The 54,131-nt window shown below is 41.5% G+C and carries 45 protein-coding genes and 1 pseudogene; 19 read left to right on the forward strand and 27 right to left on the reverse strand.

Going from position 1 to position 54,131, the window contains the following annotated elements:
* Positions 1-244: 244 nt before the first annotated feature.
* On the forward strand, positions 245-751 hold the full coding sequence (locus ACUVXA_RS00005; RefSeq protein ID WP_445869171.1) for a hypothetical protein: 507 nt from the start codon (positions 245-247) through the stop codon (positions 749-751).
* A 32-nt stretch (positions 752-783) separates the two neighbouring features.
* Here ACUVXA_RS00005 and ACUVXA_RS00010 read toward each other — a convergent pair whose 3' ends face one another.
* On the reverse strand, positions 784-1,776 hold the full coding sequence (locus ACUVXA_RS00010; protein ID WP_445869172.1) for a tetratricopeptide repeat protein: 993 nt from the start codon (positions 1,774-1,776) through the stop codon (positions 784-786).
* 181 nt (positions 1,777-1,957) lie between these two features.
* On the opposite strand from ACUVXA_RS00010, the gene gcvT reads away from it, so the two are divergent.
* The gene (gene gcvT / locus ACUVXA_RS00015; RefSeq protein WP_445869173.1) at positions 1,958-3,103 is read left to right on the forward strand and encodes a glycine cleavage system aminomethyltransferase GcvT; all 1,146 of its coding nucleotides are present in this window, start codon (positions 1,958-1,960) and stop codon (positions 3,101-3,103) included.
* A gap of 6 nt (positions 3,104-3,109) precedes the next feature.
* Here the strand turns inward: gcvT and gcvPB are convergent, their stop codons facing one another.
* Both gcvPB and gcvPA read right to left on the reverse strand, forming a co-directional pair.
* Positions 3,110-4,696: an aminomethyl-transferring glycine dehydrogenase subunit GcvPB gene (gene gcvPB, locus ACUVXA_RS00020; RefSeq protein ID WP_445869174.1), complete on the reverse strand. Its 1,587-nt coding sequence runs from the start codon at positions 4,694-4,696 to the stop codon at positions 3,110-3,112.
* 39 nt (positions 4,697-4,735) lie between these two features.
* Positions 4,736-6,115 carry an aminomethyl-transferring glycine dehydrogenase subunit GcvPA gene (gcvPA, locus tag ACUVXA_RS00025; RefSeq protein ID WP_445869175.1) on the reverse strand — a complete coding sequence of 460 codons (1,380 nt, stop codon included), beginning with the start codon at positions 6,113-6,115 and terminating at the stop codon, positions 4,736-4,738.
* 242 nt (positions 6,116-6,357) lie between these two features.
* On the opposite strand from gcvPA, the gene ACUVXA_RS00030 reads away from it, so the two are divergent.
* The 10 genes from ACUVXA_RS00030 to ACUVXA_RS00075 all read left to right on the forward strand — a co-directional run bounded on the left by ACUVXA_RS00030 (position 6,358) and on the right by ACUVXA_RS00075 (position 19,601).
* Positions 6,358-6,810 (forward strand): CBS domain-containing protein, encoded by a 453-nt coding sequence (locus tag ACUVXA_RS00030; protein ID WP_445869176.1) that lies wholly within the window; start codon positions 6,358-6,360, stop codon positions 6,808-6,810.
* A gap of 117 nt (positions 6,811-6,927) precedes the next feature.
* A complete protein-coding gene (locus ACUVXA_RS00035; protein ID WP_445869177.1) occupies positions 6,928-7,977 on the forward strand; it encodes a hypothetical protein in 1,050 nt (349 codons plus the stop codon).
* A 286-nt stretch (positions 7,978-8,263) separates the two neighbouring features.
* Positions 8,264-10,279, forward strand: coding sequence for a C25 family cysteine peptidase (locus tag ACUVXA_RS00040; protein WP_445869178.1), 2,016 nt, complete (start codon positions 8,264-8,266; stop codon positions 10,277-10,279).
* Positions 10,280-10,583: 304 nt separating this feature from the next.
* On the forward strand, positions 10,584-12,086 hold the full coding sequence (locus ACUVXA_RS00045; protein ID WP_445869179.1) for a Coenzyme F420 hydrogenase/dehydrogenase, beta subunit C-terminal domain: 1,503 nt from the start codon (positions 10,584-10,586) through the stop codon (positions 12,084-12,086).
* Between the two features lie 46 nt (positions 12,087-12,132).
* Positions 12,133-13,047 (forward strand): ADP-ribosylation factor-like protein, encoded by a 915-nt coding sequence (locus tag ACUVXA_RS00050; RefSeq protein ID WP_445869180.1) that lies wholly within the window; start codon positions 12,133-12,135, stop codon positions 13,045-13,047.
* Positions 13,048-13,074: 27 nt separating this feature from the next.
* Positions 13,075-14,226: a hypothetical protein gene (locus ACUVXA_RS00055; RefSeq protein WP_445869181.1), complete on the forward strand. Its 1,152-nt coding sequence runs from the start codon at positions 13,075-13,077 to the stop codon at positions 14,224-14,226.
* A 103-nt stretch (positions 14,227-14,329) separates the two neighbouring features.
* The gene (locus tag ACUVXA_RS00060) at positions 14,330-15,580 is read left to right on the forward strand and encodes a V4R domain-containing protein (RefSeq protein WP_445869182.1); all 1,251 of its coding nucleotides are present in this window, start codon (positions 14,330-14,332) and stop codon (positions 15,578-15,580) included.
* A 60-nt stretch (positions 15,581-15,640) separates the two neighbouring features.
* The gene (locus ACUVXA_RS00065; RefSeq protein ID WP_445869183.1) at positions 15,641-16,909 is read left to right on the forward strand and encodes a V4R domain-containing protein; all 1,269 of its coding nucleotides are present in this window, start codon (positions 15,641-15,643) and stop codon (positions 16,907-16,909) included.
* 47 nt (positions 16,910-16,956) lie between these two features.
* The gene (locus ACUVXA_RS00070) at positions 16,957-18,228 is read left to right on the forward strand and encodes a V4R domain-containing protein (protein ID WP_445869184.1); all 1,272 of its coding nucleotides are present in this window, start codon (positions 16,957-16,959) and stop codon (positions 18,226-18,228) included.
* Positions 18,229-18,329: 101 nt separating this feature from the next.
* On the forward strand, positions 18,330-19,601 hold the full coding sequence (locus ACUVXA_RS00075; protein ID WP_445869185.1) for a V4R domain-containing protein: 1,272 nt from the start codon (positions 18,330-18,332) through the stop codon (positions 19,599-19,601).
* A gap of 37 nt (positions 19,602-19,638) precedes the next feature.
* Here the strand turns inward: ACUVXA_RS00075 and ACUVXA_RS00080 are convergent, their stop codons facing one another.
* From ACUVXA_RS00080 to ACUVXA_RS00190, 23 genes and pseudogenes are all read right to left on the reverse strand, one after another.
* Entirely contained in the window at positions 19,639-21,087 is a 1,449-nt protein-coding gene (locus ACUVXA_RS00080; RefSeq protein WP_445869186.1) for a Coenzyme F420 hydrogenase/dehydrogenase, beta subunit C-terminal domain, read from the reverse strand.
* Positions 21,088-21,183: 96 nt separating this feature from the next.
* A pseudogene (locus ACUVXA_RS00085) lies at positions 21,184-21,558 on the reverse strand (hydrogenase iron-sulfur subunit); the annotation flags it as partial.
* 178 nt (positions 21,559-21,736) lie between these two features.
* A complete protein-coding gene (locus ACUVXA_RS00090) occupies positions 21,737-23,629 on the reverse strand; it encodes a 4Fe-4S binding protein (protein ID WP_445869214.1) in 1,893 nt (630 codons plus the stop codon).
* A 100-nt stretch (positions 23,630-23,729) separates the two neighbouring features.
* The gene (locus tag ACUVXA_RS00095) at positions 23,730-23,918 is read right to left on the reverse strand and encodes a hypothetical protein (protein WP_445869187.1); all 189 of its coding nucleotides are present in this window, start codon (positions 23,916-23,918) and stop codon (positions 23,730-23,732) included.
* Between the two features lie 158 nt (positions 23,919-24,076).
* On the reverse strand, positions 24,077-24,505 hold the full coding sequence (locus tag ACUVXA_RS00100; protein ID WP_445869188.1) for a hydrogenase iron-sulfur subunit: 429 nt from the start codon (positions 24,503-24,505) through the stop codon (positions 24,077-24,079).
* A gap of 16 nt (positions 24,506-24,521) precedes the next feature.
* Positions 24,522-27,593: an FAD-dependent oxidoreductase gene (locus tag ACUVXA_RS00105; protein ID WP_445869189.1), complete on the reverse strand. Its 3,072-nt coding sequence runs from the start codon at positions 27,591-27,593 to the stop codon at positions 24,522-24,524.
* Between the two features lie 10 nt (positions 27,594-27,603).
* On the reverse strand, positions 27,604-28,653 hold the full coding sequence (locus tag ACUVXA_RS00110; RefSeq protein ID WP_445869215.1) for a (Fe-S)-binding protein: 1,050 nt from the start codon (positions 28,651-28,653) through the stop codon (positions 27,604-27,606).
* A 20-nt stretch (positions 28,654-28,673) separates the two neighbouring features.
* Entirely contained in the window at positions 28,674-28,799 is a 126-nt protein-coding gene (locus ACUVXA_RS00115) for a hypothetical protein (protein WP_445869190.1), read from the reverse strand.
* 2 nt (positions 28,800-28,801) lie between these two features.
* Positions 28,802-29,677, reverse strand: a complete 876-nt coding sequence (locus ACUVXA_RS00120; protein ID WP_445869191.1) for a CoB--CoM heterodisulfide reductase iron-sulfur subunit B family protein — start codon at positions 29,675-29,677, stop codon at positions 28,802-28,804.
* Between the two features lie 31 nt (positions 29,678-29,708).
* Positions 29,709-30,287 (reverse strand): 4Fe-4S dicluster domain-containing protein, encoded by a 579-nt coding sequence (locus tag ACUVXA_RS00125; RefSeq protein ID WP_445869192.1) that lies wholly within the window; start codon positions 30,285-30,287, stop codon positions 29,709-29,711.
* A gap of 742 nt (positions 30,288-31,029) precedes the next feature.
* Positions 31,030-31,281 carry a hypothetical protein gene (locus ACUVXA_RS00130; protein ID WP_445869193.1) on the reverse strand — a complete coding sequence of 84 codons (252 nt, stop codon included), beginning with the start codon at positions 31,279-31,281 and terminating at the stop codon, positions 31,030-31,032.
* A 282-nt stretch (positions 31,282-31,563) separates the two neighbouring features.
* Complete coding sequence (locus ACUVXA_RS00135) at positions 31,564-33,018, reverse strand: hypothetical protein (protein ID WP_445869194.1); 1,455 nt, start codon at positions 33,016-33,018, stop codon at positions 31,564-31,566.
* Between the two features lie 143 nt (positions 33,019-33,161).
* A complete protein-coding gene (locus tag ACUVXA_RS00140) occupies positions 33,162-33,875 on the reverse strand; it encodes a hypothetical protein (RefSeq protein WP_445869195.1) in 714 nt (237 codons plus the stop codon).
* 5 nt (positions 33,876-33,880) lie between these two features.
* Positions 33,881-34,459: a GTP-binding protein gene (locus tag ACUVXA_RS00145; RefSeq protein ID WP_445869196.1), complete on the reverse strand. Its 579-nt coding sequence runs from the start codon at positions 34,457-34,459 to the stop codon at positions 33,881-33,883.
* Positions 34,460-34,474: 15 nt separating this feature from the next.
* Entirely contained in the window at positions 34,475-35,047 is a 573-nt protein-coding gene (locus ACUVXA_RS00150; protein ID WP_445869197.1) for a hypothetical protein, read from the reverse strand.
* Between the two features lie 68 nt (positions 35,048-35,115).
* Positions 35,116-36,081 (reverse strand): flap endonuclease-1, encoded by a 966-nt coding sequence (locus ACUVXA_RS00155; protein ID WP_445869198.1) that lies wholly within the window; start codon positions 36,079-36,081, stop codon positions 35,116-35,118.
* A gap of 17 nt (positions 36,082-36,098) precedes the next feature.
* On the reverse strand, positions 36,099-37,244 hold the full coding sequence (locus ACUVXA_RS00160) for a tetratricopeptide repeat protein (RefSeq protein WP_445869199.1): 1,146 nt from the start codon (positions 37,242-37,244) through the stop codon (positions 36,099-36,101).
* Between the two features lie 40 nt (positions 37,245-37,284).
* Positions 37,285-38,622, reverse strand: coding sequence for a hypothetical protein (locus ACUVXA_RS00165; protein ID WP_445869200.1), 1,338 nt, complete (start codon positions 38,620-38,622; stop codon positions 37,285-37,287).
* Positions 38,612-39,337, reverse strand: coding sequence for a nucleotide-binding protein (locus tag ACUVXA_RS00170; protein WP_445869201.1), 726 nt, complete (start codon positions 39,335-39,337; stop codon positions 38,612-38,614). Before ACUVXA_RS00170 ends, ACUVXA_RS00165 begins: the two co-directional genes overlap by 11 nt.
* A 7-nt stretch (positions 39,338-39,344) precedes the next feature.
* Complete coding sequence (locus ACUVXA_RS00175) at positions 39,345-39,749, reverse strand: hypothetical protein (protein ID WP_445869202.1); 405 nt, start codon at positions 39,747-39,749, stop codon at positions 39,345-39,347.
* A 21-nt stretch (positions 39,750-39,770) separates the two neighbouring features.
* Positions 39,771-41,969, reverse strand: a complete 2,199-nt coding sequence (locus ACUVXA_RS00180) for a DEAD/DEAH box helicase (protein ID WP_445869203.1) — start codon at positions 41,967-41,969, stop codon at positions 39,771-39,773.
* Positions 41,970-41,974: 5 nt separating this feature from the next.
* Positions 41,975-43,870, reverse strand: a complete 1,896-nt coding sequence (locus tag ACUVXA_RS00185; RefSeq protein ID WP_445869204.1) for a hypothetical protein — start codon at positions 43,868-43,870, stop codon at positions 41,975-41,977.
* A gap of 37 nt (positions 43,871-43,907) precedes the next feature.
* Entirely contained in the window at positions 43,908-44,153 is a 246-nt protein-coding gene (locus ACUVXA_RS00190; protein WP_445869205.1) for an HTH domain-containing protein, read from the reverse strand.
* A gap of 691 nt (positions 44,154-44,844) precedes the next feature.
* Here ACUVXA_RS00190 and ACUVXA_RS00195 point away from each other — a divergent pair.
* The 7 genes from ACUVXA_RS00195 (at position 44,845) to ACUVXA_RS00225 (ending at position 51,954) form a co-directional block, all read left to right on the forward strand.
* Entirely contained in the window at positions 44,845-45,120 is a 276-nt protein-coding gene (locus ACUVXA_RS00195; RefSeq protein WP_445869206.1) for a hypothetical protein, read from the forward strand.
* A complete protein-coding gene (radA, locus tag ACUVXA_RS00200; RefSeq protein WP_445869207.1) occupies positions 45,120-46,187 on the forward strand; it encodes a DNA repair and recombination protein RadA in 1,068 nt (355 codons plus the stop codon). The genes ACUVXA_RS00195 and radA overlap by 1 nt, the downstream gene beginning before the upstream one ends.
* 13 nt (positions 46,188-46,200) lie before the next feature.
* Complete coding sequence (locus ACUVXA_RS00205; protein ID WP_445869208.1) at positions 46,201-48,852, forward strand: M28 family peptidase; 2,652 nt, start codon at positions 46,201-46,203, stop codon at positions 48,850-48,852.
* Complete coding sequence (locus ACUVXA_RS00210) at positions 48,852-49,301, forward strand: hypothetical protein (protein ID WP_445869209.1); 450 nt, start codon at positions 48,852-48,854, stop codon at positions 49,299-49,301. Before ACUVXA_RS00205 ends, ACUVXA_RS00210 begins: the two co-directional genes overlap by 1 nt.
* The gene (locus ACUVXA_RS00215) at positions 49,298-49,432 is read left to right on the forward strand and encodes a hypothetical protein (protein ID WP_445869210.1); all 135 of its coding nucleotides are present in this window, start codon (positions 49,298-49,300) and stop codon (positions 49,430-49,432) included. The genes ACUVXA_RS00210 and ACUVXA_RS00215 overlap by 4 nt, the downstream gene beginning before the upstream one ends.
* A gap of 69 nt (positions 49,433-49,501) precedes the next feature.
* A complete protein-coding gene (locus ACUVXA_RS00220; RefSeq protein ID WP_445869211.1) occupies positions 49,502-50,383 on the forward strand; it encodes a hypothetical protein in 882 nt (293 codons plus the stop codon).
* A gap of 5 nt (positions 50,384-50,388) precedes the next feature.
* Positions 50,389-51,954, forward strand: a complete 1,566-nt coding sequence (locus ACUVXA_RS00225) for a hypothetical protein (protein WP_445869212.1) — start codon at positions 50,389-50,391, stop codon at positions 51,952-51,954.
* 462 nt (positions 51,955-52,416) lie between these two features.
* Here the strand turns inward: ACUVXA_RS00225 and ACUVXA_RS00230 are convergent, their stop codons facing one another.
* The gene (locus tag ACUVXA_RS00230; RefSeq protein WP_445869213.1) at positions 52,417-53,658 is read right to left on the reverse strand and encodes a hypothetical protein; all 1,242 of its coding nucleotides are present in this window, start codon (positions 53,656-53,658) and stop codon (positions 52,417-52,419) included.
* Between the last annotated feature and the right edge of the window lie 473 nt (positions 53,659-54,131).

Consider the following 54,131-nt stretch of genomic DNA (forward strand, 5'->3'; position numbering starts at 1 on the left):
ATTGTTTGGATTAAATCATTAAAACAAAGAGACTTATTACTCTTTTCAAAGCTTATCTAATCTTTAATAACTGTAATAAGGATATTTTATTGCTATTATTGCTATAAATGGAATAATTTGCTAAAAATTGAATTGCATGATTTAACATGATTAAAACTTAGTCAATATAAGTCTAAAATTGAATTATTTAATTGGATTAAAAGGCTCAATTTGTTGCAGTAATTTAATGGAGGAGTTTGGTTTTTTGTATAGACAGGAAGAATTTGTGGATAGGTTGAATACTTCTAAATCCTTCGCAGATATTTTCAGCCTAGTTGAAGATGCGGTTATGTGTAAGTATAAGGTACGTAGAGCGGTAATGTTGGGACTCACCGACCTGGGGGCTCAGGGAAACTATATGGTAGGAGCCTTCCACCCGGTGGGTTCTGAGTTAATTGTTTTAAATAAAACTCCCCTGAGAAGAATAAAGGAAGTAAAGCCCGAGTATTATAATGCGTACCTTTTCCATATTCTGCTTCATGAGTACTTACACAGTTTAGGCGTATTGGACGAAAATACGGTAGGTTATCTAACTGTTGAAATATGCAGGGAACTCCTAGGAGGGGATCACCCCGCAACTCAGATGGGGGCTAAGGGAATCAGTCACTTCTTCCCCTTCATAACTTATCCCACTCCCGAGATAGATGCTTCCGACGTGCAAATTGAAATTGTGAAAAACTTCAGACAGCAAACCACAACGTACTACTGCTAGGTACAAATTAATCTGAAAAATTTGCATAAGATTTAACGATTTTTAATTTGATTTTTCTTTATTATGCTCAAAGCGTCGAAGAGCGGTAGATCGAAGTGCCGCCAGCTTAGGCTGGCCATAATTTTTTCAGCCACTGAATATTGCCCCCTGGCTAGGTTTATTACGAGCCCTCTTATTTCCTGTATCAGCTGTCTTAAATTGTAATCTCTCAATTTAGAAGAAATTTTCACTGATAATTCTGCCAGTCCAATGGCCCCTTCAGAATTTTTTAACATCAGCTGGCAGAGCGCTTGTGTAATTAATTCTGGAGCCGATATTTTTTCGGTGTCCGGAACAATTTTTGCTGCTTGGAAGTGGTTTTCCGCATTTTTTTCGCTCCTCTTGTCAAGATAATAACATCCTAAAATTAGGTGAGTATTGGAAAAAACCAGTGGAGACAGGTGTTCCTTGGTCAACTCACCTTCCAAAATTTCAATTGCTTTATTTTGCTCCCCCATTCGGTAATAGCAGGTTGCCCGGAGTACCGGTGAAAACCCAATTACTTCATTCTTACCCTTTTTATTGTAAATATTTAACGCCTTACCATAACTCTCCCAAGCCTTTTTATTTTCTCCTAACAGTCGGTAGCAGTTAGCAGAATTATAATAGTTAATGATTGCTTGAAGAGTTGTTCTGTAATTTTTAGCCAAGTTCCTTGCATTTAGGGTAAAAACCTCAGCTGCTTTAATTAAATAGTTTTGAAATTTGTCTGGATTTCCCAAAGATTGGTAAATGTGAGAAATCCACAGATAAACTTGGCCGTTACCATCTTCCATTTGTTTTTTGCGTGATTCTTCTAAATAATTTGAGAAACATTTGAGTGCTAACTCTTTTAACTCGATAAATTTTTGTTCATCCCCGTGAATCTGATAGTAGTCAGCGGCACTACTGTACCAGTATCCCGCTTTCTTGTAATCTTTTTTCAGGGTGGATCTGCTCTTTTTTGCTAGCTTTTCGTAGAATTTGCCCATTTCGAAATAATCCACTTTAATTCCCTCATTAAAATGAAAAACATCTTTTAATAAATATTAATTAGTCTGGTTACTTGTTACTTAATTATTCGCTTTCAAATCTTAGATTAATATTAAAAATTATCGTAACTTAAATAACTCTTCCCTTAATCATTATAAATAGTAAAATACTGTCAATTTTTTGAAAGGTGTTTTCATGAGGGCAGAAGGAAGTTTAAGAAAGACGCATCTCTATGATTGTCACGTCCAATGGGCAGTTATGACCAGTTTTTCAGGCTTTGAAATGCCGGTGGAATATAAGGGCCATGGTATCCTGAAAGAGCACTTGGCGGTTAGGAATGGTGTGGGTATTTTTGATGTTAGCCACATGGGTAGATTCGAGGTGTTAGGCGATGAATCCATGGTTTTTCTGGAATACGTTACTTCAAGAAGATTGGAAAATCTGAGTGAGGGTGCTTCAAGATACGGTCTTCTCCTAAACGAAAACGGTGGAATACTCGACGATATAATAATAAACTATTTCAACCAGAAAAAAAGCCTTCTTGTGGTAAACGCTGGTAATCGGGAGAGGGATTTTAATTGGCTACTTCAAAAATCTAAAGGCTACAAAGTAAGTCTGAAAGATATTTCTGATCAAACACCAATGTTTGCTGTTCAAGGGCCTACCTCTCAAAAAACTTTGCAGAAACTGGTTCAACCAGACTTAAATAATTTGAAAAGGTTCAATTTCCTTACAACTGAGGTTTCAAATCAACCTTGTATGATTTCTAGAACTGGATACACTGGTGAGGATGGATTTGAAATCATCCAGTACGATGCCCCCCTAGACAAACCCCAAAAGGCCTTAAAACTCTGGAATATTATTTTAGAGGCTGGCAAGGAGTTTGAAATCCTGCCCTGCGGGCTAGGCGCTAGGGATACTTTGAGACTAGAGGCCGGCCTACCACTATATGGAAACGACATTGATGAGAACACTAATCCATTTGAAGCAAGGCTCGACAATTTTGTCAATCTTGAAAAGGAAAATTTTGTGGGAAAGAAAAAATTGATGGAGCTGAAAAATTTTTCCCCCTCTAAGGTTAGAGTTGGCATAGCCATGGATGAAAGAGGAGTTCCCCGGCCTCATTACAAGATTATTAAAAATGGTAAAGAAATAGGCGAGATCACAAGTGGAGGAATATCCATAACCCATGGGAAAATAGGTATTGGAATAGGCTATGTGAGTACACAATTCTCAGAACTCGGTACACCAGTGCAGATAATGATAAAAGATAAGGCTAGAAGGGCGAGAATAGTAGACCTCATGAAGCAGTTAAGAGATTTAAAGAGCAGTAACAAATAGTGGTCTCTAGCAATTATGTGTTTCCGCTGTTGAGTTTGAGGATGTTATGGCTCCTTGCTTTTTATACATTTTCCAGCTAAGAATTGGATTTCTTGCTGCCTTAACCTCATCCACTCTTCTTACCGAAGTATGGTGTGGGGCGCTATGCAGCATTTCTGGCGAATTATAGGCTTCATCAGATATTCTCTGCATTACCGATAGGAATCTATCAAGGGTTTCTTTGGTTTCGGTTTCAGTTGGTTCTATCATTAGAGCCTCTTCTACTATTTGCGGAAAATAAACAACTGGCGCATGCATTCCAAAATCCAGAATTCTCTTTGCTACATCTAGGGCAGTAACTCCCGTTTCGGCCTTAAGCTTTGAGGCGCTTATCACACACTCATGCTTACGAGGCTTATCTGAAGCATACGGAAGGCTGAAACCTTTAATCTCATTAATTTTTTTCGCCAAATAATTAGCGTTAAGAACCGCCGCCTCAGCCACCTTGTTCAACCCCTCAGCTCCAAGTAATAAAATATAGCAATAAGCCCTAATAATGACTCCGAAATTGCCATAGAATCCCTTAACCTTCCCCACCGACTTCGGCTTATTATAGTCTAGATAGTACCTACCTTTCTCTTCACTATACTCAACTGTCGGTATTGGTAAGTATGGAACTAATTCTTCCTTAACTCCAACAGGCCCCGCGCCGGGTCCTCCTCCTCCGTGGGGTGTTGAAAAAGTTTTGTGGAGGTTAAAGTGAACAACATCGAATCCCATGTCTCCTGGTCTAACCTTGTTAAGAACCCCATTTAGATTAGCCCCATCATAATACAGGAGACCGCCCTCATCATGAACTATTTCCGAAATTTCCAGTATGTCCCCTTCGAATATGCCCAAGGTGTTTGGATTGGTGAGCATTAGACCCGCTGTTTGCCTTCCAATCGCAGTCCTCAAAGCTTCCAAATCAACACAGCCGTCCTCAGAAGAGGGAATGGTAACCACACTAAACCCTGCCATATTTGCACTCGCAGGATTGGTTCCATGAGCAGAATCGGGCACAATTATCTCTCTTCTGCTCTCCAATTCTCCATTTTCTTCGTGGTATTTTCGTATGATACAAAGACCGGTAAACTCACCATGAGCCCCTGCTGAGGGCTGTAGAGTGACCCTTATCATTCCCGAAATTTCTGCAAGCATTTTTTCCAAATGGTACATGATTTCTAAAGCGCCTTGGATTGTGGAAACATCTTGGTAGGGATGGAGACGAGAAACTTTATCCATTTTGGCTATTTCCTCATTTATCTTAGGGTTATATTTCATAGTGCAGGAACCCAAGGGGTAAAAACCTAAATCAATAGCATAATTCATCTGAGCAAGATGGAGAAAGTGTCTTACTAGTTGGGGTTCAGATACTTCTGGTAGCTCAACAGGAGATTTCCTTTTAATTTTTTCAGGTATAATTTTCAAAATGTCTCCTACTTCTTTACTCACTTTCTTGCAAGGTTTTGGTAAAAGATGTCCTACTCTACCTTTAACGCCTATTTCAAAGATGAGTGGTTCCAAAATCTTCCATTTTTCTTTCCAAACAGCCTGATCAAATTCCTCAATCACTTTTGAAAACCTCCCACTTCTGGTACCAATTTTATACTCCTAGTCATGTTTGCCAGCGATTTCCCCGAGTGCTTCAACTAATTTATCCATATCTTCAATACTGTGAATCTCTGTTACACAAAATAGGCTGGTTTCCCCAAGCTCCGGAAACTCGTCTCTAATGATTTTACCTCCCTGAATTCCCCTCTCCAACAATTTCCTCTGAATATCTTCCATGGGCGTCTGGGAATTAACTGTGAATTCCTTAAAATGAGGAGACTCAAATAGGGGGGCTCTAAACCCATCAATTTCATCAATTCTCTGCATCACATATTTAGCGTTTGCCATACAGGTTTCCCCCAGCTGGACCAGCCCCTCGGGTCCAATGCAGGCAAGATAAATTGCCACCTGAACCGCGCAGAGTGCCTCATTAGAGCAAATGTTGCTAGTAGCCTTCTCTCTACGAATATGCTGCTCCCGAGTCTGCAAGGTTATGGTGTAACAACGATTACCCTCCGTATCCTCAGTCATGCCAATAAGCCTCCCAGGCATATTCCTCATCAAGTTCCTATCCTCACGGCAAGCAAACAAGCCAATTAAAGGTCCTCCAAAAGAGGGATCAATACCAAGCGGTTGCCCCTCACCTATCACAATATCCGCCCCGTACTGTCCAGGCGGCGCCAACACACCCAGAGAAGTTGGGTCAACTCCCACCACAAACAACGCGTCATTATCGTGAGCTATTCTCCCAATTTCTTCAACTTGAATTTCCATCACCCCCAAATAATTCGGGTTCTCAACATAAACCCCCGCAGTATCTTTAGAAACCAAACTCTCTAAAGCGTCAATATCAAGAATCCCAGTCTCCTTAACATAGGGAACTTCTCTAACTTTCATAATATTATGTGTAAATGTTTCAAGAGTAGACTTTCTCTCGGGGTGAATTATTTTGGGGATTAGAATTTCCCTTCTCCTCGTCACTCTTCCCGCCATCAAGGTGGCTTCACCAAGAGCAGAGGCCCAATCATACATCGAGGCGTTAGCAATATCCATTCCTGTTATCTCACATACCATGCTCTGATATTCAAAAAACGCCTGAAGAATCCCTTGAGAAATCTCTGACTGGTAAGGAGTATAAGCAGTTTGAAACTCGGGAAGAAAAGCAAGCATTCTTACAACCGCCGGAACGTAATGAAGCCACACCCCTGAACCCAAAAAAACCGGCACATCCTTATGAGTAACATTCCTATCCATTAAATTCTCAACACTCCGCCACAAATCCGCCTCAACCAGTGGTTCAGGGAGATTAAGCCACCGATTCAGCCTCACATTTCGAGGAACATCCCGGTACAACTCCTCAACACTCTTAAGTCCGAGTGCCTCTAACATTGCTTTTCTGTCTTCCTCAGTTAAAGGAATGTACTGATGCTTAAACACCATGTCTTAACCCTCTAAAATGATGTATAACATAATAAACCCAAAAGAGCAAACAGAACTTAACTCTATCTATAGCTTCATATCTAAAAGCTAGTAGCACAAACCGAAAAACACCTACTCATATTTCTCGAAATTTCCGAAACAAAGGGAAAGAGCAAATTAATTTATATTGATATTAAAAAAGTATAAAAGTATAATTCATAGCTGTATTAATAAGATTCATTCAGTACTATGGTGGTCGTAGATTGTCAGCCAACACTGAAGAAAAATTTTCAATAGTAAAAGCAGGGAGCCGCGATGTAATAACCTGTCACGTCAACGACTCTATACCCAAAGTAGCGAAAATAATGGTAGACAACTGGATAAGCTCAGTATTCGTAAAAGATGATAATAATAAAGTGGTTGGGATCATTACCGACGGTGTGATTTTCCGTCTAGTGGCTAAGGAGAAGGATCCTCGACTTTATAAGGCGGGTGATGTGATGGTTACGGATATTATTACGGTTACTGAGGATGCTTCTATTGATGAGTTGAGAAGTTTGTTTGAGAAAACTAAGGTGAAACGTGTCGGTGTTGTTGATAAGAATGGTGAGATTGTAGGCGTCATCAATAAGAAATGGGTTAACCAGTTTAAAAAGTATACAAGATACTACGATATTCAGTTGCAGCCTAAGGCTTCAGAAAAATCGGCTGAGTGAAATGATTATGTTAAAAATCTAGAACTGCCCCTCGAAAATTATGAATAAATAATGCTGTTAATTAAAAATTGAATTCAAAACTGATATTATTTAACTGTCAATCTCTGGTGCATTAGTATGTCTGATCCTTCAGATATTAATAAAAGCGATGACCTTGAATTTGAGCAGAGGAGGGCCAATTCCCATTTTGCCATGTTAGAGGGTTTGATTGGGATTTATTTGTGTTATTTTCATGAGGCTAGAGGGCATCTTGCCCTTTTTACATGCCCAGAGAGTTTGAAGGATGATGTGGAGACGCTGAGGATTATTCAAAAGCATCCTGTGTGGTGGCTGGGTGCTGAGGATTTCAAGGAAGAAGGTTTGAATCGGGTTGACTTGGAGTTTGGGGGGAAGGTTTACGCTGCTACGAAGTTTAAGGCTAGGTCGGCTAGGGCAAAGCTTAGGGCGGGGATGACTCCTGAAACAGAGGAGGTTTTTGTGCTTATAGTTAGTGTGCCTGTTGGTTTAGCTAAACCCTTGGGGGATAAGCTGCTCAGTGTTCTGTTGGAGAAAATCCGGGATAGTTTGCAGGATAAGCTCTATATTCTTATAGAGAAGGATTTAGCGTGTTGTAAACCGATAAGAACAAGAGACGATCATAAAGTTATCGAGGATGGGGAAGAGGTGGAGGAAGAACTCTTGAATATATGTGATATTTCTGTACCAGTAATATCATCTGAATTAATGAATGCTCTGCAGAGCGATGTGGAGAAGCAAAGAAATCTAGTTTACTTCCTTCTGAGCAGTATGTATGGTGTCACTGGTCCACAAACTAGGGCTGTGCCGTTATCGGGCAAGAGTGCTATTGAGACGAGGGCTATTGAACACATTCCAGAAAGTCCGGTGGAATTGGTGAGTGTGGAATTTGCTGATGATAAGAAAAAATTGAAAATTACTGTTAAAAATAATTCTGAGAAAAGTATAGAGAATATTAAAATATCCATAGCCCACATTGAAGAGTTCTTCGAAACCTACTCTTGGGACACCATAGTTGATATCTGGTTCCCCTACGAAGAGCTGGTATTTCAATACCCTAGGGTTGACAATGATGGCGAATACATTTTAAATATTGAGGATCTAACAGAAAAACTGTTGGTGAAAAAAATCTCAATAAAAGAAATTAAATAAACGCTATAAATTAATAGACCTTAGGTGTAATTATTTTTCATTCAGAAATGGTGCGAAAAAGTATAAAATCCTTCAGAAATACTACCGAAAAATGCAAAAACTGTGATAAAAGACGCTTGAAAACGGAAAAAAATCCGGAAGTATTAATTACGCCTAAGGTCTAATCAAGAGACCCAAGCACGATATCCTTTCTGGAATTCTATCTAATTTTTTATAAAATGGTCGTAACGCAAAATTAAATTGACTATGATACTATACTATTTTTAGAAAAACTAGAGTGGTTACCTTGAGGATTTCACTCGTAAAACTCGGTCTTCTAATATTTCTGCTAACAATGGCTGTCTCCTTACTACTTCTACCTACTCCTAACTCTTGGGTTCCAATGGTTATTTCCCATAATCAACAAGCAACACGAATACAAAATGTTCCAACACCAGTTATACTGACTACAAACACCACACAATATATAATAATAGCACCAGACAACTGGACCAATAACACTAATCTAATACAATTTGCGGAATGGAAAACGCAGAAAGGAATACCCACCGCCATATTCAACACAACGTATATTTACGAAAACTATCCTGGAAAAGATGAATCCGAACAAATACGTAACTTTCTAATATACGCATATAATCAGTGGAATATTAGTTGGCTTCTATTAGCCGGAGATACGAATGAAATTCCCATAAGAAACTTTTGGACTGGATTCGAGTATGTTCCCAGCGACTATTACTACGCCGCTCTGGACGGATGTTTTGACAATAATGGAAACGGGCGTTATGGAGAGTTCGGAGAAATAGATTGGATTCCAGAACTATATGTTGGGAGACTGCCTGCCTCAAATGAGACTGAACTGGAATATATGATAAACAAGACACTCACCTACGAGAGAGATATAGAAGCATGGGTAGGGGACTGGATGCGAACAGCTGTTTTTGCGGGTGGTGAAATAGATCAAGATCTTGATATTCAAGGGTGGAGAATCAAGCACTACATAGGTGAAAATGTTATCCCTCCCAAATTAAACATGAATTTTATTTATTTATTTTGGGGTTCTAATATAACTTATAATAATTTAACGCGGGGCAACTTTGTTAATGCAATAAACGAGGGGTGTGCCATAGTTAATTTTTGCTCCCATGGATCATACTCCACTGTTACAGTGTCTAAGAGCGGGGTTTCCTACTTCAGTACTTCGGATGCTTATGGTCTGTCCAATGAATATGAGTTGCCGTTAGTGTTTGCTTCGGCTTGTTCAACTCTGCGTCTGGACGATAGAGATTGTATAGGTGAAGCCATGCTAAAAAATCCAAATGGTGGAGCGATATCATACATTGGAGCGACTAGAACGAGCTTTGGTGGAGACACCATTGATGATCTGTCAGATTCTCTTTTAGACGCTTTGTTCTTCCAGATACTTCTCCATACTGATGACGGCTTGTTTTCTCAGCGTCCGGGATATGCGTTATACGAGAGTAAGCATCAGTACTTTCAGGAAGTTGGTTTACTGAGAATGGCGACGAGCTATGTATATCGACAAGAGTTTTTAGTATACATACTTCTTGGGGACCCGGAGCTTCCGATTTGGACAAATACTCCCCAAAATTTGAGTATTATTCTTCCTGAATCTACGCCGATTCCTGGGCAAATAATGCAGATCAAGGTTAAGAGCGGTGAGGGAGCTCCCGTAGGCGGAGCCTTGGTTTGCATTAATGGAACAAACTATTATCACACCTATCTCACCGAGTCCGATGGTAGCATAAGGATTCCAGCTCCACAGACCGGAAATTATAGTATTACGGTTTCAAAGCCCAACTTTCTACATAATAATACTGTTTTAGAAGTGGGGGCATCAATAGATCAACCTTCAACTTTTGTTTTAGAGGCTCCTACAAAAATTAGTCCGGGGGAGCAGTTTACAATACAGGTTTATGCTAGTGATCCTCAGGGAATAGCCTGGTTAGAAGTAGTGGTTACTGATTATCATAAAGTGATGGTTAATTCAACATTTTTCCCACCTGGGAACTTTAATGTGGTTATTAGTATGGTTATTAACTCTTCCTTTTTTAATAATCGTAGTGTGGTGTTTTATGCTAGTGCAATAGATTCGGAGGGGTATCAGACGTTTTCGGATGCTCAGAAAGTATACGTTCAAAGTCCGCTGGTAACCCCACTGGTCCTGCCGGTGATAATTAATTTTTCTGATGAATCTTTTTCAAGGATTTTATGGCTATCGTCTCCTTTCCTTATCTGTGTTATGGTGGCTGTTTTCGCTTGGCCTTCCAAGGAAGAGTAGCTGTTAACCCTTATCTAAAAAAGTAAAAAATTGTAAAATTATGGACGATTTCAGTCTTATATTAACTATTTTTTCATTTTTTTGCACAATCGAAAAGGTATTAAATGCGTAAAAAATGTGTTATATAGGGATTAAAATAATTTTACGGCGTAAGTCTGGTTCTTCTAAAAAATTTATATACTTGGCGATAGTATAATTCCAACTATAAATCTAGAAAGAAGGGAAATAATCTTAATTCAATAGATTGTTAGAAGACCAGGTTTACGTTTAAAATCACAGAAAACGAGCGAAAGGAGAGAAAGACATGTTAAACGAGGAGGAAAAACGCTACGTAAGCTACACATTCCCCGAAAGACTTCTTAAGGTAAAAAAACTGGAAAATTTTACACGCCTAAACCAAGAAGTAGTAAGAAGCGGAGTCTGTACCGCCTGCAGCACCTGCGTCTCGATTTGCCCCGAAAAAGCACTAGTTATGGAGGACGAGACACCAAAACTGGTGGGAAAATGCACGGCCTGTGGGATATGCTATCGCGCTTGCCCGCGTACAATAACTTCAATAAAATCCCTAATCGGTGACCACGTTGCAGCTTTTATCGGTAAAGCCGCTTCGGATAAGGTGAAGGGTCAGGACGGAGGAATTGTAACCGCTATATTAATGTATGCTATGGATACTGGTTTAATCGATGCAGCAATTGTGACAATGAAAAGCGAAGAGGAGCCTTGGAAGCCGGTCGCAAAAATAGTTACTAGTTCTGAGGAGCTTTTGAAATCTTCTGGTAGTGTTTACTCACATAGCAAAACTGTGGAAGCCCTGGTAGAGGCGATAGATAAGGGTTATCGTTCTATTGCTTTTGTGGGAACGCCCTGTAATATAGATGCGGTCGCTAAGATGCAGAGCCAACCCTTTGGTACACTACACTTATTTATGAAAGCAAAGATTCTAAAAGTGGGATTGTTTTGTATGGACTCTTTCTCTTACGAGGGACTTAGAGAGTTCTTTGAGCAGGAACAAGGTATATCCTTGAAATCCATTAATAAAATGGGCATCGCAGGGGGCAAATTCACCATAAATTATAACGGTGACAAGACCGGGGCTTGGCCTGTTAAAAATCTGGATAAGTATCGTTCAACAAGCTGTCACTACTGTCGGGATCTTACCTCAGAACAAGCAGACGTATCCGTTGGTAGCGTGGGATCCGCTGAAGGATACTCGACAATACTGGTTCGCACAGGTGAAGCGTTTGAACTTCTTGAAGACGCCATGGAAAACGGTTATGTAGTTTTGGAGCCTTTAGACCGGGAAGGTCTCCAAAAAGTCTTGAATCTTGCAAGGCTGAAGAAGGTACAAATGTATACTGAAAGAAGGCGCCATACCTATGTTTTGAAATACGTCCCAACAACTGCGGGAGTTCCGGAACCTGTAAAAAGAGTGGGAGCGATACCTTTGGCTGAAGAAAAAACTAAAGAAAAGGAGGGTATAGCTGAAAGAGCACTTCGTAAACTGCTCAAGGTGTCAGAGGCTCGCTTCGTCGATGGCAATACCATGCTTCAGTTAACTTTAGCCAATAATTCAGGAAAAACCATAAACAATATGAAAATAAGAATTGCCCACTTGGAGGATCTATTTGAGACTAATGCTTGGGAGACGGACATTGAAAGATGGTATCCCTTTGAGGAACTTGAATTTGCCTATCCGCGAACCAAAGACGATAAAGAATACCTGTTAACCATTTCCGACAGGCAGGGGACAATTTTATCTCAAAAGTTTAGTGTTAAAGAAATTGAAGGTAAAAAAACGGAGGAATAAATGTTAAATATTAATATGATTTAATTGTGGTGCGGAGGAAAAAACTATGAAAATCTCGCTAGTAGGGTTGTCAGGATGTGGCAAGACCTCGATATATATGACTACGTTTGCTGGTAAAAGGCCGGAACAAACTAAGGGAGCCGCTCCAACTATCATGTATGAGATAAGAAGGCACCCTTTCCTAGGCTTGGAAGTTTCAATATTTGATTTCGGAGGTCAGGAACAATACAGAGAATCCTACATGAGTGACCCTAAGGTGTTTTCAGGAACCGATGTGCTGATTCCGGTTGTGGATCTTCACGAGCCTGATAGTTTTGATGAGGCAAAGAAGTACTTTACCGGAATAATTGACCTTTTTAAGAAGAATAAAATTAAACCTGCGGTGCACATTTTCTTCCACAAGTACGACTTACAAGACTATATGAAGGAGCTTCTTGACACGAATCTTGAAAAGGCTAAGGGTATATTCATGGATCTGTTCTCTGAATGGAATCCTGTATTCCATGTTACCTCGATTTATGAGCAGGAGAGGCTTGCCGAAATATTTAGAGACATACTGGTTGCAAGTTATGAGTCTCTTGAAAAACATGTGGAGACTGCCCAGAAACAACTTGGTGAAATCCCGGCCAGGATCATTATCAGTGACACTGCGGGTAATGTGATTGTACATAATGTTCAAGGAGTTAGTACTGGGCTGCAGCTGAGAGGCGACCTGAGAGACTTTATAAGTGCATGCAACAATTTGAGAGAAAACTTCTTCATGTCTGATTCTGCAGAATTCAGTGGACGGGGACTGGAAGGAGACAAAGAGATCTCCTTACATGTGTTCAAATTTATATTAGCGGTTTTAATAATGAAAACCCAAGAGCTAGACAAGAGTGCGCAGGAGAAAATTGATACACTGCTGGCTGACATGTCTATGTTTGCCGACCTTGTGGTTAGAGCTCATGCCGAGACTTAATAATACACTTTTTAGGATAGATTACCAATGTCAATAGAGTTGCGTGCAAAGGATGCTGCAGCGGCTGGTTCTTCTGTAAGAACCGTGTCAAAGTTTGACTTTGCAGAGGATACCAAGGTTTGGTGGGGTGGTTTAACACTTCTCACTAACTTACCTTGCGGAAATGAACTTCCATTAGCAACAAGTGAAATATTCTGTGAGGGATTTCTGGAAAACGGTACTTACATTAGAGAACGTGAACTCCCTATAAGTAGAAGAGCTGTTCCCACTCTTATACGAAAAAACATTCACTATATTATTAAAGCAACTCTATCAGTTGGCAGACCAGATAGACACGGTGAAGAATTCAAAATTGTTGCGGAAAGACCAATAAAGATAAGATCCGAGCAAAGGTTCGAACCAAATCCTGTTTCACTCATAATTAAGGGAATGAGCTTCAGCATAGAAAAAGACTCGGTGCTACCGGGTGAGGTAATTAAACTTGATTACAAAACTGAGGGGCTGAAGCTCCTAACCGTGGATCTGGTTCACGACACGAACATCAATTGTGCCTGTCCAAAGTATGCAAAGGTATGTGTGCACATTAAAAAGAATCCTCCCGAGATTTTAACAACGGTTGAAGAAAAAAGTCCCACCCGAGGTTATCTATCTGTTAGAATACCACAGTATGCCGAACATAGTTACAACTATTTCTGGGAGCCCACCGAAAGAACCCACTGGTCCCAAACATTTGGAGCCTATTCCTACTGGTACCTAGATGTCACATGTACTAAGGTTACTGGTGAAACCATCAAATTTCAGATACCAATAAACATAATATTACCGCCGACTGGAGATGAGGGACTCTTTGAGGAATCAAAAGCCAAGGGAATAATACTAGGAAAGATTCCACCACAAGCAATAGAGGTGCTTGTGACACAAAAAGATAAAAATAAACTGAGTATGCATGTAACGAATAACACAAAGCAAGAGCTTAAAGGGGTAACCATAAAGGTTGTGGGAATAAAAGAGGAGCTATTCGAAACAGCGTCTTACATGTTAGGAATTAAAAAATTGCCAGTAGGAAAAGAAGTGGAATTAAACTATAAACCACGCGAAAAAAATGTTCAAAGCTTCCAATTATCTCTTGAAGATAACGAAGGAAATATTATAAATAAAAGGGTCAAGTTAAAAAGCTAGCAGTTTAAAAATCTAAATACCTTAAAAATATGTATGATTGTTTTCCTGCCTCATTGATATTTTATTTTAAACAATTACTTAAATATTTCAAGGGGTGAAGGATTTGGAACTAGAAACGAGGGTACCCGTTATAGATTTTTCTCTGGGTAAACTCTTGGGGGGGCAAGTACTACTTTTTACCGCCGACTCATCTACATTAAATGATGCAATGCTACTTAGTATGTTAGTTACTTTCAACCTAATAGATCAGGGCCTGTCTTGTGTAGCAATTCAAACTGACGAACCCTATTTTTTAGCTTCTAAAAAATTTAAACACTCTTTTCTGCCCGAAAAGTTTCCTCTTTTAGTAAAAGCTATGGATGAAGGTCGCTTCACTTTTTTAGATCTGGTATCGAATAAATTTAGTGAAGATATTACCGGTGTAATACTTGTTAGAAATGATGTCGAGAGAATATTGTATGAAGTCACTCAAGTAATAGATAGAATGAAGATAAACTTTCCAGATAGTAAAGTTATCGTATTGTATCATAATATTAGTTCTACCATAGTTGATTTTGATTCTAAAATTGTTTTGAATATGTTAAGAAAAATGATAGCAAAAATAAAACAAGAGGGCAATATATTCGTTGGGGTGGTGAATAGGGATATTCACGTACCGGAAATTACGAATATTTTGAAACACCTTTCAAGTTATACTATGGAGCTTGGATTAGACTCTGGCGATTCACCACACCCATATTTACAGGTTACCAAGACACCGTTAGTTGGATTCGTGAAAAGAATCTTGCACAAAAAACTTGCATATCACATTTCCGGCAATAAGTTTGAAACATTTTCGCCCATATCTTTTTATCTAGATGAATTAGAAGATGGGCAAGTTTTTTATCAGAAAGGAGAGGTTTCAATTCTAGGAATTAAACACCTTGTACTTCCTATCCTTTTTGTAATAAATATTCTTAAAGCTTTTGAAAAAAGTCTTGATTATGAGTTGTATAGAAAAATTGTTTTAGAAGTAGGTGTAGATTTTGGTGCTAGAAATGTTAAAAATGTTGAATCGGAATTCCATCTTAAGGGGGATAATCTCTTACTTTCAACCCTCAAGTATGTAGGAGCTAGAGGCTACGGTAAATTGTTAAGCACTGAAGGAAGCCTCGGGTCTGGTAGTCTTAAAATCCGGGTTCATTCTTCTTTAGCTGAAGTGTGGGGCAAATCAGATAAGCCCGTTGATGTTTTGATTGAGGGAGGTTTGCTGGGAGTTGTTCAAGAAATTACTGGGAAAGAATGGAATATTAAAGAGACTATGTGTATGGCTATGGGTGATGAGTACTGCTTGTTTGAATTAACCCAAGTATAGTTTAAATGAGAATTAACCTTATATCCATTTATTTTTATTAATTTTTAAGGGGATGTAGAAGTGAAATTTCAAGGTACAGGGGTAGAGTTTGTAGACCGTTCGTTAGGTCCTTTCTATAGAGGTCTACCCATAATGTTTTCAACGGACTCAGCCACCGCAAATGATGCTCAGAGACTTGCCAATTTTATAGCATTGAATATTTTGGAAAAGGGTGGGGGATGTGTTCTAATTAATGAAAATCTGCCTTTCTTTTTAGCAATAAATGAAACTTTATTTTTTGATTCACCAGAAAAAAGGTTTATTCTCCAAGAGGCTATAAATAAGGGTAGACTGTACTATCTGAATATTGTTTTTGAAGACACTAATATTGTAGATAGCAACCGATCAATGTTTATAAAGTCGATTGCAAATGATCTCAATATAATGACTTATGAAATTATAAATGCAAAGAATCAAATCAAAAAAAGCTGTTCAGATATTCCTGTTCTAATTTTACTTTCAGATATCAGTTCCCTAATTTTGGGTTTTAAGCTAAAAGAGGTACTAAGTATGATTAGAAAACTGATATTGAATGTTAAGCGGGAGCGGGATTTCTTTCTTGGCATCTTGAACCGGGAAATGCAAGAGCAGAATGTAACTAATTCGTTTACTCACTTCGCTGATTATGTACTTGAGTTTGGTGTGGGCATCCTTGGAGGTAAGAGGCAACCCTACGTGTCTGTAAATAGAACCCCATTTTTAAAGGATGTGGAGAAAAAACTTTGTAAAAAATTTGCTTATGAAATTTCTGAAGATAATTTTTATACGATTCCTTCTCTCCCCACTAGGTTTGAAGAGTTAAGGGAAAATATTTCTTATTTTGAGAGAGGAGAGGTCACTGTATATGGCACAAATTACATTATTTCTGAAATGCATACTTTCGTGAATCTTTTAAAAGAGATCGAAAAAAAATTTGGTAAAAGCAAATACAGTAAAATGATTGAAAGAGTAGGGAAAGCGTTAGGCTCACAAATTGCAAAAGCGTTATCCTCCCAATTTAAACTAACATCTGATGAAGTCTTTAAAGCTGTTGTAAACCACCTCTCGATTACTGGCTGGGGCAAATTTAACGTTTTAGAAGGAGATACTAAAACTAGAAGGATAAGAGTGGAAGGTTTCTCTAGATTTGCCACTAATTATGGAAAATCCGACCTTCCAGTCTGCATAATAGAAGGAAGTATTCTAAAGGGCGTATTAGAAGAACTTACCTCACTGAACTGGACTTTTAAAGAAAACGAATGCGTTTCCCGTGGGAACAGACGATGTGAATTTGAGTTAGAATCTGTGTAAGATAGGAATTTCCTTATTGTATTAAAACTTGTTAATGGCTGATAGGTTTGAAGATAAAAAAAACTTTAATAGATTTTATTGATGGCTCTCTGGGTATTCTAGATGAAGTTGCCTCCATGTTGCTTGTATGTGATTCTTTTACTCTAAATGATACGATAAGTCTCTCCGCTCTAATTAACTTGAATTTTTTTAAACAAGGTGGAGGCAGTGTTATTGTAAGCACGAGTTTACCCTCCTCTATGCTATTTGATGATATTAGGACTAGGTTTACGAATGAAGACATTCCAATAATTATGAATGGTCTAGAGGAGTATAGGGGCTACTATATTGATACGGTTGGTAAGGAAAAATTTCAACTTGGTGAAAACATTTTTAGAAGCATGATTAGTATTGATAATGACCCGAATAAAATCCTGTATGAAATTAGTTTCTTGAGAGATAAAATCAAAAAGAATTTTCCAGAAATTCCAGTTATGATTTCATACCATAACTTTAGTTCATCTATTATTGATTTTGGACCAGAAACTGTTCTGAAAATGTATAGAAAACTGACTACAAAAATGAAGCAAAAAGGAGACATTATTATCGGTCTAGTTAACCGTGACATACACGATTCACAAACAATAAGCACTCTAATACATTTGTCGGATTTTGTATTAGAACTTGCTTCCGAAGAGAGGGGAGGGGTAAAACAACCGTATATGCAGGTATTAAAATCTCCAGTTTTAGAGCCAGATATGGCAAAATTACAACAAAGATGCACTTATGTATTGTCTGGTACTAACTTCCAGAAGATTACTTCCCAAACCCTAATTTTTAACGATTTAAAGAGAAATATTACATATAGTGAAGATGGTACGGTTTCAATTAATAACGTGGAATATTTAATTACACCTCTCGAAACTTTCACATTATTATTTAAGGAACTTGAAAAAAGTTTAGCAATAGAAGAATACTGTGAATTTATGAAAAATTTCGGCAGATTGGTAGGCTTAGAGGTTACAAACCTTTTTAGATCCAAATATGGTTTGGAAGGGGATGAGTTACTAAAAAGGTCATTCAACTATCTAACAATCCGAGGGTGGGGAAAATTAATTAAAAAAGAAGGGAACCTAGAATCTGGCAAAATGAAGCTATCATTTTTCTCCACACTAGCCCACAACTACGGGGAATCCGGACACAAGGTTTGTGTGGTAGGGGAAGGGGTTTTTCCAGGTATATTAGAAGTGGTTACTGGAAGAATGTGGACTTGTGAAGAAACTAAATGTATAGCTATGGGCGACGAGCTATGTGAATTTGAAGCTATAGTTGAAAAATAGAAGTCTAAAAAATCGATGTTCTATCTTTCTTCTCTATTTAAGTGTTTAAAATAACATTTATATTTCTATATTTTATACTAACATGAGAGAAGGGATTAGTGTTGAAGATCCGTGAAGCTGGAATTGATTATATTGATAAAACCTTAGGGCGCTTGTATAACGGTTTGTCAATGTTGATGGTATCCGACTCCTTTTCAATGAATGATGCTGATAGGCTTGCAGCCTTATTTGCACTGAATTTTTTGGAAAAGGGTGGAGCGGTTATTTCTGTGCATACCAATTTGCCCTTCAACATTATTCAAAAACAGGTTGAAAAGAATTACTCTCATGGAAAAAATGAAGTTTTTCAAAAAGCTGTGACTGAGGGCAGGTTTCATTTCTTGAGTTTAGTCTCAAGCGAAAATAGAATAAACACAAGCTATAACGTTCTGAAAAGTGTTAGGGAGATTGCAAATGATCCAAATAGAATAGTATATGAAATTAATGATGTAAAAAATCGAATTAGACAAGATTTTCCAGATACCCTGATACTTGTTACCTATACGAATATTAGTTCTTCAATTATTGACTTTGATTCAAGAACAGTGTTAAAGATGATTAGAAGACTAGTCCTTGACGCTAAAAGGGAAGGCTATATTTTCTTGGGAACAGCAAATCGCGACGTCCACGAATCCACAGTAACTAATACCTTAAATCACATTGTTGACTACGCGATGAACTTTAGTCTGGAAACAATTTATGACCAAAAACATACCTACGTTTACGTTTCAAAAACTCCCCTACTGAAAGAAGCGCACAAAATTTTGAATCAAAGAGTTGCGTACCATTTTTCAAGTGATAACTTTATCACACTATTTCCCTTATACCCCTCTTTTGACGAATTAAAAGAAAGTATGTCGTTTAACGAGTGGGGGCAAATTTCAGTGCTTGGCTGGAATCACATCATCACGCCAATCCAGACTTTAACAATATTTCTTGACAGCGTAGAAAAACTTTTCGGCCACGAAAAAAATCAGGAAATACTCTTTGATTTAGGGCGGAAGGTGGGTGTAGGGGCGGCCCGTTTAGTAGAATCTGGGCTCCAGATTAGCGATGAAAAATTGTTCCTAGAAGTGTTAAAATATAATACTGCTGCGGGCTGGGGTAGACTGTTATCAACCGAAGGAAGCATTGATGGGGGAAAATTGAAAATCGCTGGTATCTCCACGGTTGCTTTATCCTATGGTCGTTCGGATCATCCGGTATGCACTTTTATTGCTGGTGGTCTGGCAGGGATTCTTAAAGTAGCTACAAAGAAGGACTGGTCTGCCAGGGAAACAAAATGTATAGCTATGGGCAATGAACTCTGCGAATTTGAACTAGAATTAAAGTAAACAATCTAAATCAACCAATCTTAGCATAAAATAGAGTTTAGAAAAAGGTCGCATATTTTCCTTCTTCTCTTTTGGAATCTAATTTTTCCAAGTTTCTTTTCCTTTTTCCTTTTGCCAGTTTTATAAGTAGTGGTAACCCTGTTTCTGCTTCATCTAGAGGTTTTGAGGTAAGGTATCCTTCCTCTTGAGCCTTTTGGAAAAGCTCCTTCCCTTTTTCTGTTCTAACAAGGACTGTTGACCAGCCGGGTCCTGATCCTATGGAGCCGACTGATATGTCTGCCAGCTCGTTTGTAAGGTCTGGACATACATGGCAAGCATCTCTGGCTAGGCTTGTTACTTCTTTAATCGGCACTGATGTACTTTCACCTGTTTTGCTGTGTACTGAGAATTGTCCCTTATTAATATCCATTTTGCGGGCGTTTTCCAAGTTCACTTTGCAGTACTCCTCAGAAATTTTCTTCATATTCTGGTAGGCAAAGTTTTCCATACAGAATATACCTATTATATAAGCAACATCCCCCATAAGTTCCTGGAAACCATCCGAAAATACTTGAGACTTTCTAACCGCTTGAATTTGGCAAGGCGTCCCAATCACAGCAATTTTTTTAAGACCCATTTTCTTGGCTTTTTCCAGTCCAACCAGTGTAGGAGTAATCACATACTTTGTACCCGCTGTCCCAAGTAACTCCTCTTTATTAGTAATAACCACTGGTTCTGTAATCCAATTTTCTCCAGTCTTTTTAACCGCCAATACCCCATCGATTAAGTTATGATCAAAAAGGTAACTTGCAAGAGAAGTAACTATACCCCCATCTTGACAAACTTTTTTAATTTCTTCTTTTTTTGTTTGAGCGGTGAACGCATTCTTATAAGCTGCTATCGGTTCTTCCCCAAGGTTAGAGGGCTCCCCTTTTACATGATCTCTTATAAGGTCTAAATAAAGGAACGTGCGGGGACAGGCTACAATGTTACATATTCCACATCCTATGCACTTGTCTTCATCAATTACGGGGGCTTCGTCTACAATCGTTATTGCGTTAGTTGGACAGTAACTCAAACAAGCGCCGCAGTCCACGCAGAGTTTTTCATCCACAATAAATTTGATTTTTTCATAGGGGGTTCTTGATAACTCCGACTTTAAAATAGGCTTATAAACCGTTTCGGCGCCATCAGTGTCCTTACCACTTCTTTCAACCAAACCTTCGTACTCTAAAAGTCGGAGATGCTTTCTAATATTAAAATTTGATATTCCCAATTCCTGTTCCAGCTGGGCTAAAGTTGCATTCTTCAATTTTTTTAAAGTTATCAGAACTTTTCTTCGTTCTGTTTCATCATCTATAAAAAAATCTAAAATTTTTTCCCATTCCTCACGTGTAAATTTTCCGCATTCAAGGATTTCTTTTTCTCCTTCGAACCAAGCGCGTACCCTGAAACTATTTACTGCTTCTAGTGTCGCATCCAGTTCTTCCTTCAAATTCTTTACCAATAGTGCGACCTCCGTTCAAACAACATTCTATCAGTTACCCAATCCTCCGCTTATGAGGATTGTCCCCCGAACCCTTCAAGATTTAATGGTTCGGGATCACTCGGGGGTAGCTGTTACCTGTTCTTCTTCGCGTATGGGATTCGGTCCAAGTTTCTCAAGTTTTCTCATCATGTCTTGCACAGATTCTTTGAATCGACCAATTTCGGCGGCTGAACAATTGTACATGTTCACTCGATCTCCACCGAGTCCCCGTCTTTCTAATATTCTTTTCACGAAGTTGACGTGTCTTTCCGCCATAATGTTTCCCGACTCAAAGTCGCATTCACCGACGTGTCATCCTACAACCATAACACCGTCCGCACCATAGCGAATAGCCTCAAGCAGTAGTGTGCTGTCTACTCGCCCGGTGCATCTCAAACGCACAATTCTAATCGCAGTGTCATACGCAATCCTAGAAACCCCTGTCAAATCTGCTACTCCGTAACCTCACTTCCAACACGCAAACATCACTATCTGAAATGTCAAATCTTTTCCTCCAACTTTCAACTCCATTTATTAAATAATTGTATCTCGTCCTTCTGGTTGCTTACCAGAGCTCTCATCCATCAGTCTAGGGCTTTTGCTGATGGAATCATAAGGCATAAGGACTCTAAGATTTTACAATCGCTGCTACCTCTTCCTTTAACTGGTCATCTCGATAATATCTGAGATCCAAGGCGTGTGCAGGACATGAAGCAACACAGATTCCACAACCCTTACAACTCGTTTCATCCACTTTTGCGATGCCGTCAATCACTCTAATGGCTCCGAAGGGACAGTTTCTTTCGCATCTCTTACAACCAACGCAGAGTTCCTCCTCAACCACCGGAGTTATCAGCTCCAGTGTTGCTTCTCCCGCCAGACACCATGCTGTAGCAGCTGATGCCGCAGCCTTAGCTGAAGAAACCGAGTAGGATATGTCCTTTGGTCCTTGTGCTATGCCACATATGTAAATTGCGCGCGTTTTTGTTTCTTGTGGACTAAGTCCGGTGTGTATTGGCTTCAGAAAGCCACTCGCTGCTTTGTCGATGCCCAGAATTGCTCCGAGCTCTGTTCCTGCTTTTGATGGTATTACTGCGGTTGAAAGAACCAATAAGTCAACTTCAACCCTTTTTATCTCGCCGGTTAGTGTGTCCTCAACTCTGAGTAATAGATTCTTAGTTTCTGGGTCTTCCCTAACTTTTGCTACATTGCCTCTTATGAAGTTCACTCCGTGCCCTCTGACTCCCGTGTAGTATTCTTCATGTCCTTCGTCCACTGCTCTCATATCCATGTAGTATATGGTTACCGCGGTATCGGGATCGTGTTGTTTTATCAGTTTGGCATTCTTCATCGCTACCATGCAGCAGACTTCGGAGCAGTAGGGGTTGGTTTTCACGTCTCTCGACCCTACACACTGAATCATTGCGATTCGCTTTGGCACCTTTCTGTCAGAAATCCGGTAAATGTGCCCAAATGTGGGTCCCGTAGGACTTAACATACGCTCCAGTTCCATTTGTGTGATAACATTTTCGTAGACTCCGTAACCATAGTCTCCCCGTTCACTCGCGTCGTACATATCTACTCCTGTTGCTACTATAATTGCACCTACCTTTACTTCAAATTCTTCCGGTTTCTGTTCGTAGTCAATAGCTCCAGCTAGACATTGTCGTTCGCAAGATTTGCACTGAGTGCAGTCCTCCATGGATATTAGAGCCAGCTTTGGCACTGCTTGGGAAAACGGTATGTATATGGCTTTTCTTGTTCCGAGTCCATTGTTAAATTCGTCGGGAACTTCTACGGGGCATTTCTCGGAGCATGCGCCACATCCCGTACACTTGCTCTCATCCACATATCTTGGTTTCTTTAGTAGAGTTACTGTGAAGTCGCCAGGGCTCCCCTTCAAATCCTTTACCTCGGTGTAGGTCAGTAGTTCAATGTTTGGGTGTTTAGCGGCTTCAACCATTTTTGGAGCCAATATTCAGATTGCACAATCGTCTGTAGCAAATGTTCTATCAAGTTGAGCCATCAATCCACCAATGGTGGGCTTTCTCTCCACAAGATAGACCTTAAGTCCATGATTGGCAACCGTGATTGCTGCGCTTATTCCCGCAATACCAGCTCCTACCACCATAACCGCGGGTTCCACTTTTACGGTTCGCTGAGGCACATCCTCCAATAGGCGTGCTCTAGCTACTCCCGCGGCTACCAAATATTTTGCCTTCTCCGTGGCTGCCTCAGGATTATTGTAATGTACCCATGAGCAATGTTCTCGGATATTCACCATTTGGAAATAGTAGGGGCTAATTCCAGCACTTTGCAAGAGTGTTCTATAGGTTGGTTCATGAGTCTTAGGGGTACATGATGCCACAACAACTCTGTTTATCCCGAGCTTTTCTATGTCTTCTTTTATTATATTCTGTCCCGGGTCTGAGCAGAAGAACGAGTAGGTTTTCGATGTTTTTACATTCGGAAGTTTACTCGCAAATTCCGCCACCGCTTCACAGTCAACGACGCCACCTATGTTAACGCCTCACTCGCAGACGTAGACACCGATAGCAGGTTCCGATGCAGTTTTCTCATTATTACTCACTGTGGTAACCACCTCCAATTATTGAATTGGGCTATTCATGCGTTTCCTTTCCAATTATGGCTCTTTTGATAGCAACCATCATCCTTTGCCTGTTGAAGTTTAATCTTTTGCCAATGGTTGATACCAGTCGCTTGTCCTTGCCGCCTTTCAAGCCCAATTCTTCCATTATTTCTTTTACGAGGCTTTGTTCTTCCTCGTTCAACTCAATCTTTTTACTCATTTTATCAGCACCATTGTGCTTTTTTCAAATTTGTAAGCGTATGCTTATTCTCGGATTAGGGGGGGCAAGCATCAAATTCTTCGTGACACCAATCAAGTTATTAGTTTAATAAACTTAGCGTCAACAGTCTTATGGTGATAGGGCAAGTCTGTTACCTCTTAGTTTTTGCGAAGAGGGCTCGGACCAAGGTCCTTAATCTGTTCTGTGAAACTTTTAATAACTTCACTAAACTTCATACCCTCCGAGGCAGAAATCCACTCTAGCCTAAGTCTATTTGAACCTAAGCCAATTAGATCCAATATTTCTGAGGTTGCTTTAACCCTCTTCTCTGCGCTCTTATTTCCATCAATGTAATGACAGTCTCCAATGTGGCAGCCTGAAACCAGTACCCCATCTGCACCCGCTTCAAACGCCTTAAGTATGAAAATAGGTTCGATTCTGCCAGAACACATAACCTTAATTATCCTTATTGTGGGAGGATACTGAAATCGGCTAACACCAGCTAAATCCGCGCCCGCATAGGAACACCAGTTACAGCAGAACGCAACTATTTTTGGCTCAAAATCTTCTTTTTCTTTTTTTGCCAAAATGGCCACCTCTTATTTATTGTATGACGCTTTCAATCATTTTGAGTATCTGTCTCCTCTCGAAGCGTTTTTGATTTATGGCGTTTGTGCCGCACTCAGATACGCAGGTCCCGCATCCCTTACACACTGCTTCTATAACTTGTGCTTTTCTGGTTTGTATTTTCATTTCTCCTAGTTGCTCTTCACAGGTTATCATCTGTATCGCATTGTAGGGACAGACAGCGGCGCAGCGGCCACAACCTATACAGAGTTCTTCATCTACTACTGAGGATATGCCTACTGTTTCGACCTCGCCCTTTGCCAGTATTGTTGATGCTCTGGATGCAGCTCCCTCTGCTTGATCGATTGCCTCTGGTATGGTGGATGGGGTGCTTGCGGCTCCGCATAGGAATATTCCGTCTGTTGCGAAGTCTAGGGGTCTAAGCTTTACATGCGCTTCTAAGAAGAAGCCGTGCTGACTTAGGGGTACCTTTAGCATTGAGGATAATTCTTCGTTGTCTTCTATGGGCACCATTGGTGTGGCTAGGACAATGTTGTCTGCGTCTATTTCCACAATTTTTTGTAAGAGAGGATCATAAACTTCAACTATTGGTTTTCCTTCTTTTGACAGTGTGACTTCTGGTTTCTGGTCTTCTAAGTAACGAATGAACAGTATGCCTTTTTCCATAGCCTTACGGTAATAGTCTTCGTATTCTTTTCCCGGTGTTACAATGTCTCTGTATAGTATGAATATGTTTCTTTCGGGGTCGTGTTCTTTGAGTTTGAGGGCTTGTTTAATTGAGGTTGAGCAGCACACTCTTGAACAGTATGTTCTTCCTTCGGGTTCCCGGGAACCAACGCACTGGACGAAGACTATGTTCTTTCCCGGGTCGAATGAACCCTTTTTCATTTTTTCTTCCAGTTCGAGAAGAGTGAGTATTCTATCGCTGTTTCCGTAGTTGTACATTCCAAAAGGTTTGAATGATTCTGCACCAACTGCTACTACTATGACCCCTACTTTGATTTCCTTCTCTCCTTCTTCATTTTCTATGGTGACTTTGAAGTTTCCGATATATCCTTCTATGCCTTTCACTTTTGCCCCCGTGTATACTGTTATATTTTCTTGTCTACTTATCTCGTCGATTTTTTCTTGGAGTAGCTCTTCAGCCTTTTTTCCTGATAAGAAAAGCGTGTCTAGGCTTCTTAGCTTGCCACCTAATTCTTTTTCTTTTTCAATAAGATTTACCTTGAATCCTTGTTTAGCGATGCTTAGAGCTGCATTTATGCCTGCGATGCCGCCACCTATAACGAGTGCTGATCTTTCAACTTCCACGGTTTCACAGTACAGTGGTTCAAGCATTCTTGCCTTCTCCACCGCCATTCTGACAAGATCCTTAGCCTTTTCGGTTGCTTTTTCGTATTCTCGCATATGAACCCAACTGCATTGGTCTCGGATATTTGCCATCTCAAATAGGAAGGGGTTTAGTCCTGCTTCTTCACAAGTCTTCATGAAGAGTGGTTCATGGGTTCTAGGGGTGCACGAGGCTACAACAAATCTGTTGAGATCATAATCCGCAATGAGTAGTTTTATTTTCTCTTGAGTATCGCTTGAGCAAGAGTACATGTTATCTTCGGCATAGACAACCCCGGGAAGGGTTTTTGCGTACTCTGCAACGCTCTCACAATCTAGGAATCCCCCTATGTTGGTTCCACAGTGGCAAATCATAACTCCGATTCTGGGTTCCTCGCTAATTTTCTTTTCAGGCACTCTCTTCTTCCCTTTGAGGAGTGTTCCCCTCGCTGGTGCGAGAAGCTCCGATGCTTTGGCTGCCGCCGCGCTAGCCTGAGCTACAGATTCTGGTATGTCTTTTGGTCCCTGAACGTATCCGCAAATATAGATGCCGGGAATGTTAGTTTCTACTGGTGAGAACTCATCTTTTTCTTTTATAAAGCAGTTTTCATCCAAGTTTAGTCCTAGTATTTCTGCCAGTTCTTTGGTTCCCTTTGATGGAACGAGGGCTGGTGATAGGACAACCAGTCCTACTTCCATCTCTCCGAATTCCATTTTCTCCATGTCTTCGAAGCGGAGCTTTAGATTCTTGGTTTTCGGATCCTCAATGATCTGGGAGACCTTCCCGCGAATGTATTTAACATGATATTCTTCCTGAGCCCGGTTTACGAAATCCTGAAAGCCCTTACCGAAGGCTCTCATATCAATGTAGAAGATGTAGCAGTCCATGTTGGGATCGTGTTCCTTGGTTATGATGGCTTCTTTTGTTGCGTACATGCAGCACACACTGCTGCAGTAGGGCTTCACCTTGGTGTCTCTGGAGCCTACGCACTGAATCCAAGCAATCTTTTCCGGTTCTTTATGATCTGAAAGTCTTACTATGTGTCCCCCTGTTGGACCGGATGCGCACATTAACCTCTCAAACTCGAGAGCTGAAATAGCGTTGGGAAACCTTCCATACCCGTACTCCTTTTTCTGGGTTAGGTCGAACTGGTCAAACCCTGTTGCGACGATAATAGCTCCTACGTTTATCTCCTCTATTCTCTCTTTCTGTTCAAAGTCTATTGCTCCCGCTGGGCAGAATTTCTCGCAGGTACGGCACTTGCCCCGCTGGAAGTAGATGCACTCATCGGGATTTATAACGTAGGTGTTTGGCACAGCCTGGGCAAAGGGCGTGTATATGGCCTTTATTTGCCCTAATCCCATGTTGTATTCGTCATCTACTTTTCTGGGGCATTTTTCACTGCAGGTTCCACATGCTTTACACTTGGTTTCGTCTACGTATCGGGGTTTGCGTAAAACCTGTACCTTGAAGTTTCCTGCTTTACCGGATACACTCTTTACTTCGGAGTATGTTAGCAGTTCAACGTTTGGGTTTCGTCCCACTTCCACCATCTTGGGAGCCAGAATACAGAGTGAACAATCATTAGTTGGGAATGTTTTATCTAATTGAGCCATTCTACCCCCAATACTGGGAGATTTTTCTACAAGGTAGACCTTATAGCCTAGATCTGTTAAATCTAGGGAGGCTTGTATTCCTGCTATTCCTCCACCGATAACCAAAACGGAACCAACAATTTCCTCATTATTTTTCTCCATATCAATACCTCTAAATCAGTTTAAGAGATTGCGCCACCAGTTTAGTCAAATCAGTAATTTCAAAGTTGTATCTTTTCGTTTTAGAATCACTGAACTGCACCTCGGTTTTTAAACAATTGAAATGTATCTGACACTTGGGGCACGTAGTAACAAGAACCTCGGCCCCCGTTCTTTCCGCTTCGTTCATCCTGTCCATTCTTATTGCCTTCGCATAATCATTACATGATAGAAAACTGCTTGTACCACAGCACAGTGAATCCTCTCTGATTCTTTCCATCTCCACAAAACTCAGTTCCGGTACACTTTTAATAACAGTTCTAGGAGCATCAAACACCTTTGTCTGCCTTCCAAGACGACATGGATCATGATAGGTAACCTTCTTCTCATCTGTTACCGGATAATCCAATTTCCCCTTACCTATTTGGTCCGCTAAAAACTCAGACATATGTACTACTTCGAAAGGCAGCTTACCAAAATACTCAGGATAGTCCAGTTTAAATGTTCTATAACACTCAGCACACGTTGTAATAAGTGTTGAGGCTTCTGTCCGATCAACAGCTTGGAGATTGTGTTCCGCCAATTTTCTAAATGTTTCAACATCTCCCGACCATAATCGGTCATGTCCACAACATTTTCCATCCCTAACCACTGCGGGAGTTATGCCTTGCTCATTGAGAATAGCTACCGCTGCCACAGCAGTGTCTGAATATTTTCCTCCTATATTCGCAAAAACACGGTCGAAAACAGGTAGACATCCCACGAAATAGGCATACTCATCCTTATCCTGTATCTTAAGTCTTGAAGGGAACCAGTCCCCAAGAATGTTGGGAGTTAACTTTGAATCAGCCATAATTTTGGTAATCGTTGAAAGAATTCCCGTATGAGCCTCCTCACCACATATTCCCCTCTTAAAGCTCTCCACCCTTGCCCCTCTAACGAACCGTGAAAACTCTATATCCATTGGGCACGCAGCCGAGCATGCGTCGCAAGTTAGACAGCTGTAGATGTCTTCGCTTCTAACCAAGCAATCGGGACCGTTTAAGAGGAGTTCATGGATCATGAGTCTGGGGTTGAAGTTTTTCAAGGCTGATACTGGGCAGACACCGACGCATTGGCCGCGTAGGGGCTTTTGGCGCCTGCGCTTTTGCCGCATTGGTAGCAGTATTTTACGATGTCTGCCATTGAAGTTTCTGAAGCTGAGACCATTTCTATACCTCCTTTAACATTTCGAGAACCATTTTTGGTTTCACTCTGTTTTCATCAATCCCAAGTTCCTCTGGTTTAAGGCCTAGAGCTAATCCAAGTAGCTGTGGATAGAGTAGAACGGGAATATCGTATTTCTCGCTGAGGAACTTTTCAATTATTGGTTGATTTCTGTCAAACATCAGGGTGCAGAAACCACAGAAGGTGATTATCGCGTCTGCATCTGAAGACTTTATTGCCCTTAGCTTATCTCCCGCTATCTTTAATGAGGCGTCTCTATCTACACCAAAGATAACAAATCCGCAACACGCCATTTCATCAGGATACTCTATTACCTCGGCGCCGGTAACCCTTACTAAATCTCTTAACACGTCCGGATCCTCAGGGTTAGCGAAATGAAGATGATCCGAGGGTCTAACCAAGTGGCATCCCGGGTGAATAGCCAGTTTTAATCCTTCAAGTGGATGTACAATGCTCTCCCTAATTTTTTCTATTCCGACATCCTCGAGTAATACTTTAGCTAAGTGTTTTACCTCCACTTTTCCCTTGTATTCTCTTCCAATACTTTTCATGAGTTTATTTACTTCGGCTCGTTTCTCTGTGTTCTCCTTAAAGATGTCATTTGTTTCTTTTAGGGTGCTAAAGCAACCAGTACATATGGTTAAAATGTCTAATCCTAAGCTTTCAGCTAAGGAAAGATTTCTTACACCCAAGGCCATAGCGGAGAGATGGTCTAAAGCCATAAGGTAGTAACCACAGCAGTTTGCTCCCTCCAAATCCACAAGCTCTATACCCAATTTTTCCGCAATCTTTCTAGTTGCAAGCTCATAACTTGGTATACGCGAAGGTGATAAACATCCAGGGAAAAACGCATACTTCACTCCTACAACCTCACCAATTTTTTATTAATTACTACTCCTCTACTTTCTCTTCGGAGGTTCCAATGACTTTTTTCGTGTTAGATAAACGTTCCTCTAACCCGGTGCTTTTCAGAAGCTTACTAACTTCGTCAATGTTTACTTCCGGGAGCTTTGGCAACCCCACTTTCTCTCTTTTCTTTTTCCTAATTTCTGGCACTTCAAACATTCTACCAGTGTTTACAATATTCTTAGCAGACTCTTTAAACGCAATATGTACTATACCCTCTTGGAAGGCAAGATTAGCGATGGATCTAATGATATCCGCTGGTCTCACCCCTTCCGGGCATCGTTCGAGGCAGGCATAGCATGTAGAACATAGCCATATGTTTCTGCTCGCGAATAATTCATCCTTTAAACCGTAAACAGCTATTCTAACAATCTGAGCCGGTTTATACTCGCTTAAAAACTGTGCCACAGGGCAACTGGAGATGCATGATCCGCACTGATAGCATAATTTTAGGGCTTCTCCGCCGGGTAATTTTTCCAATCTTTTTATGAAGGATTGATCGGTTTTGGTTAGATTAATCTTGTCGCTTCTTCTGGTTGTGGCTTCACTTTCTGGACTTGCCATAATTTTCGTTATCCTCCTTCATGGATTTGAAACCTTTCCTCAAAATCGATGTTTTCCAGTTTTACCGTGATTTTAATTATGTCTCATTAGCGGGGGCAAATGTTTTCGAATCCAGAAAATAATCAAGTCAGTACGTTAATAAAATTTACCGTAAAAATGTTCACGTATATAATAGTCGTAAGTTAAATAAACATGGATTTTTATTTGTTCTTTTCAATTTTGCTTTTCACTAATTTGTGAAAAGTGAGAAATCTTTTATACATTTATCGCTAGGGAGACTTCAAGTCCTACTAGAAACCGTAAGTGGAATTGAAAAATAGAAATTGTTAAGAAAGTAAAGTTTACCGAAGGTACGCAAGCAGGTATATGGAAATTCACTCATCCAGAGTCCAAAAAACTGTTTCAAAAAACCTAGAACAGACCCAATACTAACGGTCACACTAGAACGGCTCCTTAGAAAAGTGAACGTTTTTATGGTAATCTTATCAACAAAAAATTGTTAAAACAATGGATTCAAGATTACACGCCCCCGCCAATAGAGGCATATCAAAAAACAAAAAGTCCAAAAACCCAAATCAAAACAACCCGAAATCAAAGAAAACAGAGCAAAACCAAAAAATGTGCTCGAAATGTTAAAGGAGATATAAAAATGGTCTCAGCTTCAGAAACTTCAATGGCAGACATCGTAAAATACTGCTACCAGTGTGGAAAGTGTGTAGGGATAATAGAAAAAATAAGGAAGTTAGATTGGCGGTACTAAATTTGGTGGAGGTAAGAACCTCAATTTCTTGTTTCTGTCCCACTCCTGTAGCCATTTCTCCACCTCTCTAAGAATCCTTTTAATGTGCTTGTATTGGTTCAGCCTTTCCCTGTTCCTAATAAAGCCTTTACAAATATTCCTGTTGTTTCGCCGCCTATCATAACTCAAATCCGTAAGATTCCCCCACTCGAAGTGTACCCGAATAGCACAACATTTATTTTCAAAGGCTTTCATTAACTGACCTCCGACTTTTTGATTCTTAATATTTCGGTCTTCATTCTCCAAGTTTTGGTTTGCGGGTCGAACAGCTCCAGTAGGTTTACTTCGCTTTCTTCCCGGTTGTATACGGAAAACAGTTTATAAAACTTCCATAACTTAAGCATATCTGCTTAGACATTAATACGAATTAATTTCCTTTTTTGAATATAAAAATGCTATAGAGCATTTTTGGTGCTTGTGAAGAATTAGTGCTGTAGTTGATATTTGATCGGACTTTATTGACATATGACCTGATGTCTAATAATTAGCGTTATTTGTTCTCCTCCTATAATATGCTTTTAATATTTCGAAATCCATTTTCCAGGTTTGAGTCTGCGGGTCAAACAGTTTTAGCAGGGGGTATCCGCTTCCTTCCTGAAGGCTTCTGAAAAATAGTTTATATCTTGCTAGGGGGCGCAGTGTCCAGCGGATAACTCTCTCAAGTGGGGTGATGCTCCCCGGAGGAACCTCCAACCAGCAGGCTAGATAGCTCTCCCCCCTCAGAGACCTCATCCAGTAGATCCACGCCTTGGGTAGCCTTCTGATCGCTACAACAAACGAGTACAGGGTGTCCATGTCCGATTCGATAATTAAGAGTATGTGCTCATTGAGACCTATATGGTCAATGCTGAGATGCGGCTCAAGTATCCCCCTCTCAAGAAGCCTCGCCTTATCCTTAGCCACAGCAATATGCCCATATTTGACCTGCTCACTCAATTCTCGTATGGGGGCCTCGAAATTTTCCATCAGAGCCTCGATTAATTTCAAATCCCTCTCGGTTATAACTTCCTTTTCTGAAATCTCGGGAGAGGAGGGGGGTTTGCCCATTTTTTGGGGGATAACTTGGTCCCAGCCCTTGCTGAGCATGCTGTTGAGGGTGTGTGCCCAGTAATCCCAGTTGATGTTCCAGTCCTTTACGTCCACATCATAGAAGTCGAACGAGAGGACGCTTTCGAATGCGTGTGTCCTCCAGATCCACACGCCGGGGAATTTCTTTGCTAACTCTTCTCGAACCTGTCTGAGCGCTATGTGGGGTATAGCTATAGAGAATATGGTGAAAGGGTCTCCGCCCAAGAGCTCGTGCCGTGAGAGGAGATAGGGGCTATCAACATAAGCATGTCCCTCAACCAGAACTAGCAGATTGGAAAGCCCTATCTTCGAGTAGTTCAATCTGGCATAAACCCTTAGACGGCACCGGTCAAGTTTCTTCTTATGGCGAAAAACCGTCGTATAACCCATATTAACCGTTCTAGCTAATTGGTCTACCGCTAGAAACAGGTTATCTTTCAATACGTTCAGAATCCTCAAATCCTTTGCATCAAGCCTAACCCTATAACTGTAAACCATATTCTGCACCGTATTTATGAATTCATCTGGGGTAAGAACCTCCCCGCTAACCCTCATGTACTTGTCCAACTCCCTAAATGTGGAAATTAAGGAGGGCAGAAACTCTTCACCCATTATGTCATTAATTAGGACTAAATCCTGAAACATATTCCTCGCCTCTTCTGTTTCACCCTTATACTTTTTGGTTTCACCCTTGTACTCACGAATCAAGAATTCAAGTAGGGTTTGCTTTCCCAACTCACCCTCAGGAATACTGTCTGGCAGGAAAAGTCGAAACATCTCCTCCAACGATAAACTCTCGGGATTTTCAACAATTTTTAATGGTTCACTTCCAAGAAAATCCCTAATTTTATCAAACTCACACATAAACACACCCTCAAAGCAAAATCTAATACGATCAAATTAATATTTACAGTTTACGGTTCTAATTCGTGATTAAAATGAAAGATACCTATCTCATGTGTCCACTAAACTCCACAATAGATTCACTTGTAAAAGGCTACCAACAGCTACATGAGTTTCTTAACTGCCTCCTTGAGCTTCTCTGAATTGATGATGCTCAGGGGGTTTAAGTGGTAATCCTTCTTACACAGAGCCAGAATTATCTGGGCGTCCTCAGTTTTCCGACAATCTACAAGATCGAAAAGAGTTTCTGGATCGGTAACTCCACTATTTAAGAGTTCCCAGAAGAATTTGGCCTGCAAAGCTAAAAGCCGGAGTTTACCACTCAGAACAATTTCAAAAGATTCTGAATATTGGAAAGCCTCCGAAAGCAGGTTTTCCATCAACCAGCAACGCGTCCTCACAACATCTACATTAAGCCACTCCCGATTGTTCAAATCATAAACTACAACCCTGTGTCTGCTGAGTTCTTGTTCAAGAGGAAGAGACACACAGGAAGCCACCCACCCCAAATCAAAATTCTCCACCAGCCTCATAAGAAAATCCGATGAAACGCTTGAAGCCAAGTACAACAATCTCTCTGATCCACCGGTCTTCTCCCCCTCAAAAAGGGCTTTGAGCTCCTCTATGGCGTTCTCCGGCTCCTCTGAAACATCCAACCCGGATTCACACAACTGTCGGTGGGGAGCAAAAACGGTCACTTCTCTCAGAACTTTATGGGTTAGAAAGCCCCATAGGAGCACCGGACGCCGCAGAGTGAATACCAACTGCCCAAGTATCGCCAGATCCCTATCACTGAAATGTTTATGAAGCTCCTTCAATGAACTCACGTTGTCCTATTTTTAATAACTAATCGTATTATACCCCGAAAAACCTCGTATACACCCTCGCATCGTATCGCAGAGGCAGGATAAATCTGAACACCCTCTGGTACTCCTAATTTCTCCCCAAGTTTTTCGGCTGACATCGCATTGGGCAAGTCCTGTTTGTTCGCCTCAACTATTACTGGAATCTTGTTTTCTGTAAAAGCTATTAATTCCTCCAAGCTTCTCATATTATCGTCTAATTTCTGTTCCTGCGAGTCAGCTACAAAGAGAACACCATCAGCGTTTCTTGCAATCTGCTCCCTCGTCGCCAAGAACCTTTTCTGACCAGTGGTCGTGTGAACATGAAACACTAAACAATAAGGGGGAAACTCAAGTTGGAGCGCCAAGTAATCCTCCCAAATCGTTCGCCCCTCACTGGTTGAAACCTCATAAGGCACCCCAATCACATTATTGGGAAAAAGCTTCCCTAAAGCACGAATATTCGTTGTTTTCCCTGAAGAAGCAGGACCCCAAAAGACTATCTTTATCTGAAGCAGTCTTCCATCCAACAAGTCGGACTGAAAATTATCCGCTTCCAACTCCGTCTAACCCCCTTACTTCTCTCGTATGACGGCGGCGTCAAGTCTATGCAGAATGTCCTCAATTTGCTCCTCACCAATGTCAATGATTTTTGTTATCGACTCGCTGTTCTTAATATCGTCCTCTATCCGCTTTACGTATTGGTTCATCTTCGCCCTAATGAAGCCGATGTTTGCCCGCTCATTAGCCAAGATCAGAAGCAGCAAAGACTTACTCTCGTTAAGGTCAGCGATTTTGCAGACGTAGAACTGTTTTGAATTGTACATGATCATTGCGTTCTGGAACTCGTCAGCAGCCAGATGGTTCTCTCCTTGTTTCGCTATGCCCGCCAAAGCCGCGCCCAATGCACCCGCATTCCAAGCATTCTTCACGCGGAAAAACCTCGACTTTGCTAAAGCCTTTCCATCACTATCCACTAGCAGCAGGCCTTCTATGTCGCCTCTTCCAAGCATTCTCCTGTATGATTCCAATAGGCTGTCAAGAGTGTCTGAAACCTTGTTAATCAGATAAAAGTGTCCGTGTTGTACCTCATCATTATCATCCTGTGTTTGTAGAACTTTACCGTTTGAGGGAAATTCTGACTCCATCTTTTCATTCAACTCCTTTAAACTTCTTCTATTATTCTTAATTATCATGATTTAAACACAGCCGAAGACTAGAGAGTTGTTTGTGTCAACTGTGATTCTTTGTAAGCTTTAACCAATCTTCTTATCCCCCTATCAATCCTCTCAGGCTTCATCCTAAACTCCTCCAAAAATCTCTTAAGAGGGACAGTATTAGGAGCATTGAATATTATTTGCGGGTCTACAACATCGGGATTGAGAAAAATTCCTCGAATCTCATCAACATCAAACGGTTTCAACCCCAACTCGGGAAATACTCCTCTAATATCTCCATGCTTCTGAATCAGTTTCAAAGCCTTTTTAGCACCCACTCCCTTAACTCCAGAGTTAAAGTCAGTGCCAACCAAGATCGCTAAATCAACAAGTTGCTCGTAAGAAATATCATTCAGTTCAAGAACCTCTTCCAGAGTCGTGCATCGAACACTGTTATCGCTGAATCTCAAATCTCTCAATATAGACTTGGCTCCAAAAAGCAGAGCGTCATAATCCTGAGTGAGAACATGATCTGTTTTTTCTATCCGCGTCATGTAAGCTGCTTGTGCCTCACCCTCACCGGGAGACTTCACCCAAGGTACACCAATATATGTTAAAAGCCTCTGTGTTTCATTTATGATGGTATCGTAAAGAATTTCATGTGATAAAGATAAGGTTCTCACAACGGTGTACTCATTGCTCTCTCTAGCTTTTCTCAGATAACCGTACTCTTTAACCAGAGATTCTACCAAGTGTTCCCTCCTCCTCTTGAGCCTCGGGTGTGATCCGTCAAAAACGTATATCGGCTTTATTCCGCGCTCCAGCAAGTTAACGGTTCTGTAGAATGTGCCGTAGATGTGGGATACCACACATCCCTCTTTGTTGAGGAGAGGGAGATTCTGTCTTCTAATCTTATTTAAGAACTGAAACAGCATATTCGAAGCATCCACAGCTATACTAGCGTTCTTCAGTTCGTCTAAGGTGATGGCCCTGAACCTAATAATGGGCCCCAACTTTATCCCCATTCTATTCCACCTATTCCTTACCGCTCTTTGTTGACGTTAAGAATACTTCTCAATTCTTCAACCCTTTCATCAATCCATTTCTTCTTTTCCGAAGCCTCCTCATAAGGATCATCATATTCCCTCTCAGTATATTCAGAAATTTTTCTAGATATTTCCTCAGCTCTTTCAGTTGCACCAATAGAATGAAGGTGGTCTAGGTAGATTGTAAGTAGGATCAAGAGGTATTTGTACTCGTACCCTGCTTCAAAGAGTTGAATCGCCTTTTCAAAAGCCTCATTAGCCCTCTGATCATTTTTTAGTAGCAGGTCTGAAATTCCTATATGGAAAAGAGCGTACGCTTCTCCTAACTGCTTATTCTCTCTTCTTGAAATCAAGAGAGCTTTGTTGAGCTGTTCAAGGGCTTCCTCAGTTCTACCCAATCGGAGCAGAACTATACCCGCGGCTACGCGGACTGACAATGCATCTACTCTATCACCAATTTCTTCCTTGATTCTGACTGTTTCTAGGAATATTTCTAGAGCCTCCTCCAATCTCCCCATCCATCTAAGCGTGTTCCCAACGCAGCACAGTAAATTGCTCTTAATTTTTTTATCTCCCAACTTCTCTGAGATTCTAATCGCTTCCTGAAACTCCTTTTGAGCTTCCTCGTATCTTCTCAAATCGAACAGAATCTGACCGACCATTGCAATTTCTTCTAATCCCGCAGCGTCGTCCCAAGTCTGAAAGCTCTCATAAGCTTTTCTATAATTACTTAAAGCTCCTTCCATGTCCCCTATCAACAATAGAATTTCCCCAATGTATGAATAATCTACACCTAACCTCATTGCATCCTTTATTTCCATGCTGATCGCCGCTGCCTCCGAATAATATTTTACCGCCTCAGTCAACTGTCCCGTACTTCGCATTAAACCCCCAATTTCCCTGAGACAATCGCTCTCAGTTTCCCTATCACCGTTTTTCCTACTGTGATTCAGGAGCGTGTTTAGAATTTTTTCTTCCGAATTGTAATAACGACTTTTCCCACACTCAGAAGCAACTCTCAACATGAATTTAGATATGGACTTCCAATCCTCACCCTCTCTTTCCATATCTTCTATGATATCCTGAGGCTCTTTAATACCCCGATAAACAAGACTCGCTGTATAACTAGCACCATCTATCACAAAGAACACCTCCAAATACAGAATCTAACCATCATCGGAATCAAACCTGAACATCCTCCTCACATGACGGTTCCTGGACGCTGTTTACTAAGCGAATTGGAAGCAGTTCAGATACTTCCTCTGAATTGTACTTCTCCGAGTATTTCCTTCTTCTAATAAGATTATACACACATTCACCGCCTTTCTCGGTGTTCACTTGCCCTATTATTCTTGTAACGTCTCCCCCCTTACCAACAAGGAAAAGGGAAGCCCCCCAAAGCCCGCTGCTCTTGGCGTCTATCATCCTCTGACACTTTACTCTTGCCTCTGTTATTTCCTTCTCTAATCCCGGTTGCAGAATCAGACTCTTATCTTGGGTCAAGGACAGCATGGCTATTAGGGCTGCCGGGTCGTTTTTCTTAAATTTGTTAGATGCCAACCTCTCAATCTTATGCTTGAGTTCTTTTTCGGCTTTTCTAAATTCTTTATCAATGTTCAGAACAGGCTGCAGAAGAAGCACGTATCCCACACTCTCAACCCCCAAAACCTCGCCATCCTTAACCCTTTCCAAAATGGGCTTCGCCTCCTCGTTAAGACCCAACTCGTTGAAATTAAGGTTGTCTAAATACTCCTTATTCAATTCTCCCACAAAGTTGCCGTCTTGTGCTAGCAGTGGCGAATATAGGTAGCGCTCAATCTCCAACTCATCACTTATCAACCTCGTCTCGTATCCCTCTTTCTCCAGAATAGCTCTGAATATACTCATCTTTTCTCTCGCTCGCCCAACAGCCTCATCGAAGTCTCTAGAAGTCTCCCAAACCGAAATCAGTGTAAGAAGCTCATCACCCCGCCTATAAATTTCGAAGCTAAGATTGGTCATAGCCTTCCAGGCGGATAACAACACCGAACCAACGGTCCCACTGCCCCTGACCTCGGCAAACTGCATCACCTGAAAACCTCTCCGACCACTTTTGAAGATTACACAATCATCTAAAATAGCATCCGCTAAAACGTATCTTGGGAACTCGCCCCGAACCCAGGTCAAAGGCGTATCCCCAGAGGTTCTCCCTATCAATATAAAAATTGCCACTACCGCAGCCTCTATGGCGACGAACACCACAGGATTAATTCCATAGCTGATTCCCAGTCCAATGAAACCATAGCACATATTGCAGGTTCCCATCCCCACCACGACTAGACTCGACTTGTTGAACCGCCTATTAATAACAAATTTAGCCAATAGATAAAGCACTAAGTATACGGCCAGAATGTAGAGGAGCCCAAGGGGACTGCCGTTGAAGCAAGCATCTATACCAGTCCGTATCATTCTAATAGCGAAAGAAATCCCTAAAGCCACCACGAACAGTATAGCACCATAGTACATTAATCTAAGAAACATTTACCTCAACCTCCGACAATTTTTTCCCAGTTTCTGAATCAACAAAACCTATTCCCCCGTTTGTAATCCGGTAAAATACACTACCGTTCCGACTCTGATAATGACCAACAATTTCAGCCTTTCCCACCGACTTCACTCCAGTAGTTGAAAATCGCAGAGTCACCTGAGAAAACTTGTCCAAGTCACCGCCCATTGAGGGAACTATTTGACTTTCTTTCTCGTCGTCTATTTTTGAAGCCGCCTGATTAAGGATGAGCACTGCCAAATCTCTTCTCCGCCGGCATAATCCAAGCAATTCAGGCAACTGCTTCTCCACCACCTCCCTACGACTAGAAAAGTAAGTCTCAGGGTGGAGATTCTTCCGGTACTGGGAAGCAATCGTATCTACAACTATTAGCTTGGTTCTATTCGAAACGTAGGCCTCTAATATGCTCACGATCTCTGACTGCTCATCCAAACTCCTGGGAACAATCAGAGTTAATCTCTCAAGCGAATTCTCGTTCGGAAAAATTTGAGAAAAGCGTTTAAAAGAGAACCTATTATCACTGTCGATGTAAAGGGTCTGATAACCCTCCCGGGATAGATTTCCCGCAGCCTGCATGGCGAGTGTGGTCTTACCAGTAGCAGCCCCCCCATAGATATGGGTAATTAATCCCGTGGATATGCCCCCGCCAAGTAAATGGTCTATGGGGCTATGTGTCCTAATACAAAACACTTCACACTCACCTCTCTAAGTGTAAGCAAGTGAATATAACACCACCGTGTCTTTTAACAAGCATTCCCTCACGCTCCATGTAATCCAACCTTTTGAGCACCCAGTCTTCCTTTAATCCCAAGTTTTTCGTCCTCCTAACTATATCTTGAACCGGAACCACCCAATCTTCTCGAAAGCTTCGGATAACACTCTCGAATTTTTCTCTCTTAGTAAGCATCACCAACCCGTCGTACTTCCCTCCAGCCTTCTCAGCCTGCCTGCCCTGAACAAGCTTTGCAGCCTTCTTCCAGGAATCAACAACATCTTTCTGCAAATGTTGCAGATTTAACTTCTCCCCGCACCGGGGACAGGAAGGATTCTTGCTGAGAGTGACCGCAAAGTATTGCATGCACGACGGACACTCTGCAACCATATACTTTCTTTTTCCCATTTCTCAACCCTCGATTTCGTGGTCTTTCTCTATTCTACGATTCGTGAAGCGTTCCTCCAATCTTTTTCCAATTTTTTTAATAGTTTCCGCTCCCTCCATGTCCGCTATTTCCGCTACGCAGTGGATCATCCAGTTTAGGGTACTAGTGACCGATTCTAGGTCTCCCTGAGAAATGGAGTGCAGAGAGCTAACCTCCCTGATACTCTTACCCCGTATGTAATCCAGAACCGCCACCGACATTGCTTGCGGCTGAGGTCTACCATACTCTAATTCCACCGCACTTAACACCAATTCCATAAACCGAAACTCATCGTCTATATCACCGTGAACCATGCTTCGAATCAATATTCCAGTTGCTGGTTTGAGATAGAGCCTTGCTACCAGTTTTCCGAACCCTGTGGGTGTGAAGGTTCCCCTCGTGGTTTCAGTAACCAATCCCTCATCAATCAGTTTTTTTAGCACATTTCCCGAATTAAGACAATGCAATATTAATCCCCTGTAGACCGGATATTTCTGATCCACAATCTGAGCGAGCTTCACCAGATGTCTACACAATCCTCCCTGCACCCCGCTCTGGTATGAACAAGTACAGAGGAAGCCTCGTTCCTCATGGAAACTGCAAACATTCACAATCGGCTGTGTTACCGTAGCCTCAATCTTCTTTTGCAGCAACTGCACTCTCAAGCTCTCGTCACTGATTCTCTCAGCACCACTCAATTCACTCGTTTTAGCTAGGCTTCTTATGGCAACGGATATGTTTACGGAGCCTATCTGGACAAGTTTCTCAAGATTTGCTTGTGGATTCTTGGATTTCTCTTTCCTCCACCAAAAGGTCTTCTCAAAAAATTTTAAGATATCCTCTCTGTTCGCCTCTTTGAGTTCAAATATTTTGAGAAGGGTTTGCTCCTCGAGGTTCGGTGAAAAACCGATGGAACTCTCCACGGGATCATATCTCGGTACCAATTTACCATTCTTTACATCAAAAAACCTCTTTTGAATCATAAAGCCATCCGAATCGGAAGGGCAAAGTACCACACCATAGCCCACATCGTCAAACTCCGGTCTGCCCGCTCTACCCAATATCTGATGGAACTGATTGGCGTTCATCCCATCTATTTCAAACTCTTCGCTAGCCATCTCTATGCTATTGAACACGTTATAATCCCGTAGAATAACTAACCTAGCTGGTGCATCAATCCCCGCAGAGAGAGTAGTGGTGCAACAGACAACCTTAAGAAGACCATTGCGAAAAGCGTCCTCCACGAGTTCTCTTGAGGCGTGATTCAATCCTGCGTGGTGAAACCCCACACCCTGCCTAATCAACTCGACTAAACGCTTGGAATAGGCTCTACTCTCAACGAATCTGACCGAGAGCGTTTCCCTCTCCTCATCGCTTAGATGGGGTTCAATAGACTTAACCAGTTTACGGGCTAGACTCTCTGCATCCCTTCTATGTGAAACGAAAATAAGTGCTTGACCATTATTTTGAACCGTTGCGGAAACCAGCTTCCTTATAGCTTTTAGTTTATCGGCATCTACCAGTATGTAGTTTTTTAGCGGCACGGGTCTAGTGTCTGACTCTATTAACTTGCACTTCAACCAATCCGCAATCTCTCCGGCGTCGGCGATGGTTGCACTCAGCCCAATGAGTTGAACACTTAACCTTTCTCTTATTCTGATAAGAACACTCTCCAGCCTTCCCCCTCTCTCACGGTCGCCCATAACATGTATCTCATCTACAACAATAACCCTGATATCGTAGAGCCAGTCGGGATTCAAACGCAGAAGTGAGTCGAATCTCTCTATGGTGGTGACCAGTATGTCCGCATTCTCTAAAATATCGGGCGTGTAGTGGAAATCTCCGGTGGATATCCTGATTCTCAGATTCAGATTACGATACTTCCTCACGAGCATACCAAACTTCTCCCTGGCGAGAGCCTTTAAGGGAACCATATAAACCGCCTTCCCTCCCTCCAGAACCCACCTTAAAATAGCAAGCTCCCCCACCAAGGTTTTACCACTAGCAGAAGGGGAACAAACCAAGAGATCGGTGTCCTCAAATAACCCTCCTTGAATAGAAAGTATCTGTATGTTACGCAAATAGTTTATCGACTGCTGTTCAAGAACCTTTCTGATTATCAGAGGTATATTCTTCTCTAGGTTCAAATAGGCGCTCAGATTCTTTTGACCATCTACCACCATCCCTCTTACTCCTCCAGGAATTCAGTAAAATCATCTGAATCCTTTGATGGTTTCAGTTGGCTCAGAATTTTCTCAAACGCATGGTTTCTAATCAGGTTTTCAAGCTGTTCATGGGATTCATAGTTAATTTTGCTACTTATTCCTCCATCGTGTGAAACAATTATCTGAGCTTTACCATTAACAGCACGTTCATAAGTTCCAATAGAAATGTCGGGATACTTCCGCTTAAGAGATTCAACAATGTTAACAACCTCTAGGCTCTGAGTAACCACCAAAAAAACAGGGGAGTCCACCTTTCCACTACGGGAATCAAGGAGTTTTTTCAACTCATCACTAATATTCTTATCAGTACCTATCGTTTCGACAACAGAATCACAATCGGTTATTTCTGCCTCAGTTTCCACCGCTAGACGACTCTGCTGACCTTCGGGATCACCGTGTAACCTCTCAGATTTCTCGTTGTCAGACTCCTTTTTCACAGTTTTATACTTCCCGCTCTCACCTTTCTTCTTGGTAGTCTTTGAACTGTTCTGCGAACTCTTCAGTGCTGTTCGCTGGGAGGCCCCGTCCTTGGAAATTTTTACATCTTGCTTCGGCTCCTTTTGTTCTTTCACCGCCACATCTTTCTTAACGGAGTCAGCTTCAAAAGTAGAGGTGGATATCACAGCTGACTGTAGGTCGGTGAGGAGAGCTTGAGCGTGTTTAAATAATATCGACAGATCCGATTCGGTTAGTTTTTGTCCATTTTTTATTCGGTCAAAGAATTGCTGAACCCTTTCGTGACTCAATTCGGTCTTATCACAAACGAGTTCCGCAACCTGTAGGGGGGTTCCAAAACTCACTTTCCCGGTCAATTTCACATAAATCTCTTTTAATGCAGAGCTAACCGCCCCCTTCAAGTGATAGGTACAGGTTTTCCATTCCCCCTCTGCATACGATTTCTGGGCTAAATCCCATAATCTTTCTCTTCTCTGGGCGTAAAATTCACTGCTGTTTGTCCTCTCAGTTAATGGTGGTTCAATATGTTTTTCAATCTCTAACTTCTTTAGGAATCTCTCACTGGAAACGTGTTGAGAAGACGAACCTGGCTCGATCGAGTCTTCTGGAAATTCTTGGAATGCTTCGGAGGTTCTTGGAATCTTTTGGGTGGTCACGAAATGTTTTGCCGGTTCTTGAAAAGGAGCTATTTCCTCTCTTAGCATTTTTTTAAACTTGGCTACTCCTAATTCGTGTATGACGAATGACGTAATAATGGTTGCTATTATGAGAATGGAGTCCACCGTGAGCAGTATTTGGAAAACCTCACCTGTTATGTTGAGGAATATGGACAGAACGAGCAGGAACATTAGAATTATGGTGAGGATTAATCCAGTTCTCGCTCGTGAGTAGGCTTTCTGTAAATCTTCTGCTTTATTTGGTTTAAAAATTCTTCCGGCTCTTTTAATTACAGAGTTCTTTCTGCTTTTCAGTACTGATGATAACTCGGATAGGGGCACGATTTCAACCGAGTCAACCTTGGTGTCTCTCTCGTCTTGAGAGCGGCTGACCAAGAATTTATCGGCGACTATAATAACTTGCTTACCTCCGTAGTGTGGGACTTTTACACCAAATACCTTTCTCAGCCTTATGCCACTTGGAGAATTTGGATTATTAACCATCTGATTAACCGATGTATAGAAAAGTTCAGATACCGTGCGTTTATCATTTTTGACTTTTTCAACGGTTGTGGGTAGGTATATAACAAGTTCAAGAACATGGTAACTGTTTCCTTCATAGATTTTCCAAGCTACACTAACTTGGCTCTTGTAAGACGCTACGTTCTCTACATTATAGTCTTGTTCAAAAAAAATGTTCGAAACTTCTTCACTGTACAAGGCTTTTTTTTCTATCTGCTCGGTCATTTCCTATTTTCTCCTACGTCATCTAATCGGTTTTTATTCAAAATGGTGGTCCTGGTGGTGGGGGTATAATGCTCCATTTTTCACTAGGACTTCTCCAATCACCCTTCGACTCCCGCAACACCCTTTCGTCAGAAGCTTGCCTCTTTGTTTTTAGCCCTAGTTTCTTTTTATATTTGTATACTGTGGCTTCTGATACTCCCAGCCGTTCGGCTATTTCGCGGACAGTTAGTTCTTGTCTGTTTAATTGTCTTAGTTCTTCATCCGAAAACTTTCTTGATGTCATAGTGCATGCCCGATTTCGTAAGGTTCAACTACTCCTTTATAAATGCTTACAGCCTTTCTTGAAGGTGAAATTTACATCTCATTTAGGGAATAAATAGTGTTTAGATTTATAAATTAATCAATTTTTATTACTTATTTTCAATTTTAAAATTTATTTTTATATTATTTTTATATTAGAGTTTAATGAATCCTTATTTTTCTAGAATTAATGTAGGTCTTCGAATCAGGTAAAAAACCAAGTATAAAAAATATTCAAATTTTTAGCAAAAAACGACATAAAATTATACATAAAAAATTATATCATTTTTAGAAAAAATTTTGAATATTTTTTTAATTAACATGCCAGCTAGTATCTACCACTATAAAAAAAGAGGCACATAAACGGAGTTTTAAACCTTTAAAAAAGAAAAAAACAGAAATAAACTAATAAAAAAGGGAAAAAAACCAAAAAACCAATCCAAACAAAAAAATAAATCAAAAATAACGTCCAAAAACGTGAAAATTTCCCACATTAAAAACGAGCGCACACCTTTATAAAGGGAAAACTGAACCTAAAAACCCAGTGCGGCGCAAACACCGCGATAAAAAACATCCTCAGTAACAACCACCCCCATATTTCACAGCCCGAATCCGAGCGCCGCACCCAAACAAAACAATCATGAAAACAAAGAAAAAATGGACTGGTGAAAATAATGCCAATGGTCTATTGTAAGATTTTAAGAAGGCAGGTTGATGGAGGTTACTGCGCCTTCATATGTGAGCTTCCAGAAACCGATAAAAAAATCATCTACAACCCATTCAGGGGAATATTCGCAGAATGCATCCACAGCAAGAACACCTCAAAAACAGTCACTAAAACCATCACCACCGTCATAAAAAAATCTGAATCAGAAAACCCGGAAAACAACCTAAAAATTCCTCAATCAGCAATTCTCAAACTAGTAAGCGTCCTGGAGGGGGAAGAGTAATGGACATAAACAACATTAAAGGCGTGGGACCAGAAAAAGCAAAAAAACTCATAAACGCCGGCTACAGCACCGTGGAGAGCATCGCCTTCTCCTCACCCAGAGACCTCTCAATGGATTCCGGCATACCCGAGGAAACCGCCAGACAAATAATAACCTCCGCCAAAATGGTGGTGCGCTCCAAAGAAAACACCAAAGGAGGAAAACTAGTAGAAATCCTATCCGGAAAAGACGCCAAAAAAATCCTGGGAAGCATGGACCACATAACTACCGGCCTTAAAAGACTCGACCACATACTAGGCGGAGGAATAGAAACCTGCGCAGTCACCGAATTTTACGGACCAGCCAAGGCGGGAAAAACCCAGATCTGCCACCAGCTCTGCGTAACCGTTCAACTCCCCAAAGAAAGAGGAGGACTTGAGGCACCAGCCCTATACATAGACACGGAGAGAACCATGAAATACGAACACATCAAAAGCGTGGCGGAGAGATTCGGTCTAGACCCAGACCTGGTGAGCGATAACGTTTTCTACGCCTACGCCATGAACAGTGAGGCCCTCTACGAAATAGTTCACAAGAATTTGGATGAGGTGGTTCAAAACCGGGGAATCAAACTGGTGGTGGTGGACTGCCTAACCGGACACTTCCGAGCAGAATACTGTGGCAGAGAGAGTTTGCCCGCAAGGCAGCAAAAAATAAACAGGATTATCCATGATCTTCTAAGAATCGCAGTCTCCCAAGACCTGGCGGTTGTAGCAACCAATCAGGTTCACGCCCAGCCCGACCTATACGGAAAGAGCGAGAACCCCATAGGCGGCCACACCGTAGCACACGGAGTCACATTCAGACTAGGATTAAGCACCAGAAAATACAACATGAGAATAGTAACCGTGGTGGACGCACCTGCTTTACCACCGGATGATGCTTACTTCGCCATAACCTCAAGAGGACTAATCGACATCACCGCCAAGGATCTAAGCTCCAAGGAACCTGTGAAATTCTCTGAAGGTTTAGAAATGGAGGAAAAAGAAGTCGAAAAAGTGGAGGAAGCGGAAACAATCATAGACTAGGCGAGGATTAGTCATGTGGAAACGGGGAGCAACTCTGATACTGGTTTCGTTCATTCTCATCCTAATGGTTTCCGTTCTTTTTGCGAGCGTTAGCTCGTCCCCCGCTTTCACAGCTCAATCAAGTAATAATGCTAATTCCTGTTATGTTCCGAAATCGGTGGTGAATGCTGCTTACCTTACCAATCAATCCACAGTGCAAAAATGGGAAAAATACTTTACAAGTAGTTCTCTCCCAGCTAATCTACAAGACACAGTGGGATACCTCTCTGGTCTAGGCACCAGACACCCCTCAAAACCAGAATGCAACACTTCCGCAAACTACATCTTCACACAGCTCCAATCCTACGGTTACACCCCACTAAGAGACTACTTCACGATTATGTGGCAGGGAACCCCCTACATCACCCAGAATATATACTGTGTGAAACCCTCTTCCTCACCAGAAATTATTCTCCTGGCCTGTCACTACGACTCAATAAGAGCACTTCGAATCGGAACAACAGTCTATGGAATTCAGAACACCAACTGTCCCGGAGCCGCTGACGACGCTGCCGGTGTGGCGGTGCTTCTTGAAACCGCAAGATTACTCGCAGATGTGAACCTTGAGAGGACTCTGGTTTTCGTCTTTTTAAGCGGAGAGGAGGGAAACAGCACCATAGAGCACTGGTTCGGTTCCCAACAACTAATCAATCAAGGGTATAGCCTATTTACCACCCAATTCTCAAACATAAAAAGAGTAATATACCTAGACACGCTTGGGGAGCCACCATACGGAGCGCCACGCGGAAACATAACCATTTACTCAATCCTCCCAGTATTCTCACACACAACCTCCCTTATCGGCGCCGCATCCGATCTAGGTGTTAGTGTTGTGTCACAGACCAATCCTAGGGCATCAACGATTTCGGAGGCTCAAAAACAGTTCTGCTCGGAGTGGAAACTACAATCAGTTCTACCCACGGTAACCATATCCCAGGGGAACTGGAATATCACTTTGAGCGATAGACTCACCGAGCGTGACATTGCTTCCCAAATAGATTACACTTTTGTTAATGACGTTACTAAAATTGTTACCGGAGCAATGGTGAGAGAATTCTTCACTCTTCCGCTAAGCTCCCCCAGCTATAAAAATGAGTGGTATAAACTAGCAAGCATTAATCCATACGGAATAAACCTCTTTGAAAAAGATTATACTGAATATTTAGCTAGTCCGAGTTCTGACGTGATAATAATCGGACCGGAGCTAGATTTTAAACCCAACGAGTTACAGAACCTAATTGCATTGGGAAAACCTATCATCTGCACCGGGGAGAGCGGGGTGCGATTGCTCAACAGTCTAGGAGCCCAAGTTACAGGCATCACTTCTTATACTGATATTGTTTCTCTAACCAGAGTGGATTTGTTCTACCATCCAATATGGGAAAATGTGGAAGAGAACATCACTGTTATGATTAACCGAGGCCAATCCACCCTGATTACCACGGGAAATAATCTTTTCTCGTTTCTAGAGTATGGGGGTGATTGTTGGTTAGGGTTCTACTACGGTAACCAGTCTTTAAAGTATGTTTTCTACGTGGGAAGGGACAATCCTGCAAATCTAAGCAATAAGGGAAAACAAGTTCTAAGCAACCTGATATTCTGGAGCGCCCAGGGACAAGAGTACATTCTACAGCTTCAATCCACAAGAATTGTGGCCGGGCAGATAAACGACCTCACAATGGCCATAAGAAGCGCTCTAAGCTGGGACATAGTTAAGGCTGACACAGTAAACTTGACCATTACTCAAAATGGGAAGGAAGTATTCCGAAACCCTGTTTCCACTTTGAACGGCTTTTTTAGTGTTAGTCTTAGTCTAGACTTGGGGGAATGTGTTTTTACGGCTTCTAGTGGCACAGTTTCCGCTACCCGAGTAATTCGCGTGTTAATGCCGTTTAAGGTTCAGGCTTATTCCCCTCTATTCTCAGTTCAGAACCAGTTTTTTGTTTTGGCTTTAAGAATTGATAGTTTATCATCCTCGGAGCAAAATCTTGGTATTTTCATCCCCGAACTTCAGGTGTTTAATCGGATAAATCTACATCCGAACCAATCGGTGGTAATCTATGTTCCCGCGGTTTACAACCCTGCATCTCCTTACGATCAAGGCTTTCACATGTTAACGGTTCTGGTTCAGGGCGCGTATCAGACCGTATCTTTCTCACCCATGTGGATATACTTGGAAATGAGTAGCCTAATTTTGGGCTACATCATACCTCTAATTGCTATTTTGGCGGTTAGCTTTCTTATCTACAGAAAGATATACCTGGTTAAACTGCCTGAGGAGATAAGGTTTAGGGAGACCAAGAGGAGGGAGAGGCGAAGTTACTTTAAAACCGTGGTTTTAGACTCTGATATAATTGGGGTTCTAAGAGAGTATCTAAAAAAGAGGGGATTTCGGGAAAAGGCTGAAAACCGCTTCTATAACTCCGAGATGATAATCGAAATTGAAAATAAAAGTGAGGAATCACAGATTAAAGTCTTCTCACTCAAACCGATCTTATTTGAAAAAGACCTTCTTGAACTAACCAGAAAAATGATGGTAAACAGAGCTATTACTACTGGAAATCAGGATGAGACGCTTATAAACCATTCTGATAACATAAGTGAATTTGAAGGAGGGCTTGAATAGTGTTGGGAGAAGAATTCTTAAACTGGATAATAGGAGCTTTACTATTTGACGGAATTATACTTGTTATTGGCTTTTTCATGGTGTTTCTGGGGTTAAAGGTTGCTATCTCGCTTGTGGGGGCAGAAGAGTCAAAAATGTTGCCCTTGATTCCCTCAAAGCTTCAACTGTCGGAAAAGGCTAATCCCTATGTTCAGATTGCCGAAGCATTAGAAGAAGGGGATCAAGGGGCATTATTATGGCTGATCAGCCAAACCACACCAAGGAGTAAAATCATTAAAGCTCTAAACTCTGTAGCAGTAGACTTGTTTTTAGGCACAGCCTCCCTGCTATCGGTTTTGAGTGTATACATCGAGATTAGGGCTTTACCCGTTCAAGACTGGATTTTAATTATCATGATTATAGCAGCCATTATTCTAGTAGCAATATCATACTGGAGAGTGAAAGATTGAAAATTATTAAAAATGGAGCCGCCGCTAGGAAGGATAAGTATCAGAAATTGAGCGTCTTGTTCGCCGATCACATTTTTCTTGTGGGGAACGAAGCGGTGAGCCCTCTGCGGTTAAATCCTCTGGAAGTTTAAGATAAAATCCACAATCATTCTTACATTCTCATATTATGGTAATCAGGAATTAAGGAGGTTTAGATAGAAGTGCCAACTGAAAAAATAAAAGCCAAAGAACTGGAGATTGAAACAGAAACCGGAGAATCAGAAGAAAGAAAAGAATTCATTAAATCCTACGCCGAGTGGGCGGATCGCAACGCCAAGCTATTCAGCCTGATAAATGTTTGCAAGTTCATGGTCGTTGCCACCGTGGGTCTACTATCCTACTTTATTTCAAAAACCTATCTCCAATACCCCTACTGGATAATCGCCACTATTATATGCACTTACATCTCAATGTGTGCAGTCAGTCCCAGGTTCGCAGCGCCATTCCTCAAATTATTAAGCCATGGAAAGTGGCCTAGTAAGGACAAGTTCTCACTGGTCGACCCTTTACACGATGTGTCATTCTTCTTCATGGAGGGCGAAGACTCGGTTCTAATCATGCGAGACAACTACAAACTAGCCGCATACGCCATGATGAAGCTAGAAGAGATCCCCTTGAGCATAAGGGGCAGCTTCAACTACTTCTTCCGAACACTCTACCTACAAAAAATACCGGTAATCTACTTCGTAGAGGGCAGCCCAGTGTCTGAGAGAACAGTGAGATTCCTACCAAACCTAGAAGAAGGCAGCCGACGAACCATCGCTAGACGAGACACCTCAAGAAGGAAAACCTGGCTCTGGGGCGAGGGAGGAGTCTGGACCACCCGCATAGTTCTGGGAACCAAGAAAGAAACAATAGCACCAGTAAGACTCGACCACTCAATCGGAAAGCTGGTCGAAGAAGTGAAAATGAACGCCTTCACACTGGCCACAGCGTTTGAGAACTCCTACCCCCACTGCAAAATCGAACCCCTAGTGGGCGAATCCCTACTAGATGCTACTAGAGCTATGCTGACCGGGGGAGCAGTGTCCCATTTTTTCTAACCGGGTTGGAGACAGCTCCAACCTTCGTAGACATCGCAACCTTCATGACCAAAGGCTTAACGGTGAAACCAGCCGCAGAATTCGTAAGCCCCTCCGTGGAATACGACTTCAAGCTAGGCAAGGTTATTGAAACCGAAACCTACAAGCAAGACGTAGACATAGGACTGAAAATAAATCACTTGGCCCGGGGCATCATGGTGGCCGGGGGAAGCCAAGAGGAACGCAACGCAACAAACCTGAGCATAATATTCGAAGCCTCCAAATTCGACTGGAACTACCTAATCATAGACACCAAGAAACAGCTCCGAAGACTAATAAACATGAATCCGGAAACACGGGTGTACCCCAGCAAAAGCATCTGCATAAATCCCTTAGACCCCGAAGGCTCAAGCATTTCCGAGTACATTTCCCTACTTCTTAGGCTGTTTCAGGTTCTATGGGATCTCACCAACAGACAGAGTATAGGTTTAAGTGAGGCTCTAAGGAGCGTTTACGAAAAGCAGGAGGAGGGCGCGGTTCCCACATTGGAGGATTTGAGAAATGCCCTGATTAACCAGAGCTCATCCAAGCTACGGACAACACAGGAGCGAAGCGAAATAGAGGGACTAATACGGGGTGTTACGGGCTTGGTTCTCTCCGAAGAATCACCCACCATAAACGGGCGCTCAACAATGCCGTTCCGAGACCTAACCTCAAACCCCACGGTTATCGAGATTTCCCAAAAGGATCAACTCTTCTCAAGCTTCTTCAAGGGATTAATAATAATCAAAGCACTGGCAACGGATAGTGGAATGTACTCTATATTTATTGAGGATGCGGAGGAGGTTTTCAAAAACATCAGGTTCGGCTGGGGAACCCAGCAGGTCTACTTCCAGGAATCACTAACTAGGTGGGTGGACAGTCTCAAAGACATGAAGGTGGGACTGCACGTCTCAACCAGTCTACCCAGACTAGTATACGGGCCGGTCCGCCCAATGATAGAGACCCAGATATTCCACAAACTCGTTTCCAGCGAAGACATCGAAGTGGCATGTGACCTCATGGGACTGGAGGAAAACGCCCCCGGAATACATTCGCTCAAGAGGGAAAGACTCTACCAAGGAACCTACTTCAAGTACCTGAAAGAGGGAGAAGCCCTATTCCACATACCAGACCTACCAACAGGATTCCCCGTAACCCTACACTATAGTAAGGGCGTGACATCAAGGATACCCTCAGATCAAGAGATAAGAGAGAGACTGGAAGAGCTATACCCCCCGCAAAACATTACTGCGGTAAGCTTACCATCAACAATGCTTGAAAGGGACTTAAGAAACGAAATTGGGGGCGCGGTAAAGATACTGGAACTGCTCAAAGAATATCCTCAGCTCTCCCTGACAAACATTGTCCAAAGCCTGAAGGTAGAAGTCGACCCGGAGAAACTAAGATATCTCATAGAGAAGCTCAAGGACTTGGAATATCTCAAGGAAACTCTGGAAGTGTGGAAGTCCAGAACCAAAAGAGTTTACTCCCTGACCCTGAAAGGAGAACAGGCACTGGAAGAATACACAGAATCCACACAGCTACACTAGCGGTCTTTCCACACTAGATCACTTCCCCATTTTTTGGTTTTTAAAGGTGCAATAGGGTGAGTTGAAGATCATCAACGACCCCTAACGCAAACTGAGTTTAAGTGTTTCTAGCATAAATTATCGGGGATTAAAAATGAGAATTACAAAAAAGAGAAAAAAGGCTCTAAAAACACTAGACGTTAGGCGTAATTATTTCTCGTTCAGAAATGGTGCGAAAAATTCTAAAATTCTTCAGAGGTCTCACCGAAAAATGCAAGAACTGTGATAAAAGACGCTTGAAAACGGTAAAAATTTCCGAAGGTATTAACTACGCCTAAGGTCTACTTAATTATGATAGGTATCCTACTCACATTACCTCCTCTCGCTTAAAAAACATACATACGCTGAAGCGTTCTAGAAAGAGAATGAAAATGATTTTCATGGGAAATAAAAAAAGGGGAGAATTTTTGGTTGGTTTAGTGTTTATCGCTTCTTTTTAAAGTAAATAACTAGTCCTACCGCGACACCTATTGCTGCTACCGCTACTAAAGCGATTATGCCTACTGGGAAGTTACCCTGACCGGCTCCAATGATGGCAAGGAGCAACAAAGGAGTAGTTGTTTCTGGAACACTCTTCTGATTGATTACCTCTATAGCCATAGGAGATAGTAGCGGGTCGTCTTCACCCATCCTTATGGTTATGTTCCAGGTTCCAGTTTCGGGAATATCTATAATCGCCGCATGCCAGTTACCGTCCGATATCTTTACTGCGTTTATCTGGTTATCTCCGAGGGTAGCATTCACTTGAGCTTGGAATCCATACCAGTAAACGACTACAGCATGAGATGACTCCAAGTTTAGAAGGTAAGAATAGGTTTTATCCTCGTGAATAGTATCACTTATCTGCTGAATTGAACCCACAGATGTTGACAAATTAAGCAATAATCTCGCCTGATCAATCAGGATTTTCGGTATCCTCAGATTCGCAATTACACCTGTTTCAGGATGGACGGGTGCTTGGCTCGCCCACCTTAAAGCATTAGACATTATCTGTTTGCAAGGACCATCAGTATCAGTTTCCAATGAGGGTTTGAATGAGAAGTAAACCGCCTTGTGATTCCCTGCCTCGTAACGTAGAATTGCTGCACGTGGAGCTAACCAATCATCAGATTGTGCTACTATCGTCGCAGGTTTTACTACCTCTTGTATTTCTACAGGTATAGGAATAGTAATATTCTCATCTATGTCGTGACCTCCAATTGAGAATTTGAGGGATATGGTGAACTCGTCAGGAAAACTAAGTCGTGCTTCGTATAGATTCATTAGCATTTGAGTCATTGAATCAGTGACGTTATTCATGATATCAATGAATTGTTGAGTACTTAGAGACATTACTGGCGCGACATAATTCGTGATAAAGTTTGTTACGATGTTATCTGTTGTGTTAGAAAGTATCTGATATATTGTGGAGTTGAGAGATGAAATTATAGTACCTATAACAGTTTTGACACTATTAATCGCGTTTATAGCCATCAGCTCAGGATACACTAATTGCCAACCAACAGAGGTTCCATTAATAGTATAGAACCCTTTAGAATCCAAGTTTATCGAAAAGTTTCCACCTATACCTTGTAAAAGCGGGTCATCAGTATTATCAACGGTGAATTGATTACTAAACGGTATACCCGTAGGCATCAGCGGAACACTACGAACAATGTAAGACAAGACTTCCCCAATTTCGGGTATTACTTTAACCCAATCTGCTATCCATTCCCTAGCCTCTTCGTAAAAGGGAAGTAATCCCCAACCAAAGTTTCGAGGAATTTAAAGTAGGAATTTGTGGGGTTTTTAAAAGATTTTACAGTACTTATGGTTGCCACTGGAAAATGTTGCTCTTAGAGCAACTAGTGACGACGCACCGGGCACTTGCATAGTATACGTCCTATCGAAGCCTCTCCTTCCATTCCCCGGAATGGAGGTTTTTAAATCTGTGCAGCCTGGTGCGCCCCTATTCTACAGGAAAGAATATATCACGTTTCGGTTCAGGTTCCCCTTCCCGGATTTTCTGCTTTTCGTGGGGTTCAAATACCTTTTTTGGAGAAGAGGGGGGAGAGGTTGATTTGTGATGGATGTTTACTGGTTTCTGTTAAACCCCCTGGTCCGCGACCTTCTCAACATCGTGTTCGGCATCCTGCTGG

Source organism: Candidatus Jordarchaeum sp. (assembly GCF_052745115.1).

Coding starts and splice junctions, on each gene's coding strand:
- ACUVXA_RS00185 (WP_445869204.1), bottom strand. CDS start 43,870: ATGACCGAGCAGATAGAAAAAAAAGCCTTGTACAGTGAAGAAGTTTCG.
- gcvT (WP_445869173.1), top strand. CDS start 1,958: ATGAGGGCAGAAGGAAGTTTAAGAAAGACGCATCTCTATGATTGTCAC.
- ACUVXA_RS00180 (WP_445869203.1), bottom strand. CDS start 41,969: ATGGTGGTAGATGGTCAAAAGAATCTGAGCGCCTATTTGAACCTAGAG.
- ACUVXA_RS00045 (WP_445869179.1), top strand. CDS start 10,584: ATGTTAAACGAGGAGGAAAAACGCTACGTAAGCTACACATTCCCCGAA.
- ACUVXA_RS00130 (WP_445869193.1), bottom strand. CDS start 31,281: ATGAAAGCCTTTGAAAATAAATGTTGTGCTATTCGGGTACACTTCGAG.
- ACUVXA_RS00055 (WP_445869181.1), top strand. CDS start 13,075: ATGTCAATAGAGTTGCGTGCAAAGGATGCTGCAGCGGCTGGTTCTTCT.
- ACUVXA_RS00125 (WP_445869192.1), bottom strand. CDS start 30,287: ATGGCAAGTCCAGAAAGTGAAGCCACAACCAGAAGAAGCGACAAGATT.
- ACUVXA_RS00105 (WP_445869189.1), bottom strand. CDS start 27,593: ATGGAGAAAAATAATGAGGAAATTGTTGGTTCCGTTTTGGTTATCGGT.
- ACUVXA_RS00115 (WP_445869190.1), bottom strand. CDS start 28,799: ATGGTCTCAGCTTCAGAAACTTCAATGGCAGACATCGTAAAATACTGC.
- gcvPA (WP_445869175.1), bottom strand. CDS start 6,115: ATGGTGTTTAAGCATCAGTACATTCCTTTAACTGAGGAAGACAGAAAA.
- ACUVXA_RS00155 (WP_445869198.1), bottom strand. CDS start 36,081: ATGGGGATAAAGTTGGGGCCCATTATTAGGTTCAGGGCCATCACCTTA.
- ACUVXA_RS00195 (WP_445869206.1), top strand. CDS start 44,845: ATGCCAATGGTCTATTGTAAGATTTTAAGAAGGCAGGTTGATGGAGGT.
- ACUVXA_RS00035 (WP_445869177.1), top strand. CDS start 6,928: ATGTCTGATCCTTCAGATATTAATAAAAGCGATGACCTTGAATTTGAG.
- radA (WP_445869207.1), top strand. CDS start 45,120: ATGGACATAAACAACATTAAAGGCGTGGGACCAGAAAAAGCAAAAAAA.
- ACUVXA_RS00190 (WP_445869205.1), bottom strand. CDS start 44,153: ATGACATCAAGAAAGTTTTCGGATGAAGAACTAAGACAATTAAACAGA.
- ACUVXA_RS00135 (WP_445869194.1), bottom strand. CDS start 33,018: ATGTGTGAGTTTGATAAAATTAGGGATTTTCTTGGAAGTGAACCATTA.
- ACUVXA_RS00175 (WP_445869202.1), bottom strand. CDS start 39,749: ATGGTTGCAGAGTGTCCGTCGTGCATGCAATACTTTGCGGTCACTCTC.
- ACUVXA_RS00110 (WP_445869215.1), bottom strand. CDS start 28,653: ATGATCCATGAACTCCTCTTAAACGGTCCCGATTGCTTGGTTAGAAGC.
- ACUVXA_RS00150 (WP_445869197.1), bottom strand. CDS start 35,047: ATGGAGTCAGAATTTCCCTCAAACGGTAAAGTTCTACAAACACAGGAT.
- ACUVXA_RS00095 (WP_445869187.1), bottom strand. CDS start 23,918: ATGAGTAAAAAGATTGAGTTGAACGAGGAAGAACAAAGCCTCGTAAAA.
- ACUVXA_RS00165 (WP_445869200.1), bottom strand. CDS start 38,622: ATGTTTCTTAGATTAATGTACTATGGTGCTATACTGTTCGTGGTGGCT.
- ACUVXA_RS00205 (WP_445869208.1), top strand. CDS start 46,201: ATGTGGAAACGGGGAGCAACTCTGATACTGGTTTCGTTCATTCTCATC.
- ACUVXA_RS00050 (WP_445869180.1), top strand. CDS start 12,133: ATGAAAATCTCGCTAGTAGGGTTGTCAGGATGTGGCAAGACCTCGATA.